Genomic DNA, 56,868 nt, shown 5'->3' with positions numbered 1-56,868 from the left:
GGCCAGCGCGGTAATCCACCGCATCACCGATCAGCGCGCCGCCGAAGGTGTCCCGCTGGACGCGGCGCTGGATGCCCTGTTCGAGGCTCTCGCCGGACGCGTCATGGTGGCGCATCACGCGGCGCTGGAGATCGGCTTTCTGGAACAGGCCTGCCAGCGGCTGTACGGCGTGCGCCCGCCACTGGCGATCGTGGACACCCTGCGCCTGGCGGAGACGGCCCTGCGCCGCGCGGGCCAGCCGATCCCCGCGCACGGGCTGCGCCTGCACACCCTGCGCGCGCGCTACAACCTGCCGGCCTACCGCGCGCACGACGCGCTGTTCGACGCCATCGCCGCGGGCGAGCTGTTCGCCGCCCTGCTGAGCCGGCAATCGCCGGACGGCAAGCTGCCGCTCGGACGCGTGCTGTTCCGCCCCGCATGGCTCTGGTAGGCGCGGCCAGCGGGCGGTTCGCATGCTATCCTCGCACCCACTATGGAAACCCTGACGGGACTGGCCCCAGGCCGCTCCCGCCCCCAAACAAGAAATCGATCTGGAGGCCCTGATGAGTGACAACATCGAGTCCACCCTCACCGAGACGCGCCACTTCGCGCCGCCGGCGGAGTTCACCGCAAACGCCCGCCTGAAGCCGGCCGACCTGGAGGCCCTGCACCAGAAGGCCGAGGCCGACTACGAGGGCTTCTGGTGCGACCTCGCGCGCGAGCAGATCGACTGGCAGACCGACTTCACCCAGGGCCTGGATGACTCCAACGCGCCGCACTACCAGTGGTTCGCCGACGGGCGCATGAACGTCTCCTACAACTGCATCGACCGCCATCTCGAGGTGCGCGGCAACAAGACCGCCCTGATCTTCGAGGCGGAGAACGGCGACACCCGCCACCTGACCTACCGCGATCTCTACAACGAGGTCGGCAAGCTGGCCAATGCCCTCAAGGGCATGGGCGTGGAGAAGGGCGACCGCGTCATCATCTACATGCCGATGAACGCCGAGGCCGTGATCGCCATGCAGGCCTGCGCCCGCATCGGCGCGATCCACTCGGTGGTGTTCGGCGGCTTCTCCGCGGACGCGCTGCGTGACCGCGTGGTGGATTCCGGCGCCAAGGTGGTCATCACCGCCGATGGCGGCGAGCGCGGCGGCAAGGTCGTCGGGCTCAAGGCCAACGTCGACAAGGCGCTCGACTCCAACCCGGGCGATGTCGAGAAGGTGGTGGTCTGCAAGCGCGCCGGCAACGACGTGACCATGCACGAAGGCCGCGACGTCTGGTGGGAGGACGCGGTGGACGGCGAATCCGTCGACTGCGAGCCCGAGTGGGTGGAATCCGAGCATCCGTTGTTCCTGCTCTACACCTCCGGCTCCACCGGCAAGCCCAAGGGCATCCAGCACTCCAGCGCCGGCTACCTGCTGGGCGCGATCGTCACCAACCAGTGGGTGTTCGACCTGCAGGGCGACGACGTCTACTGGTGCACCGCGGATGTCGGCTGGATCACCGGCCACACCTACGTCGCCTATGGCCCGCTGGCCGTGGGTGCCACCCAGGTGGTCTACGAAGGCACCCCGACCGTCCCCGACGCCGGGCGCTGGTGGAAGATGTGCCAGGACCACGGCGTGACCGTGTTCTACACCGCCCCCACCGCGATCCGCGCGCTGATGAAGGCCGGACCGGACCTCCCCAAGCAGTACGACCTGTCCAAGCTGCGCCTGCTGGGCACGGTCGGCGAACCGATCAACCCCGAGGCCTGGATGTGGTACTACACCACGGTCGGCCAGGAACGCTGCCCGATCGTCGACACCTGGTGGCAGACCGAGACCGGCGCCAACATGATCGCCCCGATCCCGGGCGCGACCACCCTGGTCCCCGGCTCCTGCACCCAGGCCCTGCCCGGCGTCGCCGCGGACGTGGTGGACGAGGACGGCAAGAGCCTGGGCGCCGACCAGGGCGGCTACCTGGTCATCAAGAAGCCGTGGCCGCACATGCTGCGCACCGTCTGGGGCGATGACCAGCGCTACAAGGACACCTACTGGCCCAAGTTCGGCGGCAAGTACTACCTGGCCGGCGACTCCGCGCGCCGCGACGCCGAGGGCAACTTCTGGATCATGGGCCGCATCGACGACGTGCTGAACGTCTCCGGCCATCGCCTGGGCACCATGGAGGTCGAATCCGCCCTGGTCGCGCACAAGGCGGTGGCCGAGGCCGCCGTGGTCGGCCGCCCGCATGACGTGAAGGGCGAGGCCATCGTCGCCTTCGTGATCCTGCAGGGCGACCGCCTGACCGGCGACGAGGCCGACGCGATGATCAAGGAGCTGCGCAACTGGGTCGCCGACCAGATCGGTCCGATCGCCAAGCCGGACGACATCCGCTTTGCCGACGGCCTGCCCAAGACCCGCTCCGGCAAGATCATGCGCCGCCTGCTGCGCTCCATCGCCAAGGGCGAGGAGATCACCTCCGACACCTCCACCCTGGAAAACGAAGCCGTCATCCCGCAGCTCCAGGGCAAGGCCTGAACCGGAGGCCGGGGTATCGCACCCCGGCCCTCAATACCCCCGTAGGAGGCCAGCCCCCTGGCCGATAGGACGCCGGATCGGCCCCCATCGGCCAGAGGGCTGGCCTCCTACTATTCCGGGTATCATTCGTCATCACACGCCCTTCCCGTTTCCGCATCGGTAAACCCCAGGCCAGACCCCGCATGAGCACCCAGCATTCCGACGAGCACAAGGACCCAACACAGGCCCCGCGCCTGCGCGTACTACTGGGCGAAGTCACCGCGATGGGCCCGGGCAAGGCCATGCTGCTGGAGGCGATCCGCGACAAGGGCTCGATCTCCGCGGCCGCGCGCAGTGTGGGCATGTCCTACCGCCGCGCCTGGGACCTGGTCGAGACCATGAACCAGAGCTTCCGCGAACCGGTGGTGGCCACGGCCAAGGGCGGCTCCGGCGGCGGGGGCGCACAGGTCACCGAATTCGGCGAGACGGTACTGGGCCGTTACCGCGACATGGAACGCCAGGCCTGCGAGGCCCTGCGCGACGAACTGCACGCCTTCGCCGACTTCCTCGCCGAAGACCACAAGCCGTAACCACCACCCGAGCCTTGACGCCCCTCCCCTGGCCCCGCATCATTGCGCCAGTCGATATGCAAACTCAAATATAACGAACCGCATATCCCCAGCTTCACCGTCACTGCGAGGGGCACCGCGACGAAGCACAAAAGCAGCGAAGCTGCGTTGAACGGCCAAAGGCCAGCCCGAAGGGCGAGCGCAGCGAGTAATCCCCAACGGAACCACCCGAGCCCACCAAAACCCAGCCACAGGGAACACCCCCAACGATGCACCTGCGCACCCTCCTCCTGATCCTGCTCCTCCTGCTGCCCGGCCTGGCCGCCGCCAACGGCCCGCTGACCATTGCCGCCGCCTCGGACCTGCGCTTCGCCCTGGACGAGATCCTGGACGCCTACCGCGAGGTACACCCGGACGACGCGGTGCGCGTCACCTACGGCTCCTCCGGCCGCATGACCACGCAGATCATGAACGGCGCCCCCTACGACGTGTTCTTCTCCGCCGACATCGCCTACCCGCAGAAGCTGCGTGCCGAGGGCCACGCGGCCACCGAACCGGAGGTCTACGCCATCGGCCGCATCGTGCTGTGGAGCAACCGCATGGATGCCTCCACGATGACGCTGGAAGACCTGCTGCGCGACGACATCCGCCGCGTCGCCATCGCCTCGCCCACCCACGCGCCCTACGGCGTGCGCGCGATGGAGGCGCTCCAGTCCGTGGGCGTCTGGGACGACCTGCAGCCGAAGATCGTCAACGGCGACAACATCGCCCAGACCGCGCGCATGATCCAGGCCGGCGGTGCGGAGATCGGCATCATCGCCCTGTCGCTGGCCGAGTTTCCGGACCTCGCCGAACACCCGCACTACCTGATCGACGACGCCCTGCACGAACCCCTCACCCAGGGCTTCGTGATCACCCGGCGCGGCGAACACAACGAGATCGCCCACCGCTTCGCCGACTACATGAACGGCCACACCGCCCGCGACATCATGCGCCGCTACGGCTTCGTGATGCCCGGCGAAGAGCTGCCCGACGCCGCCGCCCAGTAACCCGACATGTTCGAGCTGAGCCCCACGGACTGGATGGCGATCGAGGTTACCCTCAAGCTCGCGATCTACACCACGCTGATCCTGCTGGTGATCGCCACGCCCATCGCCTGGTGGCTGGCCAATGGCCGCGCCCCCGGCGGCCTGCGCACCGCGGTGCAGGCATTGGTTGCCCTGCCGCTGGTGCTACCGCCTACGGTGCTCGGCTTCTACCTGCTGGTCCTGCTGGGCCCGGCCGGCCCGGTCGGCAGCACACTGGAGAGCTGGGGCCTGAACCACCTGGCCTTCACCTTCCAGGGCATCCTGATCGCCTCGGTGATCTACTCCCTGCCATTCGCCGTGCAGCCCCTGCAGCAGGCCTTCGCCAACCTCGGCCGCCGGCCGACCGAGATCGCCGGCTCGTTGGGCGCCGGCCGGCTGGACCGCTTCTTCACCGTGATCCTGCCGATGTCGCGCGGCGGATTCATCGTCGCCGCCACGCTCGCCTTCGCCCACACCCTCGGCGAATTCGGCGTGATCCTGATGCTCGGCGGCGCCATCCCCGGCGAGACCCAGGTGCTGTCCATCCTCATCTACGACCACGCCGAGGCGATGGACTTCGCCTCCGCGCACCGCCTGTCGCTGGGCCTGTTGATCTTCGCCTTCGTCGTGTTGTTCGTGGTCTATGCCATCAACCGCCGCTTCGACACGGTGCGCCTGTGACTCGACCCACAAGCGAAACCCTGCGCATACAGGCGCGTCTGGAACGCTCCAGCTTCGCACTGGACGTAGACACGGCCTTCCCGCTGGAGGGCGTCACCGCCCTGTTCGGCCGCTCCGGCTGCGGCAAGACCACGCTGTTGCGCATCATCGCCGGGCTGGAACACCCACCCGGCGGCGAGGTGCACTTTCGCGATACCGCCTGGCAGTCCGGCAAGACCTTCGTCCCGCTGCACCGCCGCCGCGTCGGCCTCGTGTTCCAGGAATCCACCCTGCTCCCGCACCTCTCCGTACGCGGCAACCTGCTCTATGGTTACAAACGCACCCCGGAGCCCCTGCGCCGCCTGCACCTGGACGAGGTCGCCGACCTGCTCGGCATCACCGAACTGCTGGACCGCCGCGCCGACCAGCTCTCCGGCGGCCAACGCCAGCGCGTGGCGCTCGGCCGCGCCCTGCTGATCAGCCCCGACCTGCTGCTGCTCGACGAACCCCTGAACGCCCTGGACACCCAGACCAAGCGCGAGATCATGCCCTTCCTCGCGCGCCTGTCGGACAAAACCGGCATCCCCACGCTGCTGGTCACCCACGCCCCCGACGAGGTCGAACGCCTCGCCCACCGCGTCGCCTTCATGCACGACGGCCAGCTCGAACGCCTGGAACCCCTGCGCGACGCCCTCGCCCGCGCCGACTCCCCCCTGTTCCGCGACGAAGGCGCCGTCTCCGTCCTCCAGGGCGAACTCGGCCCGCCCGACGAACACGGCCTGCACCCCTTCGGCCCCCCGGACGCCCGCTATCGCGTCCCCGCCACCCCCGGCTCCACCAACGGCGCCGGAACCCAGGCCCGCCTCCGCATCGACGCCCGCGACGTCTCCATCGCCCTGACTCCACCCCAGGACGTCTCCATCCTCAACATCCTCCCCGTCACCATCGAATCCCTGGATGAGGCGCCTGGGCACCACGGACCCGCTCGTGTGCTCGCCGTTTGCCGGCAGGACGATGGGCAGACGTTGATGGCGGAACTGACGCGGCTATCGACCGAGCGACTAGGACTCCAGCCGGGAGCTCGCGCACATGCGCTCGTTAAGGCTGTCGCCTTTCTCGACTGAACGCCCAGACCACTCCTGACATTGCCCCCTTCCTTTAATCGGCTGGCAAACCCACAACATCCCTGCCAGAATCTCAGTCAGCACAATTCTGGTCGGCGCCCCGGACAAGCCATCATCACTACCGAGCTACGCCACACAATATCCCTGATCTATGGTCACGCATGCGCTCCACCCGAAATAGACCCACGCTTACCCGTGCTCCAGCCTCACGCGGCATATCCCGCGCCAACGTTCAGCCAAGACCCATTCCCGTTCCATACCACTCCTATGTCTCTGGCAAGGACCTACAAAAGACAAACGTTCTAAAAACGGTCGCGACTGCCGCTAGCTAATGAATATGAAAATAGAAGACGCAATCGATCTTTCCTTAAAAAATATAGCCAAACACGGCGATACTGACGTTTTTCCTTTTCCACTAGAGACATTGATCTTTCACGACAAACCCGATGAATGCAAAGCTTTGCTGCTTGACATGCATTCCAATTTTGACGACTTCATCGCCAGGTTCCCGCCGAATAGCCTTGAAACTCTCACACAAGTTGGTTACACCGGATTCCGATGGGCCACCCAGATCGAACCTTTCTGGAACGCCTACTACTTAGCATTAGTGGTTATGCTGGCAGAACAAATCGAGCAACAGCGAGTGCCGATCGACGAGCAAGCGATTCATTCATATAGGTTTTCGTGGACTGACGACGACGCTAAACTCTTCTCCGATAGCTCTTGGAAAGACTACCGCCAACGCTCCTTTGATTTAAGCCAGGAATTCAGTTACGTGGTAATTACGGACATCGCGGACTTCTATCCGCGAATCTATCACCATCGCCTCGAGAACGCCCTTAACCGACTTCCAGACACCAGCGACATCCCAAGAAGAATAATGCGTCTTCTAGGGAATTTTTCAAAGAACGTATCTTATGGCCTTCCAGTGGGCGGCCCGGCCTCACGAATCCTATCTGAGCTGTGCTTGGACTCCACGGATAAGTTATTACTTCGGAACAAGGTTGAATTCTGCCGATATGCAGACGACTATTCGATCTTTTGTAGCGACAAGAAAGACGCCTATCGTGTACTTGTCCTACTCTCGCAAAGCCTTATTAACGAAGGCCTGGTTCTACAAAAGAATAAAACAAAGATCCTAAGTTCCGAAGAATTTCGCGCCTCGACTAAACTCCTTGATCCAAAAGATGCGAAAGACCCACTCGCGGATGAGGAACAGAAGCTCCTCAATATCACATTACGATACGATCCGTACTCCGAAACCGCTGAGGACGACTATGAAGCGCTTAAGGCGGCGATGTCGAATATCGACATTGTAGGAATACTTGGACGCGAGGTCGCGAAGACAAACATCGACTCCACCGTAACCAAACAAGCGATTAAGGCAATTCAGGCTCTCGAACCCGAAGAGCAACACAAGGCCGTTACGACCTTGCTAAGCGAGAGCAACCTTGAAGTTCTTGCACCGGTATTTGTTACGGTAATGAGAGCAGTCCGTGGTGTGTATGATCAGCTCCCGGACACCGGCAAGCAGTTCGTAGATCATGAACTCATTAGACTATATGAAAGCGACTCCTACTTGCTTAGCGTAGACCTGAACCTTAGCTTCTACCTCCAGGCGTTGTCTCGAAATCAAAATGCCAGGAAAGAGGAAATCTTTATAGAAATCTACGATCGGGCAACGAACCCACTGATCAAACGGCAAATCATACTCGCAATGGCAAATTGGAAGTGCCACTATTGGCTCACAGATCTACGACGACAGTACGCTGGCCTCTCGGAGTGGGAGAAACGATATTTTATCGGGGCTTCCTATGTGCTAGGAGACGAAGGAAAGCATTGGAGAGCTCATACGAAGGCCACGTGGAGCCCTATGGACAACTTGGCGCGCGCGTGGCTCGCTGATCGGATGCAGAAAGAACGATGGCTTCCTCTATAATTTCGGAAAAGACTGTCGCGTCCGTTTTCAATGGCTTTTGGGAAGACGCCCTCCCTCTTTTAACGCCCTCATTCGTGAGGATCTTTAACGAGGCGCACGGCGAGGAGTTGAGCCACCTACCCTCTAGCAAATGCACTCGGATACCAATCGCACCAGAAGTTGAGATGCATGACCTGGTTGCTGAGTTTGCGTACTGCGCCGCCGAGGCATCGTATAGCTCCGGTTTAACTGTCAATGCGCTATCCAAGGACGACAATCGAGTCAAGGAATTATATGAAAAAGCTGTTCAATTTTTGAGTCGGTATCAAAGCGACGACGACTCCATCTTGCTGAATCCCGTTGAACTCGACGAGGGATTCAGGCTGGCGGAACAGTACCATTACTTTTTTGACCACTTAGGTCCGCGTCATCCGACCTTGGAGTTTCGACCGAAGATTAAAGGCGCTGGGTTTTTAGGCAATTGTTTCGCAGATCTAAGCGCAGGCGACACTCTCTATGAGGTGAAAACAATAAGCCGTAATATTTCGGGTCGCGATATCAGGCAGCTGCTCATCTATCTTGGATTGAGGTATGCATCAAATGAGCCGCAATGGGAGTTTGCCGGATTTTTCAATCCTCGCAGAGCGTTGCATTATCGATTCTCTGTCGAACATCTAATCTTTCGAACATCCGGTGGAAAGTCAAAAGCAGAGGTCTTCGACCGGTTGTTAAGATTCTTGGACGCTAGAGGAATTGAGCTAGACACGCCGTTCTAGGAGGAAAGAGAAAACACACGAGAGGAAACCCATCTTTTGCTTTGCGTCGCGGGATGCGGCGTTCACTGGGCGCACTATACGGGGTCGGCCCGCACGGCCTAGAGTCAGACCAAGCCCTTCCCTTGTGGAGAAGGGAGGGAACGAACAAGGTCTGACCGTATTCCTATCTCTTACCCATTCACTGAACGGCGCGCACCGCGCCGAACATGCAAAACAGAATCTGTTGAATTTTTATAGTAGAACATTACAAAATGCCGAAAACCATGTTTCTTGATTATGCAATCAGGCTTGCCCTCCGACGCCCAGCGCCGCCTATGATCCCCTTGACCGGGGAACGGTCTGCGCAAAACGATTTTTTTTCAGTGCACCTAGAAGACAAAAATAGGACCAATAGTTTTCTTGTCAAGAGCGCTAATCACTCAGCCTACTGCGGACTAATATGGACGACGAATGCAGAAGGACTTCGCGCTAGAATAAAGAAATATAATATCAGAAGAAAAGACATCCAAATAGTCATAGATCATTACTACCGAGGTTGGCAAATACGGTACACGAAGCCTCTCTCTTTTGTGCTAGCGAGAGGTATACGGTGGCATCGCCTACTTGAGTTATACGAAACAGTATCGGCATACCAGTTCGCTCGCCGAACATTGACTCGGTTTCAAAGGATCGAACTTTTACAGCTTCTTATAGAAAAGAACTTACACAACCCTAACATCGCCCTTAATCCTGTACTTTTGGGTGTTGAGATTAGGTCGACGAAATGGTTTCGCCATCCTCGACACACCGAAGACAAGAATCATTTAACCATGCTATTTGAGTCTCTTGTAGAAAGCGGAGACCTTAGCAAGAACACAAGCCAAGCGTATAAGGTAGAACCCAAGGCTCTTATTACGCTGTCAGAACACGAGAAAGATGAAGAGAAACACAATGATAGCCAAAAAACACAAAGAAATGGAAATAGAATAGCGATAGCGATTGTCGCCGTTGGCCTGATAGGGGCAATCACCTCAGGTATTTTTTGTTAGAGCGCGTAGACAATAAGGGGACGGACCTTGGTGAGCGACCGGAGCGATGTAGAGCGAAGAAGAGGACACCCACTTTCTTCCCTGCCGTTGTACGCGGCCGGGAAAGAGGACACCCATCTCCTCGCAGTCCTGCTGCTGTGACGCATCACGGGCAGTGGCCCGGCGTGATCATTCCCCCACCAAAGAGCACGGGCAGTCTTCAGGCCCGTCGCACTACGGCGATGAAACGCGCGGGATAGTGACCTTAGATGTCCCGCTTTGGGTACATCACGATCATGTAAGCCAGCAGCACCAGGGCCCCCAGCACGATCAGCGATGCTGAGGCCAGTACCGGTTCCAGCACATCCATCGCGCGACAGCAGTGAGGACACCCACTTTCTTCGATCCTGGGTTCGTGCGCCAGGCGTTGCGTATTGCGCAATCTGCCACACTCAAGACATGATCAAGTCGTTTCGGCACAAGGGACTGCGCCGCTTCTACGAGTCGGGCAGCGTTACTGGCATCCAACCTCGACATGCAGGACGTCTGAGGATGCAACTGGCGGCCCTGGATACCGCGTCCACGATCGAAGACATGGATATCCCCGGGTTCCACCTGCACCGACTCAAGGGCACCGCACAGGATCGCTGGAGCATCCGGGTCAGTGGCAACTGGCGCCTGACCTTTGAGTTCCGCGACGGCAATGTCCAGATTCCAGGGAGACACTCACTCAATAGCGCGGTTGCGCTCGAGTCGCTTTTGCGTGCGAACAAGGCGCGGTGACTGCCGTGCAGTCATTCTGCACAAGGGAGCCGCAACGCAGTGCGCGCGCAAAAGCGGCCGAGCCCCTTCGGGGTTGGTACCCCCTGTTCCCCGATCCTGCGTTGCGCTGCTTACAGGTAGAACCACTACCTGCTGCGCGGCGCGCCTGGTCTCGGAAAACAGGGGGCACCAACGCAAGCGCGTTATTGAGTGAGCGTCTCCCTCGACTACGAGGATTATCACTGATGACCATGCACAAGCCTCCGCACCCGGGCGAGTTCATTCGCGAGGTCTACCTGGAGCCGTTTGGACTGAGTGCCCGCCAGCTTGCCAGCAAGCTCGATGTGTCGCCTTCCACCCTGGGGCGCGTCCTGCAGGGACGCAGCGGGGTCAGCCCGGAGATGGCGCTACGTCTGTCCAAAACGCTCGGCCGTTCGCCGGAAAGCTGGCTGGCCATGCAGGACCAGCACGACCTCTGGTGTGCACGGAAGAGCGTGAAGCTGGACGCCGTACAAAAGATGCGGTTCGATGGGCACAGAGAAAACGGGCAGCCAGCTGCGTAGCTCCGGGAAACGCGCGCTAACGGCACGAACACACCCACGTTACCTGCGTCCAGCGCGGCAGTCTTAGGTGTCTGACCGACCAAGAAGAGCCATGATCGATACGACAATCAATATGTACAGTGACGCAAATGGGGGCGATCCGGATGTCACCAGCCCCACACTGCGAACCTACCACAAGCTTCTCTGGAGCAAGCCTTTACCAAGTGGCGACCTGTTCGACTTAAGCATCGATAAGCCTGGTTACTACCTATACCATCACTCTGCGTTGGGCGAATTTTCATTAGGGAGTGACGCTATCACCCACTCCTACAGCAAGCAGAAAAAGAAGAAATGGCTGACGACACAATTACCGACGGAGGTGCAGGAGCTTCTCGATCGCGGGTCAACAATTGGTGCATACACTATTTTCCCAAACAGGCAGATTGACCGGAAGCAGACAATTAATCAGGCTAGAGGAATACTGCGGCTAATCGATGACCGATTTGACTTACCATTGGAGTGCATCCGACGCTTCTACATCGGCGAGCCAAACCCGTTAGAGGATACCCTTAGGCGATATTCTTCGTTTTTTCAGTTGTTCGATACATTCAATGGCTACATCGACTTCTTCCTTCTCAACGATCTGGTGGATGAAAATGGGGGCGTGAAGTTCTACTTGCCGTTCGACGATTTTAAATCGCCACCAGATTTTAGGAATGTCGAGGACTACCTCCTCTACAAGAAGAGAGTTGAGTCGTTCATCGAATCTCGTAACCAACGGATTTCAGACTACTCGGGCCAGATTAACACCTAACAATTCGTGGGGCATAGGGGTCAGACCTTGCCTTTTGCCTCCCTGCCACGACAGGGGCAAAAGGCAAGACCTGACCCCTTCGGTGTCCCTACTCGTTCGTCAAGGCCAGCCGCCCCCTCACCTGACGGCAGACGAACCAGATCAATAGGAGCGGCAGGACCATCCACTAAATGAGTGGCAGCAGCCCCGTGCCCAGGATCGGCGGGGTGGGATGGTGTCGGCGCAGTGCCAGCGGTCGTCTTCGCTTACGCGGGGTTAGAACGAGATTCAGTTGTTGCAGAAAATGCAACAACTGCTGCGAGAAAAATGCTAATCACTACGAGGTCGGACCTCGATAAGTGTGCTGGCGAGTTTGTCACTACGGGGTCGGACCTCGATATGTGTCTGAAACACAGGACGTGAATGTGCTCTGCTCGCCCAGATATAGCCTTAGACGTGCAGTTTCATGGGCAAAAACGGAAGACTAGGACACCCACGTTCCCTGCCGCGTTATGGCGAGGCCCCGCCGGGGCCGTGGCCATCTCCGAACGCGACCCCAGACGTCCGCCTCGATCAGCGCCAAGGACATCCACAGAGATCGCCACGGCGCTACGCGCCTCGCGATGACGGTGTTTGCTTCTCCGTCGTGATGAAACCTCAGAGGGGCGACGAAGACGAGGAGACCCATCGTTTCCGTTCCGCAACGTGCGGTCAGCGCCCGGGGTTGCTTGCGGACGGGTGGCCAGACTGTATGCTCGGGCGCTCAGCAAACAATGCCAGCGAGAACCACCGCCATGAACTCCCCAGACCAAGAACCGCCCGAAGGGCCGAGCCAAGCCGATCAGGAGGGCTTTGCGGCGTTCGAACGGGGCGACTATCGGACCGCCGGGGAGCTCTGGTCGGCCAGCGCCGAGGCGGGCTCCGCCTGGGCCCAGTTGGGCATGGGGATTCTGTATGCCGACGGTCTGGGCCTTGAGGCCGATACCGAGCGTGCGCGCGGGTACTGGGAACAGGCCGCGGCGCAGGGGCTGAGCGATGCCAGCTTTAACCTGGGTGTGATGGCGGAGAAGGCGGACCCGGCCGATACCGAGGCCGCCCGACACTGGTATGGCCACGCGGCCGAGGCGGGTCACGTCGTGGCGCAGAACAACCTGGCCGTGCTGCTGCAGAACGCGGGCGACGAGGCCGCCGCCACCGAGGCCGTCCATTGGTGGAAACGCGCCGCGGAGCACGGCGACCCCGACGCCCTGAACAGTCTCGGCGTCGCGCATCAGCAAGGCAGCGGATGCGCGCGCGACCGGGCTGCGGCAGCCGAGTACTACGCCCGGGCCGCCGAGGCGGGACACCGTGACGCGGCCTTCAACCTCGCCCTGGCCCTGGAACAGGGCGACGGTGTGGCAACGGACATGGCCGGGGCCGCCCACTGGTATCGGCAAGCCGCCGAGGCCGGAGACCCGGACGCCGCCGCCCGCCTGGGCAACCTCTGCCGCGACGGCAACGGCACGCAGGAAGACCTGACGGCGGCGGCCCACTGGTATCGCGCCGCGGCCGAAGCCGGCCATCCCCAGGCCCAGGCGAACCTGGGTGTCCTCCTGGAACGGGGGCTTGGAGTGACTCAGGACGAGTCGGCCGCGGCCGCCTGGTACCTGGCCTCGGCGCGGCAGGGGCTGGCCCCGGCCCAGTACAATATGGGCATCGTGCTCGCCGAGGGCCGTGGCGTGGAGGCCGACCTGCCCGGCGCCTGGGTCTGGTTCGCGCGCGCCGCCGATCAGGGCCACAAGCCGGCCGCGGCGGCCCGCGACTACGTCCACCAGCAGCTCACCCCGGAGCAACGCCGCGACGCCGAGGCGCGCAAGGCCGAGATCTCCCGCTAGACCACCAGCGCGGGCAGCCGAAGCGCAGCAAGCAGAGGCCGACCAGCTCGCCCCCCCGCCCCGTCATGGCGATGCCCCGCAGGGGCCGTGGCCATCTCCAAACGCAGCCCCCGACGTCCGCCTCGGCCAGCGCCCGGGCATCCCGTCAGCGATCGCCACGGCGCTGCGCGCCTCGCGATGACGGTGTCGGCCTGCGAAGGGGACACCCATCTTGACCCTATCCAGTCTTCAGCTCGCGGCCTTGTCCGGATGGGCCTGCCGGGCATCCAGGTCCGTGCCGGCAAAGAAGAGCCTGCGATAACGCCCCGGGGTGGTGCCCGTCAGCCGCCGGAACAGCTCCCGACAAAAAGATACGTCCTCGTATCCGACAGCAAAGCTGATCTCCTCGATGGACATCGTCGTAGTCTCGAGCAGGTGTTTGGCCCTTTCGATACGCAGGTTCTGCAGGTAATGCACCAGGGATACGCCGGTGGCCTGCTTGAAACGCCGCTTCAGGGTGCGTTCGGCCAGGCCGGATTCCTCGGTGAGCAAGCGGATCGCGGAGTGTTCGGCAAAATGCTGGCCCAGCCAGTCCTCGCACTGCCGCATTCGGGCGTCGGTATGGTCGGATTTCAGCACCAGCGGGGTATAAGGCCCCTGGCCTTCATCGTGCCACTTGAGTAGATACACCTTGGCGATGCGGATGGCCTCCACCGGGCCCAGATGGCGCGCGATGATATGCAAGGCCAGATCGTGCCAGGACGTGGTACCCCCGGCACTGACCATCCGCCCCGATGGGTCCGCCAGGACCAGATTGGGTTCGGGCAGGAATCGTACTTCCGGATAGTCGCGCCGGAACAGGTCCTGATACCCCCAGTGCGAGGTGGCGGCACACCCGGCCAACAGACCCGTTTCGGCCAGCATGATGGTGCCGGAACAGGCCGAGTAGATCGATTTCCCGCCCTCGTAACAGTCGCGAACCCAGCGCATCAGTTCCGGGTACCGGCCATGGAAGGATTCATCCGGGCCCAGCCACAGCTCGGGCAGGATCACGATGGACGCCTCCGGCTGGTCGCGAATCGCGCAATGCGGCTGCACCGGAATGTCGTTTCCGCACAGAAAAGGCTTGCGTTCGCGGGCGACGATGCGCACCCGAAACCCGGCCTGGCTGACGGGCTCATGGCGAAGGCGTTGCCAGAGATTCCCGGCGGCCGACAGCACGTCCACCATGCCGTACAGCGCGGAACCTGCGGTTTCGGGGACGGCAACGATCAGCACCTCGACAGGCATGTCCGAGCGGCTCATCTGCGTCCTCCGGTGGCACGAACGCCACGCTTCTGGCTCGTCTGCCGCTTATGCGGTCGATTCCCCGGTTATAGCCTAAAGCTGCGTCACCATCCGATGGCGCGCAATGGTCCCTTCTCAAACGGAGAACAGCCATGAACACGCAGAACACGATGAACGGCCTGAACGTGGATCAGATGACCACGACCGTGCAGGCCCTGCAGGACAACCGCGAACTCGCGCAGTTCGAGTTCCGCGCCCGCAACACCTGGATCAGCGGAGGCGAGAATCGATCGACCATCAAGGACTTCTATGGTGCGGGTGCCGAAGACGCCTCGCGGGATACCGGGTGGGAATTCACCAACGGGGAACCGCCGGTACTACTCGGCAAAAACGAGGGCGCCAACCCGGTTGAATACCTGCTCCATGCACTGGCGGGATGCGTGACCACGACGACCGTGCTGCACGCCACCGCCCGGGGTATTCGTATCCATTCGCTTTCGACCGAGCTGAAAGGAACGATCAATCTGGAAGGTCTTCTGGCGCTTAATGACGAGGTCCCTGCGGGCTACCAGGACATCGCCATCCAGATGCAGATCGACGCGGACTGCAGCGAGCAAGAACTGGACGACCTGCTCGGGTTTGCGCAGGACCACTCGCCGGTCTGCAACACGGTCTGCCGACCGGTCCCCGTCAGGATCGAACGGGTCTCTCATGCCGGGCGGTCGGCGGCCTGACGTCAGCGCCTGGGTGAACGCGCCCCTTGCAAGCGACCCGGTTTACAGGGTGACGGCGGCGCCAGCAGTACGCGCCGCCGTCTGCTGCGAAGGCCAAGGCTGGACCAGGGACGGTCCAGCGCTATAGCGAAGGCGCGAACGTGAGACCCATCTTCGCTCCCCACCGTTATTCGAGGCTGGCGCGATCCGCAGAATCAACGGGTCCGACCTTGCCTTTCGCTTCATGCCAACCCATTGAGGCTCTGGCCCCTGCTACATCCAGCACGGGCAGGAGCTTCGCCTGCAAGCAGGCTCCCACGGGCAACCGGGGGGGCAGACCTTGGCTCTTGTGCCCGCAACACGGGACGGGCAAAAGGCATGGTCTGACCCCTTCGGTACGGCCCCCTCGGTGCGCGCGTACGGAACCACTGCCGCAGTAGCGAAGGTGCGACGTGGTAACCGCAACATCCGCTCCCCCGCCGCAAGATTGTGGAAGCCACCCCGACCGGGCCAAGCCAGAATCCTGGATAAAGGCCGCGCGCACGCATCCCTGTGGCGGGGCCCATGACGGAGAAAAGGCTACGCCCGGCCCGCGGCCGGCCAAGCCATGGACCCCAGGAGGTGCCTCATGTACGACCACTCGACCCGCCCCACGGGAGCGCTTCGCCACCTGGCCACGGCTGCCGCCGCGCTCGCACTGGCCGCCCCCTTGGCGAGCCTGGCGGCCGACGACGGCCAGGCCTTCATCTGGGAGCCGGACGCCCCCGACCTCGAATGGAACCCCTGCCCGGCCTTCATGCCCGACGACTGCCGCCTGGCCGTCCTCCAGGGCGACCCGGCCGAGCCCAACGCCGATGTGTTCTTCCTGCTGCCCGGCAACAGCACCGCGCCCCATCACTGGCACACCAGCGCCGAGCGCATGGTGCTGGTCCAGGGCGAGATGCAGGTGGACTATGACGATCAGGAACCGGTAGTGCTTCGGCCCGGGACCTACGCCTATGGCCCTGCGCGACTGGCGCATACCACCCACTGCATCTCGGACGAGGACTGCATCCTGTTCATCGCGTTCGAAGAACCGGTGGACGCGCACGAGACACACGGTCACTGAGGCCAGCCGATCCCTGCCATCCGGGCTTGACGCCCCGGGCTCGTTCCAACGGGCGGGCAGAACGACAAGCCTTTGCGCAATGCGCCGAGAGCCGGCGCATTGCCAGCAACGAGGCAGGGAGGCGAGTACGCGCCTTATTCGGTAGCGGCGTCGCGGGGCCACTCGCGAAAGCCTTCGCGAACGGAAAGGCAGCGGGTATACCCAAGATCCCGCAGCAGTTCGGCGGCGCGCAGGCTGCGCCGGCCGCTGTTGCACAGGCACAGCAGGATCTGGTCCTGGGTGACGTGATGCCGGTTAATCAGGGAGATGAAGTGCTGGAAGTCGCGATCATCCGGCTCGTCCGCGTCCAGCAGCTCCTGCTCTTCCTCCGACAGGCCCCGACCCAGTAGCTGCTTCAGGCGGAACAGGGGCACCGGGACCGCCCCTTCCACCTCGCCCTCCAGTTCCAGCTCGAAGGGCTGACGGATATCCAGCAGCACCGCCAGACCAATATCCACCAGCTCGCGGGCCGCGTTGACGCTGATCTCCAGCTTTGGATCGTCCGTCTCGTTCACCATGCAGGCTCCTTTTGCGTCGGGGTTGTGAGGGCGCACGGGGTTCGCTTCAGCAGGCGCCCCTGGTTCCGATAGATTTCGCGAAACACCGCATGATTGCAAAAGGCCCGAAGCCCGACGCGCACGCGCGCTGGCCCTGCAGCGCCTCCACACACCAGTCCATGCCGCATGCATTGGGCCCCGTGGTTGTACGCGCCGGCCGAATCACCGGTCTCTCGCCTGCTCGAAGCGATTTTCGGGCACTATCGCAAGGGCAATCGTCCCCCATGGAGGCCCCCTTGACCGACGAGACGACCGGTGGAACCGAAGGCACGCTTCCCCTGCAGCGGCTGGCCGGCTGGGCGCTTCGCGGCATCGCCGCCCTGACGGGCCTCGGCGGACTGCTGGCCTCGCTGGCCTTCTGGATGCTGGCGCAGGAGACACCGGAGCTCCCGTGGCCGCTCGTCTCCCTGATCCTGCTGCAGATCCTGTTCGGGATGGCCGTAGTCGCCTGGGTCGCGTTGTTGTGGCGCCGCGCCCGGGCACTGGGAGCATTGGATACCCGGGACTATCCCGCCATCACCTGCGTTGTCGTCTGCATGCGGCTGGCGGGCGAATTGCTGGCAACCGGCGTGGTCCTGTTCGCGGTGGCCCTGTCGGTGATCTCCCTGACGGCCGCAGAACCCTTCGCGGGCGCGGCCGTTGCCGCGTTCGGGCTTGAAGCGGAACAGGTGGAAGCAATCGGCTGGGCACTGGCCGTGCTTGCAGCCCTCCTGTGGCCGCTGGCCGGGCTGTTTGCGGCCGGAATGATCCTGTTCGGGGCCTACCTGTTCGCCGACGCCATGATGGCCATGCTGGAGTACGTGCGCGATCTACGGCGGATCCGCGAGACACTGGCATCGACCAGCGGGCGCGACCCGGAATGAGATGGCGGCCGGGCCAGGACCGCGGGTACCGATCCAACCGGCGACCCGCCACCTTGGGCGACCCTCGGCACGGTTGATGTGGCTCAAGGTTTGGCGCGCGGGGCCGTTTAATCTGTCATCAGGGTAATGCCGCCGCCGGTGGCGTCCGCTGCCATGCGCGCGAACAAGGCGCGGCACCTGCCGGTAACACCGCAGCCGTCCGCGCACGACGCCAGCACCCGGAATACCGGGGCACGGACGCCTGCATGGATCGGCATTTCCCGGCCCGGTACCTCGGGCTTACCCCTTCCAGGCCATACAAGGACCCGTGCATGAACCGCCGCTCGCTCTCCGTTCGCTCCAAACTGGTGATCACCATCGTGGTACCCGTGGCCGCGCTCCTGCTGCTGGCCGCCCTGGCGGCCCGCGGCACGGCCAATATCGAAGAAGGCGTGCAGAACATCTACCACGACCGGGTCGTGCCCCTGCAGCAGTTGAAGACCATCGCGGACAACTACGCGGTGCTGGTTATCGATGCCGTGAACAAGGCCGATGCCGGGCGCATGACCGCGGAAGAGGCCCTGGCCGACGTGCGCGAGGCGCGCACGGAGATCGCCACGATCTGGGAGGCCTACCTGGCCACGACGCTGACGCCCCGGGAACAGGAACTCGCCGATGGCGCCCGCTCCCTGTTCCGCGCGGCCAACGCCGACCTGGATCGCCTGGAGGCGGCGCTGGGCGGGATGTCCGGCAATGTGCAGGGCGAGCTCGACGCCTTCAACGGCCCGCTGTACGACAGCATCGACCCGATCAGCGACCAGATCACCGAGCTGGTCGACCTGCAGATCGAGGTCGCCGGCGCGGAGGCCGAACGGGTATCGGAGTTCTACACCCAGGTGCTGGTGCGCAGCGGCGCCCTGATGCTGGTGGTATTGATCGGGGTCGTGATTACCGGGGTGTGGACCTATCGCTCGGTAGCGCTCCCGATCGCGCACATGCGCCAGACGCTGGAGGGGATTGCTGGCGACCATGACCTGTCGCGCCGGGTGAATGTCACCGCGAACGACGAGATCGGTGCGACCGCGACCGCCCTGAACAGCATGCTCGACCAGTTCCAGGATTCCATCCGCGAGCTGCGTACCCTGACCGACCAGATGGCCTCGGCCGCCGAGCAGTTGTCCGCGGTCAGCGCGCAGACCGACGGCAACATCGACCAGCAGCGTTCGCAGACCGAGCAGGTCTCGACCGCGATGAACGAGATGGCCGCGACGGTTCAGGAGGTCGCGCGCAACGCCTCCGATGCCGCCTCCTCCAGCCAGGAAGCCGACCAGGAGTCCCGCTCGGGGGGCGAGGTCGTGCGTACGGTGGTCAGCGACATCGGTCGCCTGTCCGGCGAGGTCGCCACCATCGAAGAGACCGTGCGCAACCTGGACGAGAAGGGACAGCAGATCGGCTCGGTGCTGGACGTGATCCGCGGGATCGCCGAGCAGACCAACCTGCTGGCCCTGAACGCGGCGATCGAGGCCGCCCGGGCCGGCGAACAGGGTCGTGGCTTTGCGGTGGTCGCCGACGAGGTCCGCACCCTAGCCTCGCGCACCCAGGACTCCACCGCCGACATCCAGGCGATGATCGAGGCCCTGCAGGCCGGTACCCGCAACGCGGTCACCGCGATGGGTCGCGGACGCGAGATGGCCGAGGCCACCAGCAACGATGCCGAGCGCGCCGGCCAGGCGCTGGAATCCATCGTCCAGGCCATCGGTCGGATCAGCGACATGACCACGCAGATCGCCAGCGCCGCGGAAGAGCAGAACGCCGTGGCCGAGGAGATCAACCGCAACATCTACGCGATCAACGACATCACCGGCGACACCGCCAATGGCTCGCGCCAGACCGCGACCGCCAGCCAGGAGGTCGCGGATATCGCGTCGCGGGTACGCGACCTGGCCTCCGCCTACCGCATCGCCTGATCCCCACGCAGGCGACCCAGGCGCGGCCCGCGCCACGGCGGCCACCGGACCCGGCTTCCGGGCACAACGACCGCGGCGGTATAGTCGTCCGGCGTTTTCCCGGGAGGTCGCATGAGACTCTGGTCGAAGTGGAAAAAGGGCGGCACGCTGCTGGCCGACGTGCTCAAGCGCAACGGGGTCGACCCCAGGGCGGCCGCTGCCAGGGAGGTCTTTCGCCAGATCCTGGACGACGCGGAGGCGGCGGCCGATGCCCGCCTGAAAGACGAGCAGGCCGACGGCTCGCTCTCCCCGGACGAACGCAACACCCGCTGGGAGGCGCTGTTCTTCGAGGAGATCCGCGCCCGGGCCAAGGACTACGCACAATCCGCGCGCAACCAGCGCAAGGACTAACCCGACCACACTGCCGGGTCCATTTCGTGGCGCCCGTCGCGCTTCGTGCTACCCTCCGCCGCGTTTCCCGACCCACCGGTCCCGCCTATGAAATTCTTCCGCCTGATCAGCGTTCTCGAGGGTTTGTCGCTCATTACCCTGCTGTTTATCGCGATGCCGCTGCGCACCTATGCGGACATGCCCCTGGCCGTCACCTATGTCGGCTGGGTCCACGGCATCCTGTTCATCGTCTACGGCGCGGCGTCGGTGATGGCCAGCCACCTTAGCGGCTGGCCGGTTTGGAAATGGCTGCTGGTGCTGTTCCTCGGCGTGGTGCCCTTCGGCTTCCTCTACGTGGACTACCTGATCCGCCGCGAAACCACCCCCACCGGCAACGCCGAGACGGCCTGACACGCACCTGCCGCCGCTCAAGCGCGACCGACCGGCACAGAGCCCCACACGACGTCATCCCGGCCTCAGCGGAGCGTAGAGCCGGGAGCGCCCACGCCGGCCTTGCCACCGACCGCGCCCGCCCCACCGGCGGAGATCCCGGATCACCGCTGCGCGGCGTCCGGGACGACGGAGCGCAGGAGACCCGACGTCAGGCTTTGTGCCTTGCCCTGCACGTCTGGTGGCGCAAGGGCGTCGGGCGCACCCCTTCCACGGCCGAGAGTGTCGACACCAGACGAGTCCGGGTCTGAGCGCACGTGGTGCCGATCCGTGCCGGCTCAGTCTGCGTCGCGCAGGAGCTGCTGCTCCATGTCGACGATGAAGCCCGGCAGGGTGTCGAGATCGTGCTGATCACGCACGCCCTGCTCGCCCTCGCGCACCAGCGCGCCGCCCGGGTGGTCGTCGCTGTGCAGGAACTGATAGGTGATCTGACCCGGGTAGAACACCTCCACCTCGGTCCATTCCAGGTCGGCTTCGTCCAGATTCCCATCGACACGGCGAGCGACGATGTCGGCCTCCCCGTCTTCCAGCCCCAGGGTCATCGGCAGCGAGACCAGGTGCCAGCGCGCGCCCGCGGCACTGTGAACCGCGAAGGCGACGTTGTAGGACTCGCCATGTTCCAGGGTCTTGCTGTCCCGGGCGTTGGGGGCCTCCAGCGTGCGGGTGAGTGCAATCCGCCAGGCGCCGTCTTCGTAGCCACCATCGGCACGGATCGCGCCGCGGCTGCCGCTCGGCTCCCGCAGGAACCGCTGCGGGATCACATCGCCTTCCTGCCAGTCGTGGTCCGGATCAAAGGCAACCGCGTTGCCCTCGTGGATGTAATAGGCATCGTCCTGCCCGTACTCGCGGGCGATCAGGGCCTCCCACTCCAGGGCGGGGGCTCCGACCTGCTCCGCATCGAACATCCAGGCAGGCTGATCGGCGTCGTCATCCCAGTTGGTCGTGAACATGCTGGTGCCCTCGGACGACAGGCGGTAGTGCAGTACGTAGTTGTTGTCCGCATAGCCCATCGGGTGGCTGCGGTGGGAGCGCCACTGCCACAGGTCGAGGAACACACCGTCGGACTGCAACTGTTCCAGGGCCTCGTCATCGATGACCTGATCCCAGGAGGCCTCTTCCGGATCCTCCGTGACGCGGGTCTGCGGGAGGTACTTGCGCACGTCGCTGCGCCCGAGGTCGCCGCCCAGCTTGGGATGCTCGCGAACGGCATCCGCGTCCACCTCGGAGGTCAGGCTGCGCATACCGTCGTGCGCGGTCATCCACCCGCCCATGCGGTCGAAGCCCTCCACCTTGCCGTCGTCCAGCATCATGGAGATCCGGTCCTCGTACAGGCCGTGCTCGTCCGGCCCCGGTCCGCCGGATCCGTAGCGCACCCACTCGCCATCCTCGTAGCGCCAGACCTGGTGATACCAGCTGGGGGTGTCGGTCTCGTACTCGTAATGGATGCGGAAGTCTTCGTCGTTATAGACCGCGGCGACACGCAGAACCGCGCGGGCATCCTCTTCGGTGGGAATAAAGACATTACGATCGGTGTCCACGACACGGGGTTCGGCCAGCGCCAGAGCCGGGCAGGCGGCGGCGACCGCAAGGGCCATCAGTGATTTCTTCATTTGGCTCTCCCTATATATGGCTATGAAGATATGCTGAACTCCCTACGACCACAAGGGAATTAGTAGGTTCCTCCCGGGTGTCCCGACAGAAATCACGGCCAGAGGCCGTGCAACGCTGGCACCCGCACCCGGCGGGAGCCGCACACCCTCAACGAAGGAGACCTGGATGAATCACCACGATGAAGCGTTTCTCCGACGCGCACAGGCCGCGCGCGAGCGCATCGATGAAATTGAGCCGAAACAGGTAGACGGCCACCTGGCATCCGGTGCCATTGCCATTGATGTGCGCGAACCGGAGGAGTACCAGAAGGGTAGCCTTCCGAACGCCCGCAACGTTGCGCTGGATTCCATCACCCGCCAGATCGAAGGGGTGGTGCCTGACAAGGGCGCGCCCCTGGTCTGCTTCTGCAATGGTGGCAACCGCGGGGCACTGGCGGCGGCCCAGCTGGTGGATATGGGCTATACCAATGTCCAGTCCATCGCGGGCGGACTGCGCGCCTATCAGGACCCGGATGACACCACGGAAAAATGAGAAAGCCCCCTGATCGATGACAGGCCGTGCGCCCGAGCCTCCGCGGGCGGGCGCAGCTTCCACCTTGCGCCTGCGCGCATGGTTAAATCGGCCCTCGTCTTTCTGATAGCGAAACCGCCATGATTGCCGTGATCTTTGAAGTCGAGCCCCATTCCGAACGCAAGCAGGATTACCTGGATGCGGCAGCGAGCCTGCGCGAACACCTGAAGGACATCGACGGATTCATCTCCATCGAACGTTTTCGGGGAGAGACTGATTAATGTACTCGCTCGCGCTCGAGTCGATTTTGCGTGCTGACAAGGCGCGGTGAGCGAAGTTTAGCCGAGCTAAATGAGCGAACCGCAACGCAGTCACCGCGCAAAATCGGCCGAGCCCCTGCATTCAATCGCTTGTGGGGTTGGTACCCCAGGTTCCCCGATCCTGCGTTGCGCCGCTTGCGGGTAGAACCACTACCCGCTGCACGACGCGCCTTGTCTCGGAAAACCTGGGGTACCAACGCGAGCGAGTACATTAATCAGTCTCTCCCTGAAGCCTCAGCACGGCCGGCAAGGTGCTGTCGCTGTCCTTCTGGCGGGACGAGGCCGCGGTGCGGGAATGGCGCAACCTCGAGGAACACCGTCAGGTGCAGGCGGCCGGGCGCGCCGGCATCTTCGCCGACTACCGCCTGCGCGTGGCCGAAGTCGTGCGCGACTACGGCATGCACGAGCGCGACCAGGCCCCGCGCGACTCGCGCCGCGCACACGGAAACTGACGCTCTCCGCCCTGCCCGTCGCGCAACTACCCCCGTGCTGGACTATAGCTTCAGGGTTACCCACTGAAGGGAGATAGGGCATGGGCATCGTGAGCGAATTCAGGCAGTTTGTGGCGCGCGGCAACGTGGTGGATATGGCCGTGGGCGTGATCATCGGGCTGGCGTTCGGCCAGATCGTGTCGTCGCTGGTATCGGATGTGGTGATGCCGCCGATCGGCCTGCTGATTGGCGGGGTCGACTTTTCCGATCTGGTGATCGTGCTGCGCGAGGCCGACAATGGCGTGGCGGCGGTCACCATCAATTACGGGGTGTTCATCAAGCGCGTGGTGGACTTCCTGATCATTGCGGCCGTGGTATTCGCCGCCATCAAGATGATCGCGCGCCTCCAGCACAAGGAGGAGGCCAGGCCCGCGGAACCCCCGGCCCCCAGTAACGAGGAGAAGCTGCTGGCCGAGATCCGGGACCTGCTGAAGGCGCGCCAGGACGGCTAAGGGAAAAATCTGGGGTGCCAACCCCGCGGGACTGTCCGGCGGAACCCGGTCGCCCCGCCCGCGTCCGAGCGTGGAGAGCCGATCAGGAGACAGGTTTGGAGAACGCCATCGAGGTACAGGGACTGGTACGGGACTTCGCCGCCACGCGGGCCGTGGACGGCGTCGATCTGCGGGTACCAACCGGGCAAGTCCTGGGCCTGCTGGGGCCGAACGGCGCCGGCAAGACCACCGTGGTGCGCATGCTGGCCACCCTGCTCGCGCCCACCGCCGGCACGGCCCGCGTGGGCGGGTTCGATGTGGCCCGCGAGGCCGCGCAGGTTCGCGAGATCATCGGCCTGACCGGCCAGTACGCCTCGGTGGACGAAAAGCTGACCGGCCGCGAGAACCTGATCCTGATCGCCCGCCTGCTGGGCCTCAAGCGGGCCGATGCCCGGCTCCGTGCGGACGCGCTGCTCGCGGACTTCTCGCTGCAGGAGGCCGGGCGACGCCCCGCGCAGACCTACTCCGGGGGTATGCGCCGACGTCTGGACCTGGCCGCCAGCCTGGTTGGACGGCCGCGTATCCTGTTCCTGGACGAGCCGTCCACCGGCCTCGACCCGCGCGCCCGCCGCGACCTGTGGGAACGGGTGCGCCAGTTGCAGGCGGCGGGTACCACCGTCCTGCTGACCACCCAGTACCTGGAGGAGGCCGACGCCCTGGCCGACTCCATCGTGGTGCTGGACCAGGGCCGCGTGATCGCCGAGGGCACGGCCGCCGAACTGAAGGCCCGGGTCGGGGCGCGCAGCCTCTATGTGACAGTGGCGGACCCGGCGACCAGCGACCGCGCAGCCGGGATCGTCACCGGGCTCGCGGGACGCGCGGCCCAGGTCGAGGGGGCGCAAATCAGCGCGCCGGTGCAGGATGCCGGGCTGCTTCCCGCCGTGTTGCGGCGCCTGGACGACGCCGGGATCGAGGTGGTCGATCTGGGGCTGCGCGGCGCCAGCCTGGATGATGTGTTCCTGTCCCTGACCGGGCGCAGTGGCACCGGCCACGCGGAACCGGACGCCGGGGAGGACGCGGCATGAACGCCATTGACCAGACCCTGGCGCTGGCCTGGCGCAGCCTGGTGCAGGTACGTCGCAATCCCTGGGAACTCGGCGACTACTCGATCCAGCCGATCCTGTTCCTGGTGCTGTTCCTGTTCGTGTTCGGCGGGGCCATTGCCGGTTCGCCCGAGAACTATCTGGCGTTCGTGCTGCCCGGCGTGATCGTGATGAACATGCTGTTTGTCACCGTGTACGTTGGCCACGGCCTGAACACCGACCTGACCCGCGGCGTATTCGATCGCTTTCGTGCCCTGCCCATCCCGCGCTGGGCGCCGCTGGCCGGACGCATCCTGGCGGACGTGGTCAAGCAACTGCTGTGTATTGCCTTGTTGCTGATCGTCGGGTTTCTGCTCGGCTTCCGCCTGGAGACCTCGTGGGCGCACCTGCTGGCGATGGTCGCGCTGGTGCTGAGCTTCGCGGTGGCGTTTTCCTGGGTGATGGTGCTGGTCGGCGTGATCGCGCGCGACCCGGAGCATGTGCAGCTGTTTGGCTTTACCGCGCTGTTCCCGGTCACCTTCGTCAGCTCCGCGTTCGTGCCCGTGGACACGATGCCGACCTGGCTGCAGGGCTTCGTACAGGCCAACCCCGTCTCGCTGCTGGCGGAGGCCGCCCGCGCCCTGATGAACGCCAACGGACCGGCCCTGCAGCCGGCCCTGTGGTCGCTGGCCTGGGCCCTGGGCATTGCCGGGGTGTTCGCGCCGCTGTCGGTCTATGCGCTCAACCGCCGACTGGCGCGCGGCTGAGCGTGGCACCCCGTCGGCTGACCCAAAAAGGCCGCCGCTTCCCGCGACGGCCCCGCAGGCCCCGTGTGAGAGGGTTCCGGGATCAGTAGACCGGCACCAGCGCGTAGCCCTGGTTCTGATAGCCCATCACCGCGATGAAGCCGCTGCGCACCGGCTGGATCGGATCCAGGATGGTGTCGTTGTCCACACCATAGGCCTGCGTCGCGGCGGCGCAGACCTCCATCTTCACGCCCAGCTCGTCCAGGCGATCCACCGCCTTCGCGATCGCCTCCAGGGTGTCGGCGTGATCGATCGCGACCTCGGGCTCGGGGTCGGTATTGATGAACTTGACCGCCTCGGCGATAAAGACCATGCGCAGATCGGGCTCCACGCCCTCCTTGAGCAGGTTCTCGTGGTTGGTGGCGATGCCGCGCAGGTAGGCCAGCATCACGTTGGGGTCGGACTTGCGCATGTCGTAGACCGCGCGCATGGTCTCGATGCCCTGGGTGGCCTCGCGATTGTCCAGGCCCTCGGCGCTCGCCGTGGAGGCCAGGCCAAACGGCAACAGGACGGCCAGCAACAGGATCAGCATTCGATTTCGCATGGTGGTTCTCCTCCTTTCATGGTGAAGGCCCGGGTGTTGCGTCCCCGGGCTCGATACCCGAACCCTAAAGACTCAATAGATCGGGATGACCGCGTAGCCCTGGGCCTGGTAACCGGTCAGGGACACGAAGGTATTGCGCACCGGCTCGATGCCGGGCAGCAGCTCGCCGTGCTCGACGCCGAACAGGCGGGTGGCCACGGCGCAGGATTCCATGCGCACGCCCTTCTCCTTCAGTGCCGCCACGTGCTCCTCGATCGCGTCCAGATGGTCGAAGTCGGTCAGGTCGAAGCGCTCGCGATCCTCGGAGACCATGGTCACGGCCCGCCCGCGAAAGGCGAGGATCATGTCCGGGTCCACGCCCTGATCGGTCAGGTCTTCAAAGGTCTCGCGGATCACCATCAGATACAGCGCGAGCATCTCCGGGTCGTTGTTGTTCAGGTCGAACACGACGCGGCCCTGCTCGACGCCGTCCAGGGCGCGGGCGTCGGTGGGGGTTTCGGCCTGGACGCTCAGGGTGGTCAGCGACAGGGTCAGCAGCAGGAACAGGGATGCAACGATCTTCATCGGGGATTCTCCTTTGGGGCCATCGATAGCAGAACGGGTTACGGGCAGTTAGCCGAGGGCATCGCGATGGCGCGCCAGGCGGCCTCCTGGGTCTCGGGCAGGTAGTGCGCCAGGGGTTTCTCGAGCACGCCGTCGAGGTACAGGTGCAACAGGCGGATGGCGCCACCGAACGCGACGGTGGCCGCCACCGGGATCTCCATGGGCCGGACCTCGCCGGCGGCCATGCCCTGTTCGATGCACTCGCGCATGCGCTGGAACGGCTGCGAGGAGCACACCGGCGGCTCGTCCGGAAGAAACTCGCGGTGCCGCGCCTCGAGCACGAAACGCATCGTCTGCGGCGCCTCGGTGGCGGCCCGGAACAGGAACGCGATGATCCCGTCGCAGCGTGCGCGGCAACCGCTCTCGCGCTCCATCACCTCGGCCAGGCCCGCATCCATGCGTTGCAGCAGCTCGTCGTACAGCGCCTTGGCCAGCGCCTCCTTGTTGCCGAAGTGGTGATAGATCGAGCCGATGGAGACACCGGCCTGACGCCGGATGTCATGGATGGAGGTATTGAAATAGCCATCCTGACTGAACCGCTCGAGCGCGGTATCCAGTACCAGTTTGCGCAGCGCGGCGCCGCGCACGGATTGCTTCGGGTTCTCTGTCATCGCGAATACCGAACCGAACGTTCGTTCTAATTTAGCGCGAAGATATGGGAAATGCCACATGCGACCCGGCACTGCCTTCTCGCCAGGACCCATTCTCCGCACAACCGACCTTCGCGTACGCGGTGTACTTCCCAGGGAAATGCTGATCCACGTACACCCTCGCCCTTACAAGAGCCCGGGTTTCCGGCCGATTGCGGTTTTGCAAGCGCCCCATCGGCCAGGGGGCTGGCCTCCTACAAACGCTGGCTCCAGACCAGCGCCCCATCGGCCAGGGGGCTGGCCTCCTGCAAACGCTGGCTCCAGACCAGTAGGAGCCGAGCCCTCTCGGCGATTGAGGCCTTGCCCACGCCCTACCGGCAGGGGCTGGCTTCCCGCAGGCGAGGGACCCGGACGGTCCGCATTGGGATTCAGAAGTCCTCGAACTCCATGGCGCGGAACACGCGGCCGGCGTTCTGGCGATGCAGCTCGCCGTAGGTGTCCAGGTGGCGGTAGGCGGTCTGGTCGATGTTGTAGGCATCGTTCAGCGTGCCGCCCTCGTCGAGGATGCGCTGGACCTCCTCGCGCAGGTACACGAGATAATCGTGGGTGTAGCGGCGCAACACGTCGAAGTCGTTCACCGGGTCGCCGTGGCCGGGGATGATGTACTCGGCCTCCAGGGCCTCCAGTTCGTGCCAGGTCTCGATCCAGCCGGCGGTATCGGTGTACTCGAAGATCGGCAGCATGCGCTGATGGAAGGCCAGGTCCCCGGTGATCAGGACCTTGCGCTCCGGCGCCCAGAGGGCGATATCGCCCGGCGCGTGGCCCGGCCCGAGGTAGCGGATCTGAATGGTTTCACCACCCATCTCCAGGTCCAGGCGGGTGGCGAAGGTGACGTCCGGCGTGCCCAGCTCGGTCATGAACGCCTTGTCGCGGGTGCGGGTGGCGGCCGCTTCCAGGCTCGCCTGACCATTGGCCTCGATCTCGCGCCAGGCATCGTTGTGCGCGATGACCGTGGCGCCCTGCTCCTGCCAATAGGTCATGCCGAGCATCGCGTGGCCCTGGGCATTCTCCAGTACCACGTATTTCACGGGCTGGTCGGTGATTTCCTTGATCTCCTGATGCAGCGACTTGGCCAGCAGGTAGTTGTCGCCGGCGTTCATCACCACCACGCCATCATCGGTGATGATGAACGACAGGTTGTTGTTGTGGCCGGAGTTCTCGTAGGTGGAGGGCTGGGTCGCGCCGATCGCGGACCAGACGCCGTCGGTCACCTCCTGCGGGCGGTCGTAGAGGAACGAGTCGCGGGCCTTGTCCAGCACATACAGCGGCAGCCCGGCGTCTTTCCACTCGAAAAAGCCGCCGGGGTAGTTGTACACATTGGTGTAGCCCATCTGCTGCAGGGTCTGCGCGGCGGCCACACTGCGCAGGTTCTGGCCGCAGTAGACGACGATCGGCGTGTCCTTGTCCGGGATCTCGCCGGGCACCTCGAACTCGATCCAGCCACGCGGGATATTCAGCGTCTCGCTGGAGCGGATCTGCCCGCCGGTGTGATCAATCTCGGTACGTGTGCGCACATCAATCACCACGTGGTCGGGCTCGCTGGCGATCAGGTCCTGCAGGCCCTCCTGGTCGATGTTGGTGATCTCCGCGTTCGCCGCCTCCAGCAGCGTGTCGCCCGTCAGCACATCGGCCTGCGCGGCACTGCTGCCCACCGCGGCAAGGGCCAGCCCCAGCCAGATCGCTCGCATGGTGATTCTCCGGTTCGTATCCATCCCTTCACCATAGCCCTCCGCGGCGGCGGCAGCCAGGCACGGTGCTTGAGCCGCCTCCGGCAGCGTCTATATTCATGTTGTAGGCACACGGCCCCGCGGCCGAAGGAGCCCGCAATGAGCACCCATATGGCGGATGTCACCATCCACATCGACGAAGACACCGACCACGCGGCCCGCGAACGCATCCAGGACGCCCTGCGCGAACTCCCGGGCGTGATGGCCGCGTCCAGCCACGATGAACGCCCGCACCTGATGGTGGTGGAGTACGACCCGCAACGCATCAACAGCCGCAAGCTGCTGGACACGGTCACAGCCTCCGGTGTGCATGCCGAACTGATCGGCCTTTAAGGAGACGCTGATTGAATCGCACGTCCGCGTTGGCGCCCCCTGTTTTCCGAGACAAGGCGCGTCGTGCAGCGGGTAGTGGTTCTACCCGCAAGCGGCGCAACGCAGGATCGGGGAACAGGGGGCACCAACCCCACAAGCCAGTGAAAGCAGGGGCTCGGCCGCTTTTGCGCGCGCACAGCGTTGCGGTTCCCTTGTGCAGAATGACTGCACGGCAGTCACCGCGCCTTGTTCGCGCGCAAAAGCGACTCGAGCGCGGACGTGCGATTCAATCAGCGTCTCCTTAAGGCCCCCCCCCTGCGGAGGGAGCCGCGCGCCGCCGCGGAGGCGGGACAATCCTGCATCGGTCTGTCACCATACGGCCGATGGGGGAATCGGCCGACATCCAGCGTGGCAGCACGCATGCCGCAAGCAGGGACGCCCGCCGCACCGCGCGACGGCCGCGCCCGGAGGGCTGGAGCGTACTGCTGGGCATCGGCCTGGTGCTGGCCATGGCCTATGTCGCCCTGCCCCATGGCCCGCTGGCCAGCGCCCTCTACGTCATCACGACCGCCGGCGCCGCGGTGGCAGTTGCCCTCGCCACCCTGCGCCCTCAACGCCCGTTCGCCGCCTCGTCCTGGGCCCTGATCGCCGCCGCGCTGGCACTGGCCGCCACGGGGCACGGCATCTGGTACTGGCTGGACCTGCAGGGCCTGGAGCCCTTCCCTTCGGCCGCGGATGTCTTCTACCTCGCCGTGTACCCGCTGTTCGCCGTGGCGTTGTGGCGCTTGGGGGCCCAGGCCGCGCGGAACGATGGCGCCTTCGTGGATGCGCTGATCGTGGGGATCTCGGCCGCGGTCCTCGGCTGGGCCCTGCTGATCGCCCCCTACACCTACGACCCCGGACTCGGCTGGCTGCAACTGCTGGTCTCCACGGGCTACCCCGTTGCCGATCTCATCCTGCTGGTGCTGGTGCTGCGCCTGGTGTTCCTGCAGCGTACGGGCATCACTGCCCACAGCTTCCTGCTGCTGGGGATGCTGGCCTATCTGGCCGCCGACCTGCTGTATGCCCACGGCAACTCTGCGGGCTGGTACCGGGCAGGCGGGCTGACCGACGCCCTCTGGCTCGTGGCCTATGCGCTGATCGCGGCGGCCGCATGGCACCCGTCCGCGAGGGTGGAACCGCGAACCCATACCTCGCCTGCCGAGCTCTCCGGGCGGCGCCTGCTGATCCTGGGGGCGGCCTCGGTGCTGGTCCCCATGGTGATCCTGGCCACCGCCGGCGGCGAGACGGAGACCATCCGCGTGGCCGCGATCGCGTCCATCCTGCTGTTCCTGCTGGTGATGTACCGCATGGCAGGCCTGCTCCGCGAAACCCACGTACTGGCGCAGCGACTGGAACACCTCTCCCGCAGCGACGCACTGACCGGGGTCGGCAACCGTCGCCACCTGGAGGAGCAACTGGACCGCGAAATCGCGCGGGCCGAGCGTAATGCCGGACCACTGACCCTGGCCTTCCTGGATATCGATCACTTCAAGCGCTACAACGACACCCACGGCCATGCCGCCGGCGACGCCCTGCTCCGCGACATGGTCCGCGCCTGGCGCCCGAGCCTGCGCCCCACGGACCTGCTGGCGCGCTTCGGCGGGGAGGAGTTCGTGATCGTGTTTCCGCATACGGATGCCCGGCAGACGCGCCATATCCTGGAGCGCCTGCGCGCGGCGATGCCCAGCGGCCAGACCTGCTCCGGCGGCATTGCCAGCTTCCGCCCCGGGGATACGGCCGATTCGCTGCTGGGCCGCGCCGACCAGGCCCTGTACGCCGCCAAGAACAGCGGACGCGACCGCATTATCATCGCCAGCACCGACGCCCTGCCCCAGTCGGGCACGGCAGCAACCGATCAAGGAAACATCGATTCATGACCGCATCCACCCGCGCCACGCTGCGCGCCGCCATCGGACCCGGCCTGCTGATGGCCGGCGCGGCGGTGGGCGTCTCGCATCTGGTCCAGGCCACCCGTGGCGGCGCCGAATACGGGCTGCTGCTGATCCCGATCGTGCTCCTGGCCTGCCTGTTCAAGTACCCCTTTCTGGAATTCGGGCCACGCTACGCGGCCGCCACCGGGCACAACCTGCTGACCGGCTATCACCGGCTAGGCAACTGGGCCCTGGGCTTGTACATCGCGGTGACGCTGGGCACGCTGTTCATCATCCAGGCCGTGGTGACACTGACCACCGCGGGGCTGTTCGCCCTGGTCTTCGGGCTGGACCTGTCGATGGTCGTACTCTCCGCCCTGATCCTGGCCGCCTGCATCGCTTTCCTGATGGTCGAGGCCTACAAGGGGCTCGATCTGGGCATGAAGATCATCATGGCCGCGCTGAGTGTCTCCACCGTGGTCGCGGTCGCCCTGGCGTTCCAGGAGGCCCCCGACTGGCATGCGCTCTCCGGCGCCCGGGAATGGTCGAATCTGTGGACCCTGGCCGGCTTCGCCTTCGTGCTGGCGTTGCTGGGATGGATGCCGATCCCGCTGGATGTGGCGGCCTGGCACTCGGTCTGGACCCAGGAACGCGCACGCATGACCGGGCATCACCCCAGTGTGCGCGAGGCCGTGTTCGACTTCCGGCTGGGCTTCTTCGGTGCCACCGCGCTGGCACTCGTGTTCATGCTCCTGGGGGCCCTGCTGATGTACGGCAGCGGTGTCGGCTTCGCCCCGGGGGCGGCCGCCTTCTCGGCGCAGCTGGTGGATCTCTACGCCCAGAGCCTGGGCGAGTGGAGTCGCTCCCTGATCGCGATCGCGGCGCTGACCACGATGTTCTCCACCACCCTGGCCGTGACCGACGCCTACCCTCGAGTGATCATGGCCACCCTGCGCGCGCTGCGCGAGAACAGCCACCAGCCCCGGGGCAGCGACCCGGACACGGGCGCCGAGGGCCGGCTGGAATGGTGGGGCTATCGCATCGCCCTGCTGATCGTCGCCACCGGGGCGTTGACCCTGATCTGGCTCGCCGGCGAGCAGTTCACACGCTTCGTCGATATCGCGACCACCCTGTCATTCCTCTCGGCCCCGATCCTCGCCTGGATCACTTTCCGAGCGGTGATGTCACCAGATATGCCGGCGGATGCCCGACCCGGGCCCGGCCTGCGTGCCCTGGCCTGGGCCGGCATCATCTTCCTGGCCGGGTTTTCGCTGGCCTGGCTGGTCTGGCGCTTCGTGCTCTGACCCCTCAGGAAGCGGGTTCGCTGGCGCGCACGCAGAAGCGGGCGAGGATCGACACATCATGCCGGGCCTGCCCGGCCTCAAGCGCTGCATCCACGGCCTCGCGCACCGGCTTGAGCCCATCGGTCGCGAGCCCAAGGTCCCGGCTCAGATCGGCGATGATGCCCAGGTCCTTGTGATACAGCCCGACCTGGAACCCCGGCTCGAAGTCCCCGTCCAGCAGGCGCTGGCCATGCACCTCCAGGATGCGCGAGCTGGCAAAGCCGCCCATCAGCGCCTCGCGGACCCGGGCCGGATCCACACCCGACTGCTCCGCCAGCGCGAAGGCCTCGCCCACCGCGACCAGCGTCTCGCCCACCACCAGCTGGTTGCAGGCCTTGGCGATCTGTCCCGCCCCGCTTTCACCGACGTGCGTCAGGGTGGACCCCACGACCTCGAAGATCGGGCGCAGCGACTCGACCACCGCGGCGGGGCCGCCTACCATCAGGCTCAGTGAACCGGCGCGGGCACCCGGCTCGCCCCCCGAGACCGGGGCATCCACGAAGGTCACTTCGCGTTCGGCGGCCGCGCGCGCGATGGCGCGCGTCCGCATCGGGTCGATGGTGCTGTGGTCGATCACGATCAGGCCGGGACGGGCGTGCTCCAGGATGCCGTCCGGGCCCAGCATCAGCGCCTCGACATCCGGCGTATCGGACACATTCAGCACCAGAACCCGCACGCCGCGAACCAGCTCCGGGAGGCTCGCGCACGACTGCGCCCCCTCCTGCGCGAGTGCCTCCGCCGTCTCCGGCCGGCGTGCCCAGACACGAACTTCGGCCCCGGCGGCCAGGAGGTTGCGGTTCATGGGCGCGCCCATGATGCCGAGGCCAATGGCCCCGATCGGCTGCAGTTCGGGCGGGATGGGGGATGCGGACATAGGGCACTCCGAAAACGGTACCCACGCACTGTAACAACCCCGCTGGAAAAGCGGCACATGGAGGGTGACCCGAATCATGCAACGCGAACACCTGCACGGCTCGCTGCTCGCCTTCACCGGTGTGATGGCGCTCAGCTTCGACGGGCTGCTGGTGCGCCTGGCCGACACTCAGGGCATGAACATCGTCTTCTGGCGCGGGCTGCTGATGGCGCTTGCCCTGACCCTGTTGCTGCGTGTCCTCGACGGGCGCTGGGCCTGGACCCACCTGCGCCTGGGCGGCGCGGATGCCGGCTGGGTCTCGGCAGGCTTTGCCGCCACCACCATCCTTTTCGTGCTGGCCATCCTGCACACCACGGTCGCCAACGTGGTCGTGATCCTGGCCGCCTCGCCGCTGTTCGCCGCCGTGTTTTCCGGGGTACTGCTGCGCGAGTGGGTGCCCCCGCGGACCTGGGTCGCGATGCTGGTCTGCCTCGGCGGGATCATCGGCGTATTTGCCGGGTCGCTGGAGGCCGGGGGCTGGCTGGGGGACGGGCTTGCGCTGCTGGCCGCTCTGGTGATCGGCATTAACCTGACGTTGCTGCGGCGGTCGCCACGGGTGGATCGCCTAGGGAAACACTGATCAATGTGCACGCTCGCGCTCGAGTCGCTTTTGCGTGCGAACAAGGCGCGGTGACTGCCGTGCAGTCATTCTGCACAAGGGAGCCGCAACGCTGTGCGCGCACAAAAGCGGCCGAGCCCCTGCATTGAATGATTTGTGGGGTTGGCACCCCAGGTTCCCCGATCCTGCGTTGCGCCACTTGCGGGTAGAACCACTACCCGCTGCGCACCGCGCCTTGTCTCGGAAAACCTGGGGTGCCAACGCGAGCGTGAACATTGATCAGTGTTTCCCTAGCCGTGATCGCGGCGGGCGGGCTGCTGGCGGCCGTGATCGCCTGGCCGCTGGCCTCGCCGCTTGCGATCACGCTCGACAGCTTCGCGGTACTCGCCGTGATGGGGCTGGTCCAGCTCCCTCTGGCACTCGCGCTGATCGCCCTGTCGACCCGTTTCCTGCCGGCCGGCGAGGTCGCGCTGTTCCTGGTCCTGGAGGCGGTGTTCGGAACGCTCTGGGTCTGGCTGTTCCTGGCCGAGGCCCCGGGCCGCTTCACGCTGCTGGCCGGTGGCCTGGTACTCCTGACCCTGGCCCTGCACGCCACCTGGGGCATACGAAACAACATCCCCTAATGTTCTACTTTTCTACATATGATCAGGCAGTTATCTAGATTCTGATCGGAATAATCGCGGATAGTTCCCGTCCTACCTGTAACCGGAAACGAAAGGCATGGAAGCCCGCCACCGGATCCGGTCAGCTGCTTGCAGCGCGACATACGCCCCGGGCGTATCGACAACGAACACACGGGAACACAAGCAGGAGCCCGATCATGAAAAAACGCTACATCCTTCCGCTGGCCCTGGCCGCTGCCGCATTCGTCCTGCCGGGCACCGCCCTGGCCAACGACAACGGCTACTCCGAACAGAAAGTGGTCTACCACGTAAACCACGACAACGAACAGCGTCAGATCGGCGCGATGCGCAACATCCAGAACCACATCAACGCCGTTGGCGCCGACCGCATGAGCATCAAGGTAGTGATGCATGGAAACGGGCTCAGCCTGCTGCAGCACGCCAAGTCGAACGAAGACCTGAAGGCCTTCGTCGACCAGCTGAAGATGCAGGACGTGGACTTCCAGGTGTGCAACAACACCGTGGTCGGCCGGAACATCGATATCGCCAATGATCTCTACGACGCCTCCGCGGACGACATCATCCCGAGCGGCGTGGCCCACCTGTCGCATCTGCAGCAGCAGGGCTACACCTACGTGCGCCCGTAGGCGTTTCAGGCAAGTTCCCCCCGCGGCGGCCGCCATCTCCCGGTCGTCGCTTCGGGCCCGGGCCTTCCCGGGCCCTTTTCTTTGCTCCCATCCGAACCGAAGAACACCCCTTCAAGCCCGCCCGGACGGGAATAGGCGCATGCCCGGTGCGTCTTATAAACAGCCGCCGACCGCCTTCCCAGTGAAGCCCCCGGTCGCGGCGCGCCAACCCCGGCGCAAGGCCCCGTGGCGTACCCAAGACCCGCCCGGGTTCGTGATTGTTTCAGGAGAGGAACCTGTGCAATGAACGCAATGAAACTGATCCTTCCCGCCCTGCTCGCGATGGTGCTGAGCCTCCCCGGCCTGGCCGCCGCGGGCGACTTCGACTATGGCTATCACAAGGTCGTCTACCACGTGAACTACGATGACGAACGGCGCTACATGGCGGCGATGGGCAACATCCAGAACCACATCAACGCGGTCGGCGCCGAGAACATGGACATCAAGGTCGTCATGCATGGCGATGGCCTCGGCCTGCTCCAGACCGCGATGACCAACGAGAACCTGCGCGGGCGCATCGAGAACCTGAAGATGCAGGACGTGGAGTTCCAGGTCTGCGCGAACACCCTGCGCGGGCGCAACATCGCACTGGACGAGCTGTTCGATGCCTCCGAGGACGACGTGATCCCCAGCGGCGTGGCCCATATTTCCTGGTTGCAGCACCAGGGTTATACCTACAGCCGTCCGTAACGTCGGCAGCGGTATCAGAACGACCGGCCCGGATCAGACGATCCGGGCCTTTTTGATGGCGCGGCCCCGGGCCATTGGGAGCAGGCCCCCGAACCGGTATGGTATGCGCACCCCTTCGCCGCGAGCCCCGCCATGTCCGCGATCCGTATCGACCAGCTCCGCAAGACCTACGACGGCATCCACGTGGTCGACGGCGTGGACCTCGAGATCGCTCCGGGCGAATTCTTCGGGCTGCTGGGTCCCAACGGGGCCGGCAAGACCACCACCCTGCGCATGCTGCTCGGCATGACCCCGATCGACGGTGGCCGGGTCGAGGTCCTGGGCCTGCCGATGCCCGAGGGCGAACGCGCCGTGCGCGAACGACTGGGCATCGTGCCGCAGTTCGACACCCTCGACCCCGACTTCACCGTGATCGAGAACATGCGCACCTACGCTGCCTACTTCGGCCTGGCCGGACCAACGGTGGAGGCGCGCATTGACCGGCTGCTGGAGCAGGTCAACCTGAACGACAAGCGCGGCGCGCGTATCGACGCCCTGTCCGGCGGCATGAAGCGACGCCTGACCCTGGCACGCGCCCTGATCAACGAGCCGGAGGTGGTCGTCCTGGACGAACCCACCACCGGGCTGGACCCGCAGGCCCGCCATCACCTGTGGCGCCAGCTGCGGGCGCTGCGCGCCTCCGGGGTAACGTTGGTGCTGACCACGCACTACATGGAGGAGGCCCAGGAGCTGTGCGATCGCATCGCGATCATCGACCACGGCCGCATCATCGCCTGTGACGCCCCCAGCCGTCTGATCGCCGAGCACATCGAACCCTGGGTGCTGACCGTCGGCGGGGCCGGGGCCGGCGATGTGCTGCAGCGCGAACTGGGGGCGAAGGACCGCGCCCACCAGGTGGCCGATACCTGGCTGGTCTACACGACCGAGCCGGACCGCCTGCGCGAACGCCTGCGCGCGCTCGGCCACGAGCCCACCCTGCGCGAGGCCGACCTGGAAGACGTCTTTCTGAAACTCACCGGACACGAGCTGCGCGACTGATGGCCCATCCCGCGATGCCCCTGCTGCCCCGTCCCAGCCTGCGCTTCGTCGCCGTCTGGCGGCGCAATGCGCTGGTCTGGCGCAAGCTGATCGTGCCGTCGATGCTCGGCAACTTCGGCGAGCCGATCCTGTACCTGCTGGCGTTTGGCTACGGTTTCGGCCGCCTGGTGGGCGACCTCGATGGTATGAGTTATATGGTGTTCATCGCCTCCGGGATTATCTGCTCCTCCGCGATGTTCACCGCCAGCTTCGAGGGCATGTACTCCGCCTACACCCGCATGGCGGAGCAGAACACCTGGCTGGGCATGCTCGCCACCCCACTCACGCTTGACGACATCGTCTTCGCCGAGGCCGTCTGGGCGGCGACCAAGGGCCTGATCAGCGCCATCACCATTCTGGTCGTCGCCAGCCTGCTGGGGCTGGTCAGCGATGCCCGCGCACTGCTCGCGCTGCCGGTGATCTTCCTGGCCGCATTCACCTTCGGCGCGCTGGCGCTGGTGATCACCGCGCTGGCGCGCAGCTACGACTTCTTCCTCTACTACTTCACTCTGGCGGTAACCCCCATGCTCCTGCTCTCCGGTGTGTTCTTCCCGCTCACCGAGCTGCCCGGCTGGGTGCAGGGCCTGGCGCTGGCCCTGCCGCTGGCGCATGTGCTCGAGATCGTCCGCCCGCTGATGACCGGCGCCTGGCCGGACGCCTGGCTGCCGCATCTGACGGTGATCGCCGCCTACGGCGGCGGCGCCATCGTCCTCGCGACCTTCCTGATCCGCCGCCGCCTGCTGCGCTGAGGGGCCGAACGCGCCGCCGGGTGTGCCAGAATAAGCGGCCTTCCCGCCCTGCCTGTCCGAGCCCGCAATGACCGACACCCCTGCCGACGACACGATCCTGCCCTACGACCCGGCGGCCACAACCCGCACGTATCTCGCAACCGCCGCCGGCGGGCTGGCCCCGCTGGTCGCGCGGGAGCTGGAGGGCTTCGGCGCGACGGATCTGCGCGAGGACCGCGCCGGCATCCACTTCCGGGCGGACCTTGCCACGCTGTACCGCTGCCTGCTCGGCAGCCGGGTGGCCAGCCGCATCCTGCTGCCCCTGGCCCGTTTCGACGAACCCGACGGCGATGCCTGCCACGCCGCCAGCCGGGCCCTGGACTGGCCCGCCCTGTTCGGTCTCGAGGCCACCTTCGCGGTGGACGTGACGGGCAAGAGCTCGCACATCCGGCATACTCATTTCGCCGGGGTGCGGGTGAAGGACGGCATCGCCGACGCCTTTCGCGCCGTTACCGGCGAACGCCCCGACGTGGACGCGGCCGACCCGGACGTACGCGTACTGCTGCAACTGCAGGGCCGGCAGGCGCAGCTGAGCCTGGACATCGGTAACGGGGGCCTGCACCGACGCGGCTATCGCGGCGCGGGCGGCCAGGCCCCGCTGCGCGAGAACCTGGCCGCCGCGCTGCTGATTCGCGCCGGCTGGCCGGAGCACCTGGAGGCCCATCCGGACGCGCCGTTCCTCGACCCGTTCTGCGGCAGCGGGACGCTGGTGATCGAAGCGGCGCTGATGGCGACCCGTACCGCACCGGGGCTGCTGCGCACGGGATTCCGGGCCCGGGGCTGGTCCGGCCATGATGCGGAGCTCTGGGACCGCTGCCTGGCCGAGGCCCGCGATACCGTACGCCCCTGGCAGGGCCCGCCCCTGCTGGGCAGCGACCGCGACCGGGGCGCGGTGGCCGCCGCCCGCAAGGCGGCCCGGGCCGCGGGTGTGGACGACTGCACGCGCTTCGATCAGGCCGATGCCCTGACCCTGGAGCCCCCGGCCGATCACGGCATGCTGGTCAGCAACCCGCCCTACGGCGAACGCATCGGCAACACACCGGAGCTGATCAAGCTCTACAGCCTGCTGGGCGAGCGCCTGCGCAGCGCGTTTGGCGGCTGGCACGTCGCCCTGCTGGTCGCGGATACCACCGACTCGCAGCGGCTGGGCCTGCGTGCCAGCCACAAGCACCGCTTCTACAACGGCACCCTCGCCTGCCACCTGCTCCAGTTCGAGATCCATCGCCGCGAGGAACCGCCGGCTGCCCCGGCGCCGGACTTCGCCAACCGGCTGCAGAAGAACCTGCGTCACCTGACCCGCTGGGCGCGGCGCCAGGGCATCACCTGCTACCGCATCTACGATTCCGACCTGGCCGAATATCCCCTGCAGATCGACCGCTACGAGGCGGAAGACGGGACACTGCATCTGCATGTGCAGGAGTTCGCCGCCCCCGCCAGCGTCGAGCCCGCCCGAGCCGAGGCCCGCCTGCGCGGCGCACTGGCCGCCACCCTGGAGGTCACCGGCGTCGAACCCGCGCACCTGCACTACAAGCAACGCCGGGCCCAGAAGGGGCGCTCGCAGTACCAGCGCGCCGAGGCCGCCGAAGCCGCGCCCTTCACGGTGGTCGAACACGGTTGCCGCCTGCGGGTGGACCTGGATGCCTATCTGGATTCCGGGCTGTTCCTGGACCACCGCCCGATGCGCCTGCGACTGCAGCAGGAATGCCGCGGCCTGCGCCTGCTGAACCTGTTCTGCTACACCGCCGCGGTCAGCGTGCATGCCGCGGTGGGCAGCGCACGCCAGACCGTGTCCGTGGACCTGTCCAATACCTACCTGGAATGGGCCGAGGCGAACTTCCGCGCCAATGGCCTGGAGGCCGAAATCCGCGATGGCCGCAGCCGTCGCCTTCCGGGCACCCACACGCTGCTGCGCGAGGACGTGGTGCGCTGGCTGGAGGGCGCCACCGACATGCCCGGCATGGTCTTCGAGCGGATCTTTCTGGACCCGCCCACCTTCTCCAACTCCAAGCGCACCGAGGATGACTTCGAGGTCCAGCGCGATCATGTGCCGCTGATCCTTGCGGCGGCGCGCCTGCTCACCCCGGATGGCGTGCTGTACTTCTCCACCAACCGCCGCCGCTTCGAGCTGGACCACGCGGCGCTGACCGGGCTCGATGCCCGCGACATCACCCGCGAGACCCTGGACGAGGATTTCCGCCGTCCGCCGCCTCCCCATCGCTGCTGGGCGATCACACCCGCCAACGCCGGATAGCCGAATCGCCGAGGCGCTTCCGCCGACCCGCGCGACGCCCTGCCAACATGCAGTGAGGCCCCAAAAAAACGCCCCGGACCAGCCGGGGCGTTTCGTCATCACCGTGTCAGGATCAACGCGGTGGGTAGTAGGTTTCCAGATAGTCCAGGATCTCTTCCTCCACTTCGGGAGCGAATTCCCAGAGCCCCTGGGTGTCCTGCATCCAGCGGATCTGTTCCAGCCAGATCTTGCGGGTGTACCCGCGGCTCGTGAACAGCCGGGCCGAGTGGCAAACCGTGCAATTATTCTTGACGGTATCGAAACCCGGGGCCTTGAGCAGGCCGGTTTCCGGATCGGTCTCGTACTCCTCGGCGGCCTCGACGTGGTCGCCCGCGATCGCGGGCGCCACCCAGAGGAGGCCGAGGATGGCCGGCAACAACAGGACCATCTTCGACTTCATTCGTGCTCCTTACGCTTTGACTCGGACATCGATGTGGTGGGCCTTGTTGTTGCCGTAACCGCGCGGGTTCCAGCCCGGCAGCACCATCGGCTGACGGTCGCCCTTGCTGTTGGTGGCCACGGCCCACACCTGATAGAAACCCTGCTCGGGGAACTCGATGTCCACCTCCCAGGTTTGCCAGGCAAACTTGTTGACCGGCCGCTTCAAGTCGGCTTTCTGCCAGGTTACCCCGTAGTCGGTCGACACGTGGAGCTCCTCGACATCGCCGTAGCCATCCCACGCCTTGCCCGCGACCTTCAGCGTGCTGCCAGCGGTGGTCTCGACGCCGGTCTGCGGATACGTGATCAGCGACTTCACCGGCATTTCCTCGAGGACGACCATGTCCTCGTTCGGCACGTCAGCACCCGGCTCCACCGGATGACGCGGCATGCGGTAGCTGTGGCCGGTCATGCCCTGACCGTCATGCTCGCGGTCGCGCACCAGGATCTCGGTCAGCCACTTGCCGCTGGCGGAACCCGGGAAGCCAGGCGTAATCAGGCGCAGCGGGTAGCCGTGCTGTTCCGGGATGTCTTCGCCATTCATCGCCCAGGCAATGATGGTCTCGTCCTCCAGGGCCTTGCGCATCGGGCAGCCACGGGACAGGGCGTCCAGGTCGTCGCGACCGCTGAGGTGGGCATCGCCCGCCTTGTAACCGATGTACACGGCCTTGTCCGCGTCGTAGCCGACGTCTTCCAGCACGTCGCGCAGGCGCACCCCGGTCCAGGTCGGGCAGCCGACCGCACCCAGATCCCACTGGTTGCCACGCGGGGACGGCTCGAATGCGGCACGGCCGTTGCCGCCACACTCGATCCAGATCTGCAGGGTATGGTGCTCGAACTTCTCCTTGAGATCGGCGATCGTATAGGACTTCTCCTGATTTGCCGCCTCACCGTGCACGGTGAGGGTCCAGGCCGCGGCATCGATGCCGGCCTTTTCCGGCGGGACGCCGTTGTTACGGATGAACATGTTGGGGAACGGGGTGACCTCGTCGTGCAGCAGGTGCGGCGGCAGCTCGCCGTTGATCGGGCGATCATTCAGCCAGATGAACCCGTCCACCTTGCCTTCCACGTGGAAGCCCTCGATGCCGGCGGCGACGGCGCTCGACAGGGTGCTGCGGTTGAACATGGTCTGCATGGCGGTCTCCGCCCCCATGCCGAACACGGCCAGGGCGGCGCCGCCCTTGCCCAGTTTGCCCAGGAAGCTACGACGGGCCGCGCCCGTCTCGGTCAGCTCCCCGGTTTCCTTGATCGCTTCTTCGGATTTGTTTTCCAGCTCGGTATGATCGTTCTTGTGGTCTGTCATTTGCCAGCCTCCGGCTTGTACTTCGGATCGAAATCGCATGTGCTGCCCCTCTCTCCCTGAGACAGCCGAGTGAATTTTTAGTACATGTTCTAAAAACCTGCAATAAAATATCGGGATTTTTTACGGGTTCCAGAATGCCTCCTCTAACACCTGTATTCGGGGCCCGGAATACGGTATAGAATGCCGACCACAAATAAACCGCAAGCCACTGACAATAAAGACTTATCACAAATGTTTAATATTAGTGGAATCTACATAATGAAGAACCGAATTCATCAGTTCGTATATACCCCTATTGTTATGTTTTCGGCTGCGCTGGTTGCGGCCCTGATGGTCACAGGAACCGCCAGTGCGGAATCCGAGCCTTCCATCGAAATCCACGAGGTGGAACGCGGGGAGGGTCCAGAGATCGTTCGCCACGACACGGCGATCCTGCATTACACCGGCACCCTCGAAGACGACGGCAGCGTGTTCGACTCCAGTCGCGAGACCGATAGACCGTTCGCGCTGACCCTCGGCCGGGGCCAGGTCATCCCCGGCTTCGAACAGGGGGTGATGGGCATGCGCGAGGGTGGCAAGCGCGAGATCGTGATCCCGCCGGAGCTTGGCTACGGCGAACGCGGCGCGGGCAACATCATCCCGTCCAACGCCACGCTGCGCTTCGAGGTCGAGGTGCTGGAGGTCGAGCGGGCGCCCTTCAGTGGCCTGGACAACGAGGGACTGGCGGAGAAGATCGAGGAAGGCGCGACAATCGTCGACATCCGCCGGCCGGACGAGTGGGCGGAGACCGGCGTGATCGAGGGCAGCCATCGCATTACCGCTTTCGACGAGAACGGCGACCTGCATCCGGAGTTCGGGCAACGCTTCACCGACCTGGTGGACCCGGACGAAGAGGTCGTGCTGATCTGCCGCGTGGGCAACCGGACCAGCGCCCTCGCCCGCGCGCTGGCGGACGGTCTCGGCTACGACAACCTCTACAACGTGACCGACGGCATCATGGAGTGGTTGGCCGAGAACCGTCTGGTGCAGCACGACTGCCCCGAGGCGGCCGAAACGGCCCAGTGCTAACTATGGGCTGAGCCGGACCGGGAGTCCGGTTCCGGCTCGGCGTCTGCGACGTCGAAATCCAGCCGCTGGTTCGTGCCCGGGCCAGTGTCTTCTTCCGCTTCCGGCGGTGCCAGGCTCAGCCCCGCGTCCGACGCCACGTCGGCCAGATCGCGGATCTGGTCCAGCGGCGGCAGCTCCTCCAGGCGCTTGAGCCCCAGGTCGTCCAGAAAGCCGCGCGTGGTCGCATACAGCGCCGGGCGTCCGGGGACCTCCTTGTGACCCACCACGCGCACCCATTCGCGCTCCTGCAGCGTGCGCATGATGCCCGAGCTGACCGCCACCCCGCGCACGGCCTCGATCTCGGCGCGCGTGACCGGCTGGCGGTAGGCGATAATCGCCAGCGTCTCCAGCAGCGCCCGCGACAGGCGCGCCGGGCGTTCGGGCTGAGCCGCCTGTACGGTGGCGGAGAAACGCGAGCGCACGCGGAAGCGATAGCCCCCGGCGGACCGAACCAGTTCAATGGCGCGGTCCCGGTAGCGCTCCTCAAGACGGCCCAGCGCCTGTTCGAGTAACGCCTGATCGATCTCGCCGAGGTCCTCGCAGGCCGCCTTCAGGTCGCGGGGGGCGACGGGCTCGGCGGCCGCGAACAGCACCGCCTCCACCGCCAGCTCGACGGCCCGCAGCTGATCGTCATCTGCGGCCGCCACGGGTGCGTGGATCGTTGAATCCATCGTGTCGCTCACGCCGGCACTCCCCCCTCATCGTCTACGGCCGCCCCGCGCCGGCGCAGCCGGATGGGGCTGTAGGGCTCGCTCTGGCCCCATTCGACCAGGCCCGCCTTGGTCAGCTCCAGCACCGCCAGAAACGATACCACCACGCCCTGGCGCCCCTCGGCAGCCAGCAGCAGGGCCACGAAATCGGTGAAGCGCTCGGGGTGCAGGCTGTCGAGGATGCTGGACATACGCTCGCGCACCGACAACTGTTCGGTGGAGACATGGTGGTGCGCCATCAGACTGGCGCGGTGCATCACCGCGGCCAGGGCCTCCATCAGCTCGTCCATGCTCGGGGCCGGGGGCGGCGGACCCTCCAGTGCCTCGACGCTGGCGCCCGCGGCGAACACGTCACGGTCCATGCGCGGCAGTGCATCCAGGCGCTCGGCCGCGGTCTTGAACTGTTCGTACTCCTGCAACTGACGGATCAGGGCCATGCGCGGGTCGGCGTCCTCGTCCGCCTCGGCCTCCTTCGGCCGCGGCAGCAGCATGCGCGACTTGATCTCGGCCAGCAGCGCGGCCATCACCAGGTATTCGCCGGCCAGCTCCAGGCGCAGGGCCCGCATCACCTCGATGTAGGCCATGTACTGGCGGGTTATCTCGGCGATGGGGATCGCCAGGATGTCGAGGTTCTGCCGCCGGATCAGATACAGCAGCAGATCCAGCGGCCCCTCGAAGGAGTCAAGAAAGACCTCCAGGGCATCGGGCGGGATGTAGAGATCGGCCGGCAGTTCGGCCACCGGCTCGCCGTGCACGCGATAAAGCACCTCGCCGTCCGCGCCGGTCTCGACCGTCGCGGGGCGCTCGAGGTCGTCGTTCGCGTCAGCGTGCGGATCCATGCCCCGGGCTCATCGCAGGTAGTCCAGCCCCATGGCCCGGCGCACCTCTTCCAGGGTCTCGCGCGCCTCCTCGCGGGCCGCCTCGGAGCCCTCGACGATGATGGACCGGACCAGCGCGGGGTCCTCGGCGTATTCCTTCGCGCGCTGCTGGATCGGCTCCAGCTCCGCCTGCACCGCCTCGATCAGGGGCCGCTTGCAGTCCAGACAGCCGATACCGGCCGTGGTGCAGCCGGTGTAGAGTTCCTCACGCTGACTCTCGCTGGTGTAGACCTTGTGCAGATCCCACACCGGGCACTTGGCCGGATCGCCGGGGTCCGTGCGCCGCACCCGCGCAGGGTCGGTGGGCATGGTGCGAATCAGGCTCTCCACCTCGGCCGGCTCAGTGCGCAGGCTGATGGTATTGCCGTAGCTCTTGGACATCTTGCGCCCGTCCAGCCCCGGCATCTTCGAGGCCGGAGTCAGGCGCGCCTGCGGTTCCGGCAGGATGATCTTGCCGCCCCCCTCGAGGTAGCCGAACAGGCGCTCGCGGTCGCCCAGCGAGATGTTCTGCTGCGACTCGAGCATCGCCCGCGCCACCTCCAGGGCCTCGTCCTCGCCCTGCTCCTGGTAGCGCTTGCGCAGGTCGCGGTAACGCTTGGCGGCCTTCTTGCCCATCTTGTCGGCGGCGGCCTCCGCCTTCTCGGCGAAGCCCGGCTCGCGGCCGTAGAGGTGGTTGAAGCGCCGCGCGATCTCGCGCGTGACTTCCAGGTGCGACACCTGGTCCTCGCCCACCGGGACCATGCCGGCGCGATAGGCCAGCACGTCCGCGCTTTGCAGTACCGGATAGCCGAGGAAGCCGTAGGTCGCCAGATCCTTCTCGCGCAGCTGCTCCTGCTGGTCTTTCCAGGTCGGTACCCGTTCCAGCCAGCCCAGCGGCGTGATCATCGACAGCAGCAGATGCAGCTCGGCATGCTCGGGCACGCGCGACTGCACGAACAGTGTCGCGGACCCGGGGCTCACACCCGCCGCCAGCCAGTCGATGACCATCTCGGTCACATGCTGCTGCAGGTCACCGGGGTCCTCGTAGTGGGTGGTCAGCGCATGCCAGTCGGCGACGAAGAAGAAGCACTCGTAGTTGTGCTGCAACTCGATCCAGTTCTTCAGCACACCGTGATAATGGCCCAGATGCAGGCGCCCGGTGGGGCGCATGCCGGAGAGCACACGCTGGTTGCTACCCTGATTGCTGCTCACGGAATCAATCCCTTCCTGTCAGGAAACGGGCGCATCCACGCCCGGTCAGTCGTCTCAGAACATGCCGCCGGAAAAGGCGAACAGCATCGCCAGCAGCATGGCCGTGCGATCCACGTCGTTGATATGCACCCGGCCGTCCGCCATGGCCAGCGTGCTGTGCCAGTACCCGGCCTCGGCATCGCGGCGGAGCCAGCCGTCAGCCGCCAGGGCGTGCAGCTGTGCATCCAGGTCGATATCGGGATAGGCGGCGTCGAATTCGGCCACCCATTCCAGCCCGAGACGCAGTTCGCTGTCCAGCCGCAGCGTCTCCAGCGGACGGGTAGCGAAGGTCTGTTGCGTGCCGTACAGCCCCAGTTCGGTGTCCAGCGCGACCTGACGCGCCGGCTCCTCGTTCAGGGAGGCCTTGAGCTCGACCACCGGGCGGTGCTCGATCATCCCGCCGACGGCGTCGATCATCGCCGCGCCGATCAGGGCAGTGCGCTGCTCGCCCTCGATGCCACGCGCCTCGATCGATTCCAGTTCGCCGAGCAACTGCAGCAGGCTGGGACGGTCCCAGCGCAGGATGCCCGCCTGCAGGTCCAGGGCGCTCAGCGTCAGCGCATCCCCAGCGCCGTCGTCCATGCGCGCCTGCTCGACCTGCAGGCGCAGGCGCGAGTCCATGCGGTCGTTGCTGGTCTGCTGGAAGGCATCCAGACGCGGGCGCTCGATCCGCAGCCGACTCGCCTCGCCCTCGCGCAGCTCCACCACGGACGCCGCCAGGCCGCCCTCGTAGTCCGGCAGGCGTCCGAAGACCCCGTCGGCGTCGGCCTCGAACACCGTGGCATAGCGGGCGTCCTGCGCCTCCCAGACGAAGGTGTCGTCCGACAGCCTCAGCTCCGGCAGATCCAGGCTCACCAGGATCTGCTCGGCCGACCAGGCGAACCGACCCTGGCCGGCCGCCAGATCCAGCCACAGCGGGCCACCCACCGTGGCGGCATGCTCGGCCACCTCGGGCACGCTCATCAGGTCCATGCGCAGGTCGTCGAACGCAACGCGGGTCGTCACGCCACCGCCGATCCCCGAGCGCGAATGCACCTGCAGATCCAGCGAGCGCAGCAGATGGCCGAGCAGGGAATCGTCCGGCGCTGCCAGGGTATCGAGATCCACGAACGAATCGCCGCGCGCCCCGAGCAGACCGTGACGGATATCGTGCACCAGCGGGATCTCGAAGCGCCCGTCGGGGTCTTCCAGGATCAGCTGGCTGCGGCCGCTGGCGCCCAGGTAGCCGCGTTCGTATTCAAGCATCTCGTGGCGCAACTGCACCTCGCCCAGCTGGGCCTCGTGCGTTCCGGCAACGGTACCCTCCACCTGCTTGCCGACCACGACCGGCCACACAGCGGCCACCGCCAGCACGACCACGGCCAGAACCACCCACTTACGCATTGCGCCTCCCTGCGGCCGTGCCGCGCCGTACCCCCGGTATGCGGCCGGGGCTATTCATCCAGAAATCCCACATCGCCCATCCCGTGACGGATCACCTCGGGCACATCGCCGGTCAGGTCCAGCACACTGGTCGCCTCCAGGGTCCCGGCCCCGCCATCGACCACCAGGTCCACCACCTTGCCCAGCCGATCCTCGATCTCCCAGGGTTCGCTCAGCGGGTTCTCGTCCCCGGGGAGCTGCAGGGTCGCCGACATCAGCGGTGATCCGAGCTCCGCCAGCAACGCCGAGAGGATCGGACTAGCCGGCACACGCAGCCCGATGGTGCGCCGCTTGGGGTGCTGCAGGCGCCGCGGCACCTCGCGGGTGGCGGGCAGGATAAAGGTGTAGGGCCCCGGCGTTAGCGCCTTCATCAGGCGAAACGCGGTGTTGTCCACCTTCGCGTACACGCCCAGCTCGGAGAGATCGCGACACAGCAGGGTCAGATGATGGGTCTCGTCCACCTGGCGGATACGGCGGATCCGGTCCGCCCCGGTCTTGTCCCCCGGCAGGCAGGCCAGGGCATAGCAGGCATCCGTCGGCAGGGCGATCACGGCCCCGTCCTGGAGCCGGTCCAGGACCTGCCGGATCAGCCGGGGCTGGGGGTTTTCGGGGTGGATCGAGATCATGGATCGATTCGACGCGGGGATCGGCTGCGCAGTGTAGCGCATCCGCCGCCACGCCCATAAGAACGCGCACGGGCCGGCCCTGAGGAAACACTGATTCATGTACACGCCCGCGCTCGAGTCGCTTTTGCGTGCGAACAAGGCGCGGTGACTGCCGTGCAGTCACTCTGCACAAGGGAACCGCAACGCAGTGCGCACGCAAAAGCGGCCGAGCCCCTTCGGGGTTGGCACCCCAGGTTCCCCGATCCTGCGTTGCGCCGCTTGCGGGTAGAACCACTACCCGCTGCACGACGCGCCTTGTCTCGGAAAGCCTGGGGTGCCAACGCGGGTGTGTACATGAATCAGTGTTTCCTTAGCGGGAAAACTGCGAACCCGGAGCGCGAGGCGCGGCCAGTGATCGGTTACGATGCACCCAAAATCAAGGAGAACACCCCATGCTGTACATGATCCAGGGCCAGGACGCCCCCGACTCGCTGGATGCCCGCCTCGCCGCGCGGCCCGAACACGTCGCCCGGCTGCAGGCCCTGCGCGACGACGGCCGGCTGGTCCTGGCCGGCCCGTTTCCCGCCATCGACAGCAACGACCCCGGCCCGGCCGGCTTCACCGGCAGCCTGATCGTCGCGGAATTCCCGTCCCTGGAAGCCGCCCGTACGTGGGCCGACGCCGACCCTTATGTGGCTGCCGGCGTGTATACCGCGGTCGACGTACGCCCGTTCAAGCAGGTGTTCTGATGCGACTTCGTCCCCTTGCCACCGCGCTCGCCACCCTGGCCTTCGCCGGTGTGCTGGTCGCCTGCGACGCACAGGAGGCGCCCGCACCGGATGCCGAAACGGACGCGATCACCACCGATACCGACGACGTCGACACCGTCGCCCTCGTCAACGGCGAGCCCATCACCCGGGCCGACCTGTTTACCTACTCCGGCATGGACGAGGACCCGGGCCTGGCCGAGGGTGATGGCACGCTGGAAGAGCTGATCAGCCTGGAGCTGTTGCGCCAGGAGGCGGTCAACCGCGGCCTGGATACCGATGCCGAGACCCGGCGGATCCTGCGCATGGTGGAGACCAACCTGCTGGCCTCGCTTTTGATGGAACGCATCACCGCAGAGCTGGAGATCACCCGCGACGACCTCGAGGCGGAGTACGAACGCCAGGTTGAGCAGATGCGCGGCACCGAGTACCGCGCCCGCCATATCCTGGTCGAAGAGGAACAGCAGGCCCGCGAACTCCTCGCGGAGCTGGACGACGGCGCGGACTTCGGCGAACTGGCCGAGGCCCATTCCATCGACCCCGGCTCGGCCGCCCGCGGCGGCGAGCTGGGCTGGTTCTCTCCGGAACAGATGGTCCCCGCGTTCAGCGACGCCACCGTGGCCCTGGAGCCGGGTGAAACCACCGCGGAGCCGGTCGAAAGCCGCTTTGGCTGGCACCTCATCCGTCTGGAGGAGACCCGCGAAATCGAGGTGCCGGAACTGAATGCCGTGCGCGCCGAACTGGTCGAGATCCTCGAAAGCCGCGCCATCCAGGAATTCCTGGAGACGCTGCGCGCGGATGCCGACATCCAGATCCCGAACCGGCCCGCCAATCAGTAGTCGGGCAAGCCCCGGGCCTCAGTGCCCGTGGTGTCCGCCTTCGGCACCCATGCCGGGGGCGTCACCCTCCATCATGTGGCCACCCGAATGGCCGCCACTGGCACCCTCGCCACGCTGTACGCGGGCATGGATCTCCATGGTCTCGCCATCCGCGAACTCCAGGGTCACCGGGATCCAGTCGCCGGCCGTCAGCGGCTCGTGCAGCCCGATGAACATCAGGTGCAGGCCACCGGGCTCCAGCACCAGGGTCTCGCCCGCCGGGAGGTCCAGCCCCTCGACCTGGCGCATGCGCATCACCCCGTCCACGTGGGCATGCTCGTGCAGTTCCACCACCTCGGAGATCGGCGCCTGCGCGGCGACGATCCGGAGGTCCTGTTCGCCATGGTTGCGCAGGACGAAGTAGCCGCCGGTCATGTCACCCGGCATCAGCCGAATCCAGGGCGTCCCCTCCATCTCGAGGCCCGCCCGGCACTCGCAGACCTCGGGCGCGTCGGCCAGCGCCGGTGCGACCGCGCCGCCCGCCAGAAGGGTGGTCGTCAGCAACACTGCCGGAAACAGCCTGGATCCTTTCATGACCTTTCACCTCATTTAAGCAAAACGTAATATTGACACACAAGGGAAACACTGATGAATGTGCACGCTCGCGTTGGCACCCCAGGTTTTCCGAGACCAGGCGCGTCGTGCAGCGGGTAGTGGTTCTACCTGCTAGCGGCGCAACGCAGGATCGGGGAACCTGGGGCGCCAACCCCGGAGGGGCTCGGCCTCTTTTGCGTGGGAACGGCGTTGCGGCTCCCTTGTGCAGAATGACTGCACGGCAGTCACCGCGCCTTGTTCGCACGCAAAAGCGACTCGAGCGCGAGCGTGTACATTCATCAGTGTTTCCCTGGGGACCGACCGCAACCGCGGGGGTTCCCCCACAAACCGCGGTGGTACGATAACGCCCGCGAAGGGAACCTCCGGCCCGCAGGTGCCTCCAAGCGACGGGCCGCACCCGCCCCACCGAACTGCCAAGCCACAAACGAGACGTCCATGCCGCGCGCCCTCCGCCGAGCCCTTCTTCCCGTCCTGATCCTCGCCGTCGCCGTGGTGGGCTTCATGGTCCTGCGCGCGACCGGGCCCGAGGCGCCGCCGCCGGAGGCCAGCGAGCGCACCTGGCCGGTACAGGGCGTGACCGCCGAGCCCGGGACGCACCGGCCGGGGGTGATCCTCAACGGGCGCAGCCGCTCCGCCCGCGATGCCCAGCTGCGCGCCGCGGTGGAGGGCGAGATCGAAGCCGTGCCGGCGCGCGCCGGCCAGCGCGTGGCCGCCGGCGACACGCTGGTGCAGATCGACCCGCGCGAGGCCCGGCTGCTGCTGGACCAGCGCGAGGCCGAGCGCCGCGAGCTGGAGGGCGCGGTCGAAAGCGAGGAACTGCGTGCCCGCTTCGACCGCGAGGCCCTGCAGCGCGAGCGCGAACTCCTGGCGATCGCCGAACGCGGCCTGGAGCGCGCCCGCGACCTGCGCGAGCGCAACCTTGGCTCGGAATCGGATCTCGATGCCGCCCGCGAGCGGCTGCAGCAGGCCAGCATCACCGTGGACAACCGCGAGCAGGCCGTGGCCGACGCCCCGATGCGCAGGGCCCAGGCCGAGGCCCGCCTGGCACGTGCCCGCGCCGCCGAGTCCCAGGCCGAGATCGACCTGGAACGCACGACCATTCGCGCGCCCTTCGACGCACGTATCGTGGAGGTCGACGTCGCCGCGGGCGAGCGCGCCCGACCAGGAGACCCGTTGCTGCGCCTGTTCGCGGTGGATGACCTGGAGATCCGCGCCAGCCTCCCGGAACACCTGATCGCCCGGGTCGAACGCCTGCTGCAGGGGGACACACCCCTGCCCGCCCGCGCACAGGTCGCCGGCCACACGGTCGAGACCGAACTGGTACGCCTGGAGGGCGAGACCCGTGCCGGCGACGCCGGGATGCGCGGGGTGTTCGAGGTGCGCTCCGGCGGCGAACAACTCCCGCTGAACCGCTTTGTCGAACTGCGCCTGCAACTGCCGGAGGAACCCGACAGTCTTGCGGTGCCATTCGAGTCCCTGTTCGGGCGTGACCGCGTGTTCCGAGTGGTGGACGGGCGCCTGGAGTCGCTGCAGGTCGAGCGCCTGGGCGATTTCATCGATGCGGACGGCAATACCCTCGCGCTGATCCGCAGTGACGCCATCGCCGCCGGCGACACCCTGATCGCCACGCGCCTGCCGAATGCCGTGGATGGCCTGCGGGTCGAGGTGGAACAGCAGGATTCCGGTCGATGAGCGAAGCGGAACCCGGCAACTCGCCGGCATCCGGGCAGCCGATGCCCGGGGGCGGCGCGCAGGACCCTGACCGGCCCCCGCGCGGGCCGATCCAGCTGTTCCTGGAACACCGCCTCGCGGCCAATCTGCTGATCGCGCTGATGCTGCTGGCCGGGGCCTTTGCCCTGACCAAGCTCAACACCCAGTTCTTCCCCAACTTCGAGCTCGACTTCATCACCGTGGAGGTGCCCTGGACCGGGGCCAGCGCGGAGGATGTCGAGCGCGCCATCGTCGACCCGCTGGAGCAGGACCTGCGCACGGTGGACGGCCTGCGCAACATGACCTCCACCTCGGCATTGGGCATCGGCGTGGTGACCATGGAGTTCGAGGCCGGGACCGACATGACCCTGGCGCTGGAGCAGGTCAACGACCGCGTGAACCAGCAGCGCAACCTGCCGGAAGCGGCCGAGACCCCGGTGGTCACCCGTGTGATCCGCTACGAGCCGGTGGCACGGCTGCTGCTGACCGGCCCCGAAGACCCCCAGCAGCTGCGCATCCTCGCGCGTCAGTTCGAGCGCGAGCTGCTGGATGCCGGCATCGCGCGCATCGAGTTCACCGGCCTGACCGAAGACGAGATGGCCATCCAGGTGCCCTCGGCGACGCTCAATCGCCTGGACATGACGCTGGCTGACATCGCCGAGCAGATCCGCGCGATGGCGCAGGACCTGCCGGCCGGCTCGGTGGGCCGCGACGACACCGCGCGCCAGATCCGCAGCCTGGAACAGGCCCGCGACATCGTCAGCTTCGAGCGGCTGGTCCTGCGCGGCGACGGCGAACTGGGACGCCTGACCCTGGGCGACATTGCCACCCTCGACCTGCGCCACCGCGACGGCCAGGTGCGCGCCCGCGCCAACGGCCAGCGCGCGATCGAGATGCAGCTGCTGCGCTCGGAGACCGGCGACTCGCTGGAGGCCGCGCAGGTCCTGGAGGACTGGCTGGCGCAGACCCGCCCGGCCCTGCCGCCGGGGGTCGAGCTGCAGGTGACCGACGCCTTCTGGGAGCTGCTCTCCGAACGCATCACCCTGCTGCTGAAGAACGGCCTGGGCGGCCTGCTGCTGGTGCTGGGGATCCTGTTCCTGTTCCTCAATCGGCATATCGCCCTGCGCGTGGCGCTGGGCATCCCGATCGCCTTTACCGCCGCGTTCGTGGTGCTGTGGGTGGTCGGCGGCTCCATCAACATGATCTCGCTGTTCGGCTTCATCATGTCGCTGGGGATCATCGTCGACAACGCGATCGTGGTCTCCGAGCACGCCTACAGCCTGCACCAGCGCGGGCTCTCGGCCAGCCGTGCCGCGCGCGACGGCGCCCGGCGCATGGTCGGGCCGGTGATCGCCGCCTCGCTGACCACGGTGGCCGCCTTCCTGCCGCTGATGCTGATCGGCGGCATCATCGGCAACATCCTGTTCGACATCCCGCTGGTGGTGATCTGCGTGATCGTCGCCACGCTCCTGATCGCCTTCCTGATCCTGCCCGCGCACCTGAAGGGCGTGATGCACCGGCTCCAGCCGCCGCGCGCCGGCAGCCTGCGCGAGCGCTTCGACAACGGCTTCGAGACCTTCCGCAACGGCGCCTTCCGCCGCGCGGTGACCGTGTCGGTCAACCACTCGGGCACCACCCTGGCGCTGGCGGTCGGCGCGCTGATCCTCGCCATCGGCCTGGCGGCCAGCGGACGCATCGGCTTCACCTTCTTCCCGTCGCCCGAGGGCACCATCGTCAACGCCGGGGTCAACTTTGTCGCCGGCACACCGCCGGAGCGGGTCGAGGCCTTCCTGATCCACGTCGAGGAGGCCCTGGCCGAGACCGAGGAGGCCCTGGGCGGCGACCTGGTGCGCGCCTCCGTCACCCGGCTCGGCCGCGGCATCGATCCCGGAGACGGCAACGCCCCGCGCGGCGACCAGTTCGGCAACATCCAGGTGGAGCTGGTCTCGCCCGAACAGCGCGAAGTGCGTAACCGCGAGTTCATCCAGGCCTGGGAGGCACGCGTGCGCCAGGCCCCGGGCATCGAGAACTTCAGCATCGACGAACGCCAGACCGGGCCGCCCGGGCGCGACCTGGAGGTGCGCCTGACCGGCGACGACCCGCACGTATTGAAGAACGCGGCACTGGAACTGGCGGATATCTTCGACGACTTTGCGGGCACCTTCGCGACCCAGGACGACACCCCGTTCGGGCGCGAACAACTGGTATTCCAGGTCAAGCCGGAGGGTCGCGCCCTGGGCCTGACCACCGAATCGGTCGGCGCCCAGCTGCGCGATGCCTATGATGGCCACCTCGCCCAGCTCTACCAGGACGGGCTGGAAGAGGTGGAGGTGCGCGTGCGCCTGCCGGATGCCGAGCGCCATTCCAGCGAGAGCCTGGAGCGCCTGAATCTGCGCCTGCCCAGCGGCGAGTTCGTGCCGCTGGGCAGCGTGGTGGACCTGCGCTCGCGTCAGGGCTTCGAGACCCTGCGCCATGCCGACACCCGTCTGGCGATCCAGGTCTCCACCGAGGTCGACCGCAGCGTGAACAACGCCGCGCGCATCCGTGCGGCGCTGGAAGACGGCCCGCTGGACGACCTCGCGACGCGCTACGGCATCGAATACTCGTTCGAGGGGCGCGCGGCCGACCAGGCCGAGACCTTCGCCGACATGCGCACGGGCCTGGTCCTGGCGCTGGGGCTGATGTACATCACCCTGGCCTGGGTGTTCGGGTCCTGGGGCTGGCCGTTGATCGTGATGGCGATCATCCCGTTCGGCATCCTCGGCGCCCTGCTGGGCCACTGGATCCTTAACGTGGAGCTGACCATCCTGTCGCTGTTCGGCCTGTTCGGCCTGACCGGGATCGTGGTCAACAACTCCATCATCCTGGTCAGCTTCTATCAGGGCCTGCGCGAGGCCGGTCTGGCCCTGCAGGAGGCGATCGTCGAGGCCGCCTGCCAGCGCCTGCGCTCGGTGATCCTGACCTCGGTCACCACCATCGCCGGCCTGACTCCGCTGCTGTTCGAGCGCTCGGTCCAGGCCCAGTTCCTGATCCCGATGGCCATCTCCATCGTGTTCGGCCTGGCCATCGCCACCGTGCTGGTACTGTTCGTGATCCCGGCCCTGCTGCGCCTCTACGAAGGCCGCTTCGACCGCGGCGCCACCCTTACCCACCACGCCACCGACTAACACTTGCATGTGGCCCACCGCTAAGAGGGCCAGATCAAGAGCGATTTACAGGAAGGTTCGAAGATGGGAAGGATGATTTGGGTGTGGACAGCGTGATCTGGCCAGCACCCTGACACTCCCGCACCCCTGCCACACCAGCTACGGCCAAACCCAATCCCTCTTCCTGTCTTCACATCTTCCTGTATACCGCTTTTGACCTTCACCCTCAGTGGCGGGAGCGATCGGCTAGGTGGACGGGGATGGAGGCGAGCAGCGCGGCGAGGAACAGGAACAGGCAGAACAGGATGGCGTTGGCCAGCCCCAGCCAGGCCTGCAGCAGGCCGATCCCGGCCAGCCCGAAGATCGCGGCGGCACGCGCCGACAGGGCCCAGAATCCGAACCAGCGCCCGGCCTCGCGCACCGGCACCATCATCCCGACCAGCGCGCGCCCGGCCGACTGCGCCGACCCCAGGCACAGCCCGGCGACTATCCCCACGCCGAGGAACACCATCTGCGCCTCCACCGGTCGGCCCAGCAGTGCGCTCAGCCACTGCGCGATGGTCGTGGTGCCGAAGATCGCCAGCACCGCCAGCGCCCATAGCGCCAGGGTCAGCCGATAGATCCGCACCGGCCCGGCACGGTCCTGCAGGAAGCCGAAACCGATCGCCCCGATGATCGCGGTGACCTGGGTGATCACGAACATCGCGATGCGCACCGGCTCGTCCCACTGGATCACCTGCGAGCCGTAGATGAAGGTGAAGGAGATGATGATGTAGATCCCGGCCATCATGAAGAAGATGGAGACATACAGCGCGCGCAGCTCACGGCGCTGCCCCAGCGTGACCAGCGCCTCGCGCACCCGCCGCCAGCCGAGCCCCAGCTGCATCCGCCGGCGCATCCGCCGACGCGTGCCGCGCTCCTTCAGGAACAGGAAGGTCGGGATCGCCGAGATCAGGAAAAACACCGCGGCAAACGGCCCCACCCAGCGAATACGCTCGAAGTTCTCGGCGCTGACCTCGCCCAGCAGGCCCAGGGCAAAGGCGGTGGCGATCAGCCCGCCGATATAGCCCATGCCCCAGCCCAGCCCCGAGATCCAGCCGAGCTTCTCCGGCGGCCCGAGGCTCGGCAGGAAGCTGGCGATGAAGGATTCGCCGATCGCATAGCCGAAGTTGGAGGCGATGATCAGCGCCATGCCGAACAGCACCAGCCCCGGCTCGACGAAATACAAAAGCCCCGTCGTCACCACCGTCAGGATCCACGAGGCCAT

Annotated in this window: 53 protein-coding genes and 3 pseudogenes (2 of these 56 cut by a window edge); 39 read left to right on the top strand and 17 right to left on the bottom strand. The window is 65.9% G+C overall.

The annotated features are described in order from the left end of the window. From D105_RS0107000 to D105_RS0106945, 12 genes are all read left to right on the top strand, one after another. Positions 1-430, top strand: the 3' portion of a protein-coding gene (locus tag D105_RS0107000) for a 3'-5' exonuclease (RefSeq protein ID WP_026279221.1). 182 nt of this gene lie to the left of the window's left edge; 430 of the gene's 612 nt are visible here — the last part of the coding sequence; its start codon lies beyond the left edge, outside the window; it ends in the stop codon at positions 428-430. Positions 431-542: 112 nt separating this feature from the next. Then, positions 543-2,501 carry an acetate--CoA ligase gene (gene acs, locus D105_RS0106995; RefSeq protein ID WP_018877974.1) on the top strand — a complete coding sequence of 653 codons (1,959 nt, stop codon included), beginning with the start codon at positions 543-545 and terminating at the stop codon, positions 2,499-2,501. A gap of 182 nt (positions 2,502-2,683) precedes the next feature. Then, on the top strand, positions 2,684-3,070 hold the full coding sequence (locus tag D105_RS0106990; RefSeq protein WP_018877973.1) for a winged helix-turn-helix domain-containing protein: 387 nt from the start codon (positions 2,684-2,686) through the stop codon (positions 3,068-3,070). 248 nt (positions 3,071-3,318) lie between these two features. Then, positions 3,319-4,098: a molybdate ABC transporter substrate-binding protein gene (gene modA / locus D105_RS0106985; RefSeq protein ID WP_018877972.1), complete on the top strand. Its 780-nt coding sequence runs from the start codon at positions 3,319-3,321 to the stop codon at positions 4,096-4,098. A gap of 6 nt (positions 4,099-4,104) precedes the next feature. Next, a complete protein-coding gene (modB, locus tag D105_RS0106980; RefSeq protein WP_018877971.1) occupies positions 4,105-4,797 on the top strand; it encodes a molybdate ABC transporter permease subunit in 693 nt (230 codons plus the stop codon). Beyond that, positions 4,794-5,900, top strand: a complete 1,107-nt coding sequence (gene modC, locus D105_RS0106975) for a molybdenum ABC transporter ATP-binding protein (protein ID WP_018877970.1) — start codon at positions 4,794-4,796, stop codon at positions 5,898-5,900. Before modB ends, modC begins: the two co-directional genes overlap by 4 nt. A 331-nt stretch (positions 5,901-6,231) precedes the next feature. Further along, the gene (locus tag D105_RS0106970; RefSeq protein ID WP_155987701.1) at positions 6,232-7,839 is read left to right on the top strand and encodes an RNA-directed DNA polymerase; all 1,608 of its coding nucleotides are present in this window, start codon (positions 6,232-6,234) and stop codon (positions 7,837-7,839) included. A 164-nt stretch (positions 7,840-8,003) separates the two neighbouring features. Continuing rightward, a complete protein-coding gene (locus D105_RS15070; RefSeq protein WP_155987700.1) occupies positions 8,004-8,594 on the top strand; it encodes a hypothetical protein in 591 nt (196 codons plus the stop codon). Between the two features lie 1,466 nt (positions 8,595-10,060). After that, a complete protein-coding gene (locus D105_RS14190) occupies positions 10,061-10,384 on the top strand; it encodes a type II toxin-antitoxin system RelE/ParE family toxin (RefSeq protein ID WP_231366845.1) in 324 nt (107 codons plus the stop codon). Positions 10,385-10,608: 224 nt separating this feature from the next. Further along, the gene (locus D105_RS0106955; protein ID WP_018877966.1) at positions 10,609-10,926 is read left to right on the top strand and encodes a HigA family addiction module antitoxin; all 318 of its coding nucleotides are present in this window, start codon (positions 10,609-10,611) and stop codon (positions 10,924-10,926) included. A 91-nt stretch (positions 10,927-11,017) separates the two neighbouring features. Beyond that, positions 11,018-11,719 (top strand): hypothetical protein, encoded by a 702-nt coding sequence (locus D105_RS0106950; protein ID WP_018877965.1) that lies wholly within the window; start codon positions 11,018-11,020, stop codon positions 11,717-11,719. 773 nt (positions 11,720-12,492) lie between these two features. Continuing rightward, positions 12,493-13,572 carry a tetratricopeptide repeat protein gene (locus tag D105_RS0106945; RefSeq protein ID WP_018877964.1) on the top strand — a complete coding sequence of 360 codons (1,080 nt, stop codon included), beginning with the start codon at positions 12,493-12,495 and terminating at the stop codon, positions 13,570-13,572. Positions 13,573-13,800: 228 nt separating this feature from the next. On the opposite strand, the gene D105_RS0106940 is transcribed toward D105_RS0106945, so the two are convergent. Beyond that, a complete protein-coding gene (locus D105_RS0106940) occupies positions 13,801-14,856 on the bottom strand; it encodes a GlxA family transcriptional regulator (protein ID WP_018876209.1) in 1,056 nt (351 codons plus the stop codon). A gap of 134 nt (positions 14,857-14,990) precedes the next feature. On the opposite strand from D105_RS0106940, the gene D105_RS0106935 reads away from it, so the two are divergent. Beyond that, positions 14,991-15,572 (top strand): OsmC family protein, encoded by a 582-nt coding sequence (locus D105_RS0106935; RefSeq protein WP_018866529.1) that lies wholly within the window; start codon positions 14,991-14,993, stop codon positions 15,570-15,572. Between the two features lie 607 nt (positions 15,573-16,179). After that, positions 16,180-16,659, top strand: coding sequence for a cupin domain-containing protein (locus D105_RS0106930; RefSeq protein ID WP_018877963.1), 480 nt, complete (start codon positions 16,180-16,182; stop codon positions 16,657-16,659). A 134-nt stretch (positions 16,660-16,793) separates the two neighbouring features. On the opposite strand, the gene D105_RS0106925 is transcribed toward D105_RS0106930, so the two are convergent. Beyond that, on the bottom strand, positions 16,794-17,216 hold the full coding sequence (locus tag D105_RS0106925) for a rhodanese-like domain-containing protein (protein WP_018866527.1): 423 nt from the start codon (positions 17,214-17,216) through the stop codon (positions 16,794-16,796). 275 nt (positions 17,217-17,491) lie between these two features. Between D105_RS0106925 and D105_RS0106920 the strand changes: the two genes are divergently transcribed. The 4 genes from D105_RS0106920 (at position 17,492) to D105_RS0106900 (ending at position 20,844) form a co-directional block, all read left to right on the top strand. Then, positions 17,492-18,118 carry a hypothetical protein gene (locus D105_RS0106920; RefSeq protein WP_018877962.1) on the top strand — a complete coding sequence of 209 codons (627 nt, stop codon included), beginning with the start codon at positions 17,492-17,494 and terminating at the stop codon, positions 18,116-18,118. A gap of 311 nt (positions 18,119-18,429) precedes the next feature. Then, complete coding sequence (locus D105_RS0106910) at positions 18,430-20,064, top strand: methyl-accepting chemotaxis protein (protein ID WP_018877961.1); 1,635 nt, start codon at positions 18,430-18,432, stop codon at positions 20,062-20,064. Between the two features lie 111 nt (positions 20,065-20,175). Continuing rightward, on the top strand, positions 20,176-20,454 hold the full coding sequence (locus tag D105_RS0106905; protein ID WP_018866524.1) for a hypothetical protein: 279 nt from the start codon (positions 20,176-20,178) through the stop codon (positions 20,452-20,454). 87 nt (positions 20,455-20,541) lie between these two features. Next, positions 20,542-20,844, top strand: a complete 303-nt coding sequence (locus D105_RS0106900) for a DUF3817 domain-containing protein (protein WP_018866523.1) — start codon at positions 20,542-20,544, stop codon at positions 20,842-20,844. Positions 20,845-21,161: 317 nt separating this feature from the next. On the opposite strand, the gene D105_RS0106895 is transcribed toward D105_RS0106900, so the two are convergent. Then, entirely contained in the window at positions 21,162-22,493 is a 1,332-nt protein-coding gene (locus D105_RS0106895; RefSeq protein WP_018877960.1) for an ethylbenzene dehydrogenase-related protein, read from the bottom strand. Between the two features lie 166 nt (positions 22,494-22,659). Between D105_RS0106895 and D105_RS0106890 the strand changes: the two genes are divergently transcribed. The 6 genes and pseudogenes from D105_RS0106890 to D105_RS0106870 all read left to right on the top strand — a co-directional run bounded on the left by D105_RS0106890 (position 22,660) and on the right by D105_RS0106870 (position 26,095). After that, a complete protein-coding gene (locus D105_RS0106890) occupies positions 22,660-23,025 on the top strand; it encodes a rhodanese-like domain-containing protein (protein ID WP_018877959.1) in 366 nt (121 codons plus the stop codon). 119 nt (positions 23,026-23,144) lie between these two features. Continuing rightward, positions 23,145-23,285 (top strand): antibiotic biosynthesis monooxygenase, encoded by a 141-nt coding sequence (locus tag D105_RS14185; protein ID WP_018877958.1) that lies wholly within the window; start codon positions 23,145-23,147, stop codon positions 23,283-23,285. A 269-nt stretch (positions 23,286-23,554) separates the two neighbouring features. Beyond that, positions 23,555-23,776: pseudogene (locus D105_RS14180) on the top strand (antibiotic biosynthesis monooxygenase); the annotation flags it as partial. An 80-nt stretch (positions 23,777-23,856) separates the two neighbouring features. After that, positions 23,857-24,267, top strand: a complete 411-nt coding sequence (mscL, locus tag D105_RS0106880) for a large-conductance mechanosensitive channel protein MscL (protein ID WP_018877956.1) — start codon at positions 23,857-23,859, stop codon at positions 24,265-24,267. 95 nt (positions 24,268-24,362) lie between these two features. After that, a complete protein-coding gene (locus D105_RS0106875; protein ID WP_018877955.1) occupies positions 24,363-25,331 on the top strand; it encodes a daunorubicin resistance protein DrrA family ABC transporter ATP-binding protein in 969 nt (322 codons plus the stop codon). Then, a complete protein-coding gene (locus D105_RS0106870) occupies positions 25,328-26,095 on the top strand; it encodes an ABC transporter permease (protein ID WP_018877954.1) in 768 nt (255 codons plus the stop codon). Before D105_RS0106875 ends, D105_RS0106870 begins: the two co-directional genes overlap by 4 nt. A gap of 82 nt (positions 26,096-26,177) precedes the next feature. On the opposite strand, the gene D105_RS0106865 is transcribed toward D105_RS0106870, so the two are convergent. The 4 genes from D105_RS0106865 to D105_RS0106845 all read right to left on the bottom strand — a co-directional run bounded on the left by D105_RS0106865 (position 26,178) and on the right by D105_RS0106845 (position 29,619). After that, positions 26,178-26,678, bottom strand: a complete 501-nt coding sequence (locus D105_RS0106865; protein WP_026280439.1) for a DsrE family protein — start codon at positions 26,676-26,678, stop codon at positions 26,178-26,180. Between the two features lie 72 nt (positions 26,679-26,750). Continuing rightward, positions 26,751-27,242, bottom strand: a complete 492-nt coding sequence (locus tag D105_RS0106860) for a DsrE family protein (protein WP_018877952.1) — start codon at positions 27,240-27,242, stop codon at positions 26,751-26,753. A 38-nt stretch (positions 27,243-27,280) separates the two neighbouring features. Continuing rightward, positions 27,281-27,892 (bottom strand): TetR/AcrR family transcriptional regulator, encoded by a 612-nt coding sequence (locus tag D105_RS0106855; RefSeq protein WP_018877951.1) that lies wholly within the window; start codon positions 27,890-27,892, stop codon positions 27,281-27,283. Between the two features lie 407 nt (positions 27,893-28,299). Then, positions 28,300-29,619 (bottom strand): rhodanese-like domain-containing protein, encoded by a 1,320-nt coding sequence (locus D105_RS0106845; protein ID WP_018877949.1) that lies wholly within the window; start codon positions 29,617-29,619, stop codon positions 28,300-28,302. 138 nt (positions 29,620-29,757) lie between these two features. On the opposite strand from D105_RS0106845, the gene D105_RS0106840 reads away from it, so the two are divergent. The 3 genes from D105_RS0106840 (at position 29,758) to D105_RS0106830 (ending at position 33,187) form a co-directional block, all read left to right on the top strand. Further along, positions 29,758-29,991 carry a hypothetical protein gene (locus tag D105_RS0106840; RefSeq protein ID WP_018866512.1) on the top strand — a complete coding sequence of 78 codons (234 nt, stop codon included), beginning with the start codon at positions 29,758-29,760 and terminating at the stop codon, positions 29,989-29,991. Between the two features lie 362 nt (positions 29,992-30,353). Beyond that, a complete protein-coding gene (locus tag D105_RS0106835) occupies positions 30,354-31,889 on the top strand; it encodes a GGDEF domain-containing protein (protein ID WP_018877948.1) in 1,536 nt (511 codons plus the stop codon). Further along, entirely contained in the window at positions 31,886-33,187 is a 1,302-nt protein-coding gene (locus D105_RS0106830) for an NRAMP family divalent metal transporter (RefSeq protein WP_018877947.1), read from the top strand. Before D105_RS0106835 ends, D105_RS0106830 begins: the two co-directional genes overlap by 4 nt. Before the next feature lie 4 nt (positions 33,188-33,191). On the opposite strand, the gene D105_RS0106825 is transcribed toward D105_RS0106830, so the two are convergent. Next, positions 33,192-34,100, bottom strand: a complete 909-nt coding sequence (locus D105_RS0106825; protein WP_018877946.1) for an NAD(P)-dependent oxidoreductase — start codon at positions 34,098-34,100, stop codon at positions 33,192-33,194. A 76-nt stretch (positions 34,101-34,176) separates the two neighbouring features. Between D105_RS0106825 and D105_RS14175 the strand changes: the two are divergent. The 7 genes and pseudogenes from D105_RS14175 to rlmKL all read left to right on the top strand — a co-directional run. Next, positions 34,177-34,707, top strand: a pseudogene (locus D105_RS14175) (EamA family transporter); the annotation flags it as partial. A gap of 284 nt (positions 34,708-34,991) precedes the next feature. Beyond that, a pseudogene (locus D105_RS14170) lies at positions 34,992-35,321 on the top strand (EamA/RhaT family transporter); the annotation flags it as partial. A 197-nt stretch (positions 35,322-35,518) separates the two neighbouring features. Beyond that, entirely contained in the window at positions 35,519-35,968 is a 450-nt protein-coding gene (locus D105_RS0106815; RefSeq protein ID WP_018866508.1) for a DsrE family protein, read from the top strand. A gap of 282 nt (positions 35,969-36,250) precedes the next feature. After that, positions 36,251-36,697 carry a DsrE family protein gene (locus D105_RS0106810; protein WP_019583198.1) on the top strand — a complete coding sequence of 149 codons (447 nt, stop codon included), beginning with the start codon at positions 36,251-36,253 and terminating at the stop codon, positions 36,695-36,697. A gap of 132 nt (positions 36,698-36,829) precedes the next feature. Beyond that, on the top strand, positions 36,830-37,735 hold the full coding sequence (locus tag D105_RS0106805; RefSeq protein ID WP_018866506.1) for an ABC transporter ATP-binding protein: 906 nt from the start codon (positions 36,830-36,832) through the stop codon (positions 37,733-37,735). Then, a complete protein-coding gene (locus D105_RS0106800; RefSeq protein WP_018877945.1) occupies positions 37,735-38,523 on the top strand; it encodes an ABC transporter permease in 789 nt (262 codons plus the stop codon). The genes D105_RS0106805 and D105_RS0106800 overlap by 1 nt, the downstream gene beginning before the upstream one ends. A 67-nt stretch (positions 38,524-38,590) precedes the next feature. Next, a complete protein-coding gene (gene rlmKL / locus D105_RS0106795) occupies positions 38,591-40,813 on the top strand; it encodes a bifunctional 23S rRNA (guanine(2069)-N(7))-methyltransferase RlmK/23S rRNA (guanine(2445)-N(2))-methyltransferase RlmL (protein ID WP_018877944.1) in 2,223 nt (740 codons plus the stop codon). A gap of 112 nt (positions 40,814-40,925) precedes the next feature. On the opposite strand, the gene D105_RS0106790 is transcribed toward rlmKL, so the two are convergent. Further along, a complete protein-coding gene (locus tag D105_RS0106790) occupies positions 40,926-41,252 on the bottom strand; it encodes a hypothetical protein (protein ID WP_018877943.1) in 327 nt (108 codons plus the stop codon). Between the two features lie 9 nt (positions 41,253-41,261). Further along, positions 41,262-42,593 (bottom strand): sulfite oxidase, encoded by a 1,332-nt coding sequence (locus D105_RS0106785; RefSeq protein WP_018877942.1) that lies wholly within the window; start codon positions 42,591-42,593, stop codon positions 41,262-41,264. A gap of 330 nt (positions 42,594-42,923) precedes the next feature. Between D105_RS0106785 and D105_RS0106780 the strand changes: the two genes are divergently transcribed. Then, the gene (locus D105_RS0106780) at positions 42,924-43,661 is read left to right on the top strand and encodes an FKBP-type peptidyl-prolyl cis-trans isomerase (RefSeq protein WP_196801064.1); all 738 of its coding nucleotides are present in this window, start codon (positions 42,924-42,926) and stop codon (positions 43,659-43,661) included. Here D105_RS0106780 and scpB read toward each other — a convergent pair. Genes scpB through D105_RS0106755 form a run of 5 tightly spaced genes read right to left on the bottom strand, consistent with a single transcriptional unit; the run spans position 43,658 to position 48,566 of the window. After that, entirely contained in the window at positions 43,658-44,371 is a 714-nt protein-coding gene (gene scpB / locus D105_RS0106775) for an SMC-Scp complex subunit ScpB (RefSeq protein ID WP_019592967.1), read from the bottom strand. The two genes, D105_RS0106780 and scpB, sit on opposite strands and share 4 nt — an antisense overlap. Positions 44,372-44,379: 8 nt before the next feature. Then, positions 44,380-45,249, bottom strand: a complete 870-nt coding sequence (locus tag D105_RS0106770; protein ID WP_018876186.1) for a ScpA family protein — start codon at positions 45,247-45,249, stop codon at positions 44,380-44,382. 9 nt (positions 45,250-45,258) lie between these two features. Then, a complete protein-coding gene (locus tag D105_RS0106765; protein WP_018876185.1) occupies positions 45,259-46,479 on the bottom strand; it encodes a tryptophan--tRNA ligase in 1,221 nt (406 codons plus the stop codon). Positions 46,480-46,533: 54 nt separating this feature from the next. Next, positions 46,534-47,901, bottom strand: coding sequence for a DUF945 family protein (locus D105_RS0106760; RefSeq protein ID WP_018877940.1), 1,368 nt, complete (start codon positions 47,899-47,901; stop codon positions 46,534-46,536). A 50-nt stretch (positions 47,902-47,951) separates the two neighbouring features. Continuing rightward, a complete protein-coding gene (locus tag D105_RS0106755; RefSeq protein ID WP_018877939.1) occupies positions 47,952-48,566 on the bottom strand; it encodes an L-threonylcarbamoyladenylate synthase in 615 nt (204 codons plus the stop codon). A gap of 431 nt (positions 48,567-48,997) precedes the next feature. On the opposite strand from D105_RS0106755, the gene D105_RS0106750 reads away from it, so the two are divergent. Together D105_RS0106750 and D105_RS0106745 are read left to right on the top strand one after the other, a co-directional pair. Beyond that, entirely contained in the window at positions 48,998-49,294 is a 297-nt protein-coding gene (locus D105_RS0106750; protein ID WP_018866495.1) for a YciI family protein, read from the top strand. Next, the gene (locus D105_RS0106745) at positions 49,294-50,151 is read left to right on the top strand and encodes a peptidylprolyl isomerase (RefSeq protein WP_018877938.1); all 858 of its coding nucleotides are present in this window, start codon (positions 49,294-49,296) and stop codon (positions 50,149-50,151) included. The genes D105_RS0106750 and D105_RS0106745 overlap by 1 nt, the downstream gene beginning before the upstream one ends. A gap of 18 nt (positions 50,152-50,169) precedes the next feature. Here D105_RS0106745 and D105_RS0106740 read toward each other — a convergent pair whose 3' ends face one another. After that, positions 50,170-50,724 carry a copper chaperone PCu(A)C gene (locus D105_RS0106740; protein WP_038028427.1) on the bottom strand — a complete coding sequence of 185 codons (555 nt, stop codon included), beginning with the start codon at positions 50,722-50,724 and terminating at the stop codon, positions 50,170-50,172. A 456-nt stretch (positions 50,725-51,180) separates the two neighbouring features. On the opposite strand from D105_RS0106740, the gene D105_RS0106735 reads away from it, so the two are divergent. Both D105_RS0106735 and D105_RS0106730 read left to right on the top strand, forming a co-directional pair. Then, positions 51,181-52,437: an efflux RND transporter periplasmic adaptor subunit gene (locus D105_RS0106735; protein WP_018877937.1), complete on the top strand. Its 1,257-nt coding sequence runs from the start codon at positions 51,181-51,183 to the stop codon at positions 52,435-52,437. Continuing rightward, positions 52,434-55,622, top strand: coding sequence for an efflux RND transporter permease subunit (locus D105_RS0106730; RefSeq protein WP_018877936.1), 3,189 nt, complete (start codon positions 52,434-52,436; stop codon positions 55,620-55,622). Before D105_RS0106735 ends, D105_RS0106730 begins: the two co-directional genes overlap by 4 nt. A gap of 205 nt (positions 55,623-55,827) precedes the next feature. On the opposite strand, the gene D105_RS0106725 is transcribed toward D105_RS0106730, so the two are convergent. Then, a protein-coding gene (locus D105_RS0106725) for an MFS transporter (protein WP_018877935.1) crosses the window boundary here: on the bottom strand, positions 55,828-56,868 show its 3' portion. 282 nt of this gene lie beyond the right edge of the window; the window shows 1,041 of its 1,323 coding nt (coding positions 283-1,323); its start codon lies off the right edge, out of view; it ends in the stop codon at positions 55,828-55,830.

The sequence above is a fragment of the Thioalkalivibrio sp. ALE28 genome, from assembly GCF_000377425.1.
Taxonomy (GTDB): domain Bacteria; phylum Pseudomonadota; class Gammaproteobacteria; order Ectothiorhodospirales; family Ectothiorhodospiraceae; genus Thioalkalivibrio.
This window is presented reverse-complemented; position numbering and strand designations above follow the sequence as displayed.

Coding starts and splice junctions, on each gene's coding strand:
- acs (WP_018877974.1), top strand. CDS start 543: ATGAGTGACAACATCGAGTCCACCCTCACCGAGACGCGCCACTTCGCG.
- D105_RS0106990 (WP_018877973.1), top strand. CDS start 2,684: ATGAGCACCCAGCATTCCGACGAGCACAAGGACCCAACACAGGCCCCG.
- modA (WP_018877972.1), top strand. CDS start 3,319: ATGCACCTGCGCACCCTCCTCCTGATCCTGCTCCTCCTGCTGCCCGGC.
- modB (WP_018877971.1), top strand. CDS start 4,105: ATGTTCGAGCTGAGCCCCACGGACTGGATGGCGATCGAGGTTACCCTC.
- D105_RS0106970 (WP_155987701.1), top strand. CDS start 6,232: ATGAATATGAAAATAGAAGACGCAATCGATCTTTCCTTAAAAAATATA.
- D105_RS15070 (WP_155987700.1), top strand. CDS start 8,004: ATGCATGACCTGGTTGCTGAGTTTGCGTACTGCGCCGCCGAGGCATCG.
- D105_RS14190 (WP_231366845.1), top strand. CDS start 10,061: ATGATCAAGTCGTTTCGGCACAAGGGACTGCGCCGCTTCTACGAGTCG.
- D105_RS0106955 (WP_018877966.1), top strand. CDS start 10,609: ATGACCATGCACAAGCCTCCGCACCCGGGCGAGTTCATTCGCGAGGTC.
- D105_RS0106950 (WP_018877965.1), top strand. CDS start 11,018: ATGATCGATACGACAATCAATATGTACAGTGACGCAAATGGGGGCGAT.
- D105_RS0106945 (WP_018877964.1), top strand. CDS start 12,493: ATGAACTCCCCAGACCAAGAACCGCCCGAAGGGCCGAGCCAAGCCGAT.
- D105_RS0106940 (WP_018876209.1), bottom strand. CDS start 14,856: ATGAGCCGCTCGGACATGCCTGTCGAGGTGCTGATCGTTGCCGTCCCC.
- D105_RS0106935 (WP_018866529.1), top strand. CDS start 14,991: ATGAACACGCAGAACACGATGAACGGCCTGAACGTGGATCAGATGACC.
- D105_RS0106930 (WP_018877963.1), top strand. CDS start 16,180: ATGTACGACCACTCGACCCGCCCCACGGGAGCGCTTCGCCACCTGGCC.
- D105_RS0106925 (WP_018866527.1), bottom strand. CDS start 17,216: ATGGTGAACGAGACGGACGATCCAAAGCTGGAGATCAGCGTCAACGCG.
- D105_RS0106910 (WP_018877961.1), top strand. CDS start 18,430: ATGAACCGCCGCTCGCTCTCCGTTCGCTCCAAACTGGTGATCACCATC.
- D105_RS0106905 (WP_018866524.1), top strand. CDS start 20,176: ATGAGACTCTGGTCGAAGTGGAAAAAGGGCGGCACGCTGCTGGCCGAC.
- D105_RS0106900 (WP_018866523.1), top strand. CDS start 20,542: ATGAAATTCTTCCGCCTGATCAGCGTTCTCGAGGGTTTGTCGCTCATT.
- D105_RS0106895 (WP_018877960.1), bottom strand. CDS start 22,493: ATGAAGAAATCACTGATGGCCCTTGCGGTCGCCGCCGCCTGCCCGGCT.
- D105_RS0106890 (WP_018877959.1), top strand. CDS start 22,660: ATGAATCACCACGATGAAGCGTTTCTCCGACGCGCACAGGCCGCGCGC.
- D105_RS14185 (WP_018877958.1), top strand. CDS start 23,145: ATGATTGCCGTGATCTTTGAAGTCGAGCCCCATTCCGAACGCAAGCAG.
- mscL (WP_018877956.1), top strand. CDS start 23,857: ATGGGCATCGTGAGCGAATTCAGGCAGTTTGTGGCGCGCGGCAACGTG.
- D105_RS0106870 (WP_018877954.1), top strand. CDS start 25,328: ATGAACGCCATTGACCAGACCCTGGCGCTGGCCTGGCGCAGCCTGGTG.
- D105_RS0106865 (WP_026280439.1), bottom strand. CDS start 26,678: ATGCGAAATCGAATGCTGATCCTGTTGCTGGCCGTCCTGTTGCCGTTT.
- D105_RS0106860 (WP_018877952.1), bottom strand. CDS start 27,242: ATGAAGATCGTTGCATCCCTGTTCCTGCTGCTGACCCTGTCGCTGACC.
- D105_RS0106855 (WP_018877951.1), bottom strand. CDS start 27,892: ATGACAGAGAACCCGAAGCAATCCGTGCGCGGCGCCGCGCTGCGCAAA.
- D105_RS0106845 (WP_018877949.1), bottom strand. CDS start 29,619: ATGCGAGCGATCTGGCTGGGGCTGGCCCTTGCCGCGGTGGGCAGCAGT.
- D105_RS0106840 (WP_018866512.1), top strand. CDS start 29,758: ATGAGCACCCATATGGCGGATGTCACCATCCACATCGACGAAGACACC.
- D105_RS0106835 (WP_018877948.1), top strand. CDS start 30,354: ATGGGGGAATCGGCCGACATCCAGCGTGGCAGCACGCATGCCGCAAGC.
- D105_RS0106830 (WP_018877947.1), top strand. CDS start 31,886: ATGACCGCATCCACCCGCGCCACGCTGCGCGCCGCCATCGGACCCGGC.
- D105_RS0106825 (WP_018877946.1), bottom strand. CDS start 34,100: ATGTCCGCATCCCCCATCCCGCCCGAACTGCAGCCGATCGGGGCCATT.
- D105_RS0106815 (WP_018866508.1), top strand. CDS start 35,519: ATGAAAAAACGCTACATCCTTCCGCTGGCCCTGGCCGCTGCCGCATTC.
- D105_RS0106810 (WP_019583198.1), top strand. CDS start 36,251: ATGAACGCAATGAAACTGATCCTTCCCGCCCTGCTCGCGATGGTGCTG.
- D105_RS0106805 (WP_018866506.1), top strand. CDS start 36,830: ATGTCCGCGATCCGTATCGACCAGCTCCGCAAGACCTACGACGGCATC.
- D105_RS0106800 (WP_018877945.1), top strand. CDS start 37,735: ATGGCCCATCCCGCGATGCCCCTGCTGCCCCGTCCCAGCCTGCGCTTC.
- rlmKL (WP_018877944.1), top strand. CDS start 38,591: ATGACCGACACCCCTGCCGACGACACGATCCTGCCCTACGACCCGGCG.
- D105_RS0106790 (WP_018877943.1), bottom strand. CDS start 41,252: ATGAAGTCGAAGATGGTCCTGTTGTTGCCGGCCATCCTCGGCCTCCTC.
- D105_RS0106785 (WP_018877942.1), bottom strand. CDS start 42,593: ATGACAGACCACAAGAACGATCATACCGAGCTGGAAAACAAATCCGAA.
- D105_RS0106780 (WP_196801064.1), top strand. CDS start 42,924: ATGGTCACAGGAACCGCCAGTGCGGAATCCGAGCCTTCCATCGAAATC.
- scpB (WP_019592967.1), bottom strand. CDS start 44,371: ATGGATTCAACGATCCACGCACCCGTGGCGGCCGCAGATGACGATCAG.
- D105_RS0106770 (WP_018876186.1), bottom strand. CDS start 45,249: ATGGATCCGCACGCTGACGCGAACGACGACCTCGAGCGCCCCGCGACG.
- D105_RS0106760 (WP_018877940.1), bottom strand. CDS start 47,901: ATGCGTAAGTGGGTGGTTCTGGCCGTGGTCGTGCTGGCGGTGGCCGCT.
- D105_RS0106755 (WP_018877939.1), bottom strand. CDS start 48,566: ATGATCTCGATCCACCCCGAAAACCCCCAGCCCCGGCTGATCCGGCAG.
- D105_RS0106750 (WP_018866495.1), top strand. CDS start 48,998: ATGCTGTACATGATCCAGGGCCAGGACGCCCCCGACTCGCTGGATGCC.
- D105_RS0106745 (WP_018877938.1), top strand. CDS start 49,294: ATGCGACTTCGTCCCCTTGCCACCGCGCTCGCCACCCTGGCCTTCGCC.
- D105_RS0106740 (WP_038028427.1), bottom strand. CDS start 50,724: ATGAAAGGATCCAGGCTGTTTCCGGCAGTGTTGCTGACGACCACCCTT.
- D105_RS0106735 (WP_018877937.1), top strand. CDS start 51,181: ATGCCGCGCGCCCTCCGCCGAGCCCTTCTTCCCGTCCTGATCCTCGCC.
- D105_RS0106730 (WP_018877936.1), top strand. CDS start 52,434: ATGAGCGAAGCGGAACCCGGCAACTCGCCGGCATCCGGGCAGCCGATG.